Genomic DNA, 57671 nt, shown 5'->3' with positions numbered 1-57671 from the left:
GCTTGTGATACATACGGAAGTAGTTCTGCAGGGTGATGGTAGCGAATGTCTGTGTAGCAGCCTCTACCTTTACGTGCTCCTTGGCCTCAACAGCCTGGTGCAGTCCGTCGCTCCAGCGACGACCCTCCATGATACGACCAGTCTGCTCGTCAACGATCTTAACCTCGCCGTCGATAACCACATACTCGTCGTCCTTATTAAACATGCAGTAAGCCTTCAGCAGCTGCTGAAGGGTGTGCACGCGCTCACTCTGTACAGCGTAGTGGCTCATCAGCTCATCCTTCTTATCCAGACGCTCCTGATCGGTGAGTCCGGTCTCAGCCTCGAGAGCCGACAGCTCGGTAGTGATATCGGGCAGCACAAACAGCTCGTTATCGTTTACCTGCTTAGCCAGCCAGGCAGTACCCTTATCGGTAAGGTCGCAGCTATTCATCTTCTCATCTACCACGAAGTACAGAGGCTCAACACACTCAGGCATACGGCGGTTGTTGTTCTCCATGTAGATATTCTCGGTATTCTGCATACCAGCCTTGATACCTTCCTCCGAGAGGAACTTAATCAGTGGCTTGTTCTTAGGCATGGCCTTGTGCGAACGGTAGAGCGACAGGAAACCGGCATCCAGCTTCTCCTGTGCTTCCTTCTTGTTACCAGCCTCCATCAGTTTGTTACCCTCGGTAATCAGGGTCTTGGCGTCGGCCAGATACTGGGTGGCCAACTGACGCTGAACACCTACCAGCTTCTCAACCAATGGCTGATACTCCTCGAACATCTGGTCGTCGCCCTTGGGGATTGGACCAGAGATAATCAGAGGTGTACGGGCATCGTCGATCAAAACTGAGTCGACCTCATCGACGATGGCGTAGTTATGTGCGCGCTGTACCAGATCGGCAGGCGATACAGCCATGTTATCACGCAGATAGTCGAAACCGAACTCGTTGTTGGTACCGAAGGTGATATCAGCCTGATAAGCCTTACGACGGGCCTCAGAGTTAGGCTGATGCTTATCGATACAATCCACGCTCAAGCCATGGAACATATAAAGAGGACCCATCCACTCTGAGTCACGCTTAGCCAGATAGTCGTTCACGGTTACCACGTGTACGCCGTTACCGGTGAGTGCGTTCAGGAATACAGGCAGGGTAGCCACCAGGGTCTTACCCTCACCAGTAGCCATCTCAGCAATTTTACCCTGGTGCAGTACAACACCACCAAACAACTGCACGTCGTAGTGTACCATTTCCCACTTCAGATCGTTACCACCGGCAGTCCAGTGGTTGTGGTAGATAGCCTTATCGCCATCGATGGTAATAAAATCCTTCTTAGGATCGCCAGCCAACTCACGGTCGAAATCGGTAGCTGTTACTACCACCTCCTCGTTCTCGGCAAAGCGGCGTGCGGTTTCCTTAACAATGGCGAATACCTCGGGCATTACCTCATTCAGGGCCTGCTCGTAAATCTCCAATACTTCCTTCTCGATCTTATCGATCTGAGCGAAGATATCGGCACGCTCATCGATAGGAGTGTTCTCGATAGTAGCCTTCAGTTCTTCGATACGGGCTTTCTGCTCCTGGGCAGAGTTCTGTACTTGCAGTTGCAGTGTCTTAGTGCGCTGGCGCAAAGCATCGTTATCCAGCTTCTGTACCTCGGGGTAAACAGCTTTCACCTGCTCTACGAGTGGCTGGATAAGCTTCATGTCGCGGCTGGATTTGTCACCAAACAGCGACTTCAATAACTTGTTGAAATTCATATTTAATTTTTATTTTTTTACTTAATTGTTGATGTATGTCGTTATAAAACGGCGGCAAAATTACAAAAAAAATTTTTAACCACCAAGCCTTTTTATTAAAAAAGAGGTGTAGCCATACATGCATTGGGGGCACGAATGCGGATTGCCTTCGAAATTGTGGGGGCAATACGCTCTATGCTAACGGGTGCCTGCACCTTCTGTGCGGGTATATTGGCACCATAGAATATAATGGGGAAGCAGGCCAGTGGCTGCTTGGTTTTAAGTTGCTCGTGAGTGTCGTCGTTCTGCATCTGCCAGCCAGGTGCCAGCTCTACCTGCAGATCGCCCATATGGGTCTCGTACAGATGTATCTGAACACGCTTTACACCTGAAATCTGCAGCAGGAACTCCTTTGCCTTCTGGGTGGCATCCGACAAGGCGATACGCTTCTGCTCCAACAGCTGATGGTTCAGGTACAGCTGGTTGCGATAGCTGCCCTCTACGTACTTGCCCTGGCCCCACAGGGCACCTAGGTACATATTCAGCAGGTTGGCAGTGCGGTTGGTATAGTACACACCCGTAGGGATGTTATATTTGGCGTATTCATCGGTATTTACATCGCGATAGCCGGTAGAGGTGAGCACAAACAGAGCGTGCTCCTTGCCAACCATGCGCTGTATCTCAATCACCAGCTTTTGCAAGGCTGATTGGTAATCTTCTTTTTCGTACTGCAGAAACAGCAGATCTGGGATAGAATCTTGCCCAAGTCTTTCTTCAACAACCAGCTGTAAAGCTTTAACCGTCAAACTGGTAGCATCCAAATTTCTACGCTTGTCATCATTCCATTCCAAGCGATCTACATTATGGCCTGAAAGCAGCGCTGCTGTCTCTTTTTTTGCAGCCACAGCACATACCTTGCCGGCACCCTTGGTGGCTATCTTCAACTCGTCGGCCAATGTAGAAACGGCGATTTCATCGGGGGTAGCCGCTACGGTTTGCAACGACTGACGGTCGAGCCATTTATCGGCCGTAATGGTGTGATAGAATGACGATGTGCCTGTAACGACTGACGAAATGGCAGACGACAGGTCAACTTGACTGTAGGGATAGAAACCTTGCTCATAGATTAATCCATCATCGAACAGAGCGGGATAGTCGGTCAGCAGCTGGTCGATGGTAATATTTACCACCAGACGGGGGCTGACTCCCTTCTGTTGCTGCGCTTGCGAGCTGAGTGCCAACATCGTAAGCAGCGTGACGTATAGATATCTATTCTTCATTTCTTACAACGTATCAGCAAACATAGTGCCACAATCCACATTCCCTCCGAATAACTCTGCAGTATGCCACCCAGTCCGTACAGTATCAGCATTACCAGCAGCAGCTTGGTCCACAGGTTACGTTTGCCTTTGATTACGGCTGGTATAAACAGCAGCGGCAGAGGATTGAACAGCAGCAGATTCAGATTAAGCGATGTAGTGGGGTGCTGCGAGAAAATCATCACCGTAAGCACTAAGCCTGCCAGGCCTTGAATGGTCATCAGCAGTACATCCCACCATTTTACAATGCGCTTACTCTTCCATTCGTACAGGCCTATACATACCGATATAATCAGCAGCAGTACGGCCATTTCGGTAGGTGTCAGGAAGAAGTCGGGCTCTATCACCTGCACGCCTGGTGGCACCAGCAGGCGCTGTTCCTTGATCAGCGGACGGTACTGGCCATCCTTATATACCTGCGCATGCGCAAAGTCGGTCATCAGGTTCATGGGCAAGAACTCCTGCTCCTCGCGGGTGGTAGCCAGGTCGGCTTTTACACCCAGCAGCATATCGTTACCAAACTTCGACCACCGGTGGTTGCGGTTGCACTCGCGCACCATCTCTCGGAAGGTTGGCTGATAGTCGCTTCTCTCTTCGTAAACCACTTGTCCTTCAATACTTTTCTCGATAACATCTCTAGGTTTGGTTGAACAGTTGTTATAGAAGAAATTATAGCGATATACACGATTCTCTTCCTGCAGGTTTTCGCCCAACAGGCGCTGTAGGGTACGCTTCTCATTGTTGGTAAGGTTCAGCACCTGCTCGGTAATGCTGCTGCCCCATTGCTGGTAGTAGGGCCAGAAACGCTCAAAGGGGTAGGCGGCCAGCTCGTAATCAGTCAGTCCGAATACGAAGCGCAGGGCAAAGTAGGGTTTGCTGAAGCTGAACATGCCCCAGTTAAACACCAGATCGGTGTCGCCCTGATGCCATCGGATGGCTGCATGACCGTACAAACTGTAGATTTCTTCGTGGGGCGAACAGGTCAGTAAACTCACTTCAACCGAGTCCATCGGATCGATATTCGACTCAACAGACACAAAAGCGCCATTCTCGGTATTTGCTGCCGATTGCGCGTAAATTGGCGTTATGTAGCTGACACTCAGCAGGATAGCTGTGGTTAGCAGGCTCTTAATTTTCATTTTTAAATGTTTCACGATGCAAAAATAACTTATATTTTCGAAGAAAAAGCCATTTCTTCGTTTTTTTTTGATAATTTTGCACGCTGAAAAGTTTTTCAACTGAATTAAAAGATTAAATATGAATAAAATTCTCGCCAGTTTCGTCTTAGCAACCATGACGACATCGGCTTTTGCACAGAGCAACACTAATTCTCCCTATAGCCAGTTTGGCTTAGGTGATCTGACTGATCAGAGTGTAGGATTTAATAAAGGTATGAACGGCGTGGGTGTAGCCATGCGTCGCGGTAACGAGGTTAACCCTATGAACCCCGCTTCGTACTCGGCTGTCGACTCACTTACCATGCTGTTCGATGCCGGTCTGTCGGGTCAGATTACCAACTTTAAGGAAAACGGCAAGAAAATGAACGGTAAGAGTGGCGGTTTCGACTACGTGGTTGGTCAGTTCCGTGCCTTCAAGGGTGTGGGTGTGACCTTCGGCGTACTGCCTTACTCTAACATCGGCTATAACTACTCACAGAGCGAATATCTGAACGATGCCAACATCACCAAGATGACTACAACCAACAAGGGCGATGGCGGTATCCACCAGCTGTTTATCGGTACCGGTATCCGCCTGTTCAAGCCCCTGAGCATTGGTGCCAACCTGTCGTACTTCTGGGGCGACTACAACCGCACCATCACCAGCAGTAGCAGCGCCAGCAACGTAAGCGCCCTGCAGATGCTGTACACAACCGATATCAGCAGCTATAAGCTCGACCTTGGTATGCAGCTCGAACTGCCCCTGAGCAAGCAGGATAACATCACCCTGGGTGCCACATGGACTCCAGGCCACTCGCTGAAGGCCGATGCCAACTGCTCGGTTATCAACAGCAACTCTACTATCAGCAAGGCCGATACCACAGCTTATAAGCTTGCCGACGCGCTGAGCATTCCTACCAGCTTTGGTTTTGGTTTGGCTTACAACCACGGACAGCAGTTCCGTATGGGTGCCGACTTTACCATGCAGAAGTGGGGTAGCGTAGATTATCCTTCGTTCGACTCACAGGCCAAGACTTACACCTTGAAGTCGGGCTTGCTTAAAGACAGCTACCGCTTTAACCTGGGTGCCGAGTGGACTCCACGCCCCATGGGTCGTAAGTTCCTGCAGCGCGTGCGCTATCGTGCGGGTGTAGGTATGGCCACACCTTATTATTATATTAACGGTAAAGAGGGCCCCAAAGAGCTCTCGGCCAGCATTGGTTTCGGTATCCCCATCATGAACGGCTACAACGGTCGTTCGTATCTGAATATCAGCGGACAGGTTGTAAACCGTTCGGCTGATAATATGATTAAGGAAACGATGTTCCGCCTGAACATCGGTCTGACATTCAACGAGAGATGGTTCGCAAAGTGGAAGGTAGAATAATAGCCGTAGCCGCGTTTGCAGCAATGATATTAGGCGGTTGTACCGAGGTGCACGAGCACACGGCAGCCGCTATACACGACCGCGATTCGGTGTCGGTGATGACGTCGTATGGCGTTAATACGCTGATTAGCGACAGCGGCGTAATCAAATACAAGATTGTAACCGAGCGCTGGGATGTTAACACGGTTAAGAATCCCTCGTACTGGCTGTTCGAAAAAGGCGTTTTCTTCGAGCAATTCGACGAGAAATTCCACGTAGAGGCCTATATCCAGGCCGACTCAGCCAAGTATTACGATCAGAAAAAGCTGTGGCATCTGCGCGGACGCGTACGTATACGTAATATAAACGGACTACTGTTTGAGAGCGAAGAGCTGTTTTGGGACGGTATGCGCCACGAACTGTACTCGAATGTATATTCGAAGGTTACCACCCCCGAACGCAGCATGGAGGGCACTTATTTCCTGTCTGACGAACATATGTCGCACTATACCGTCAGCAACTCGAAGGGCTCGTTCCAGCGCGAGGATATGACCGGCGAGCAGAACGATACCACTACGCAGAAACCCGGCGCCCAGCCCGATACCGCACAGGTACAGCCATCGTTGCGCCCACAGCTTCAGAAACATAGAAAGCACTGATGATATGACTACTACGATTATCTGGCTACTGGTTTCGATGCTGTTCTCGGCCTTCTTCTCGGGCATGGAGATAGCTTTTATCTCATCCAACCGTCTGCGTGCCGAGATGGATCGCGAAAAGAACCGTTTTTCGCAGCGCATCATCCACGTATTCTACCAGCACCCCAATAACTTTGTATCTACCATGCTGGTGGGCAACAACATCGCGCTGGTAATCTACGGTATCCTGTTTGCCCAGCTGTTCGACGCCACACTGTTTGCGCCGTTGAGCGACGGGGTGAGGGTAACGGCCGACACACTGCTTTCAACACTGGTAGTGCTGTTTACTGGCGAGTTCCTGCCCAAATCCATTTTTAAGAACAATCCTAACACATTGCTCACGGTGTTTGCCGTGCCTGCATGGATATGCTATGTGGTGCTTTACCCCATATCGCGCTTTGCCACGCTGCTGTCGAAGGGACTGTTGCGCCTGATTGGCATCCGCATGAAGAGCGCCGGCGAGGAAAAGGAGTTTACGAAAGTTGACCTCGACTACCTGGTTCAGACCAGTATCGATAACGCCGATAATGACGATGAAATCGAGGAAGAAGTAAAGATTTTCCAGAATGCACTCGACTTCTCGGAGACCAAGATCCGCGACTGTATGGTACCCCGTACCGAGATTGATGCGGTAGAGGATACCGACACCATCGAACAGCTGCGACAGGTGTTTATCGAGAGCGGTCACTCAAAGATTCTGGTTTATCACGAGGATATCGACCATATCATCGGTTATGTGCATTCCAGCGACATGTTCCGACTGGATAAAAACAATTATCAATCATCCATTGAAAATTGCCAATTAGTAAGAGAAATCTCTTTCGTGCCCGAAACCATGCTGGCATCGAAACTGATGGCCCAGCTGATGCAGCAGAAACGCTCGCTGGCCGTGGTAGTGGACGAGTTTGGCGGCACCAGCGGACTGGTATCGTTAGAGGACATCATGGAAGAGATTACAGGCGAGATTGAAGACGAGCACGACAATACTAACCACGTGGCCAAACAACTGGGCGACCACGAATACATGCTATCAGCCCGATTGGAGATAGCAAAGATCAATGAGATGTTTGATCTCGACTTGCCCGAAAGCGATGAATATATGACTCTGGGAGGCCTGATTCTGCACGAGTATCAGTCGTTCCCCAAACTGAACGAGGTAGTAAAAATGGGCCGCTACGAGTTTAAAATCATCAAGAATACGGCAACAAAAATCGAATTGGTGCGATTAAACATTACCGAATAGCCAAAATTTATACGAAAAAATTAGGTCGTTTCGAACAAATTTATTAATTTTGCACCCGTTTTATGAATAATAATTAAAAATTTAAATACATTATGGCAGCATTAGGAAAAATCCGTAAAAGAGGCGTAGCCCTCGTTTGCATTATCGGCTTAGGCCTTTTCGCCTTCATTGCTGAGGAAGCTTTCCGTTCTTGCGAAGCAACCAAGAACCAGCAGCGACAGCAGATTGGCGAAGTGTTAGGAAACAAAATCAATGTTCAGGACTTCCAGGCCCTGGTTGATGAGTATCAGGACGTTCTGAAGATTACTCAGAACCGCGAGAACTTCTCTGAGGAGGAGCTGAACCAGATTAAGGATCAGGTTTGGAGTCAGTACGTTAACGAGCAGATCATTGCCAACGAGGCAGAGAAGCTCGGTTTGACAGTTACCGACGAAGAGCTGCAGAACATCATGAAGGAGGGTACAAACCCCATGTTGATGCAGAGCCCATTCGTAAACCAGCAGACTGGTCGTTTCGACGTTACCATGCTCACCAAGTTCCTGGACGATTACAAGAAGGCTGGCTCAAATCCTCAGCTGGCTGAGAGCTACCAGACCATCTACAAGTACTGGCAGTTCATCGAGAAGCAGCTGCGCACCAACACCCTGGCTCAGAAGTACCAGGCTCTGCTCAGCAACTGCTTGCTCTCAAACCCCATCTCAGCTAAGATGGCTTTCGAGGGTCAGAACACCGAGAGCGACATCCAGCTGGCTTCTATCGCTTACTCTTCGATCAACGACAACGACGTAAAGGTTGACGACAAGGATCTGAAGGCTAAGTACGACGAGGAGAAGGAGATGTTTAAGCAGGACGTTGAGAGCCGCGATATTAAGTATGTTGACTTCCAGGTAGTAGCTTCAGCAGCCGACCGCAAGGAGCTGATGAAGACTATGACCGACGCAGCTACCAAGCTGCAGAGCGGTGCTAACGCTGCCGAGGTGGTTCGCAAGGCTCAGTCGCAGTTTGCCTACACTGGCATGGCTGCTACCAAGCGCGCTTATCCTTCTGACATCGCTGCTAAGCTCGACTCAATGGCTGTAGGTCAGACTTCAGCTGTATTCGAGACCGCTTTCGATAACACTCTGAACGTTGTTAAGCTGATTGCTAAGACTCAGGCTCCCGACTCTATCGAGTATCGCCAGATTCAGGTTGGCGGTGCTACCGTAGAGGCCGCTAAGAAGACTGCCGACAGCATCTACACAGCTCTGAAGGCTGGTGCTGATTTCGAGCAGCTGGCTCAGAAGTACGGTCAGCCAGGCACCAAGCAGTGGCTCACATCTGCTATGTACGAGAACAGCAACTCAATCGACGAGGAGTCGAAGAACTACCTCGCTGCTATCAACAACCTGGCTGTAAACGATGTTAAGAACCTTGAGTTTACTCAGGGCAACATCATCCTGCAGGTTACCGCTCGCAAGGCTATGGTTGACAAGTACGATGCAGCTGTTATCAAGCACACTATCGATTTCTCTAAGCAGACATACTCTGAGGCTTACAACAAGTTCAGCCAGTTTGTAAGCGAGAACAAGACTATCGAGGATATGGAGAAGAACGCCGCTAAGTTCGGTTTCAAGGTTACTCCACGTCAGGATCTGTTCAACTACGAGCACAACGTAGCTAACCTGCGTTCTACCCGTGAGACTATGAAGTGGATCTTCGACGCTAAGCCAGGCGAGGTTAGCCCACTGTACGAGTGCGGTAACAACGATCACCTGCTGGTTGTAGCCCTCACTAAGATCAACCCTGTAGGCTACCGCGACATGAGCAGCCTGAAGGAGGTTCTTAAGGCCGAGGTTATCCGCGATAAGAAGTTCGAGCAGATTAAGGCTAAGCTGGCCGGTGTTAACGACCTGGCTGCTGCTAAGGCTAAGGGTGCTCGCATCGACTCAGTTAACCAGATCACATTCTCGGCTCCTGTATTCGTACAGGCCACAGGTGCTTCAGAGCCCGCTCTGGCTGGTGCCGTTGCAGCTGCTAAGGCTGGTGAGTTCAGCAAGAAGGTGGTTAAGGGTAACGGTGGTGCTTACCTGTTCAAGGTAGTTAAGAAGAGCAACCGCGCTGGCGCTAAGTTCGACGCTGCTCAGACTGAGGCTCAGCTCCAGATGCAGGCCACTCAGGCTGCTCGCATCTTCATGCAGGAATTGTATCAGAAGGCTGGTGTGGTAGACAACCGCTACCTGTTCTTCTAATTGTTTAAGTATTAATAGATAAGGCCGAGAGCAATCAAGCTCCCGGCCTTTTTTTTAGTTCATGTCGGAGCCACCGCTGCCAGGGTTACTGCCACCGCCGGTTGAACCGCCCGATGACTGGTTACCGCCACCAGTTGACGGCTGACTGCTACTGCCACCCGATGATACGCCGCCCGACTTATACTCGGCAACCGCCGTAGCGATAGGCTTCAGGGTAGTAGCCTTCTTCACCTTACCATCCACGGTAACCTTCACCGTATCCACAATGTTGCGGAATTCGAGCGAGCAGTACTCCTGCTTAAAACGGCGCGAGGTGATGTTGTCGTCCTCCACACCGTAGGGCAGGAATCGGATGTGCACGCCCTTTACCACCTCGTTAGGATCGGCATTCTCCATAGCGGCGATGTTCAGGATGGGCTGGGCTACATCGCAGGTGGGCAGGAATGTGCCCAGGGGCTCCATGCGTACTGGCACGCCCTGACTGATGAGTTCGGGCAGGCACTGGGTGATTTTCTTCAACACGCCCTCGATGATGTCGAGCGAGTAGATCGAACCATGGTCACTCATGTGCTTGGCAAAGCCTCGCAGCGAGAGAGTGGTCTGCGTGTCGATTTCGGGGTAGTACTTACCGTACCCCGAGTTACGGGCATTCTTGTTCTGGCGCAAGTTGATGCCCAACTTAATTTCGTTTGTTGCCATAATTGTGTGTTTTTTAAATGTGTTTTGTGGTATTATTACCATTGCAAAGATACAAAAAATTTGTCACACTACCAAACTTTTTCCCGATTTTATTTGGCTGATTATCAACTATTTCGTAAATTTGCACGCGTAATTAATTAACTAATAACGATAATTCTCCAGCATCACAATCACATCAGGTGTTTCCACTGTTCAAGCTACAACAAACAACGCTGTTTCTTGGCCAATAGGAAGAGGAAATGTGGACGTAAACAGCACTGGCGCAGTAATCATTGCCGGGGCAACTGTTATCAGCAGAAGTTGGAGCGGCACAGGCATGACAGGCCTCAATTTCGCCACCTCAAGCACAGGCGGAAATAACTTAACCTGGACGCTTACCCCCAAGGTGCCCTAATCACCCAGCCATCGCCCCCAGGCGATGACTCCCCGCCCAATCACACTAACCCCGCTTTACTATGATAGTAGAGCGGGGTTAGTGTTGGGGTAGAGGATGGGTGGTGCAGGTGCAGCAGGTGGGGTAAATTATATGGAGTAATAAAAATAAATCCATAAATCGGCACTTTTAAGATTGGCCTATTTATGGATTTATTTTTCGCGGTCGTATAGAAATGCTGCACCTGCTGCACCTACTGCACCCAAAAACAACGTTTTAGAAGGGTTCTACATCATCTACATCTTTCTTTCGTTCGCACTGCTGGCGGCCGGCATCGGCTATCACTACAACATATTTATTACGTCCTTGGCGCCTGATAGTGTCGAAGCCCATACCCTTCATGGCCTTAGCGATGGCCTGCGATGTGTATTTAGGACCACGGAAGCCTTTAGTGTAGAGCACATTGAGCAGATCGCCAGCAGTGTAGGCCTCGGGATTGTCGGTATCTGATGGCATGCGTACAAAGGTGCGCAGGGCCTCGTCTACATCGTCGGGAATCAGGTAAGGCAGGTTGTGCTCACTTATCAGCTCACTCTCCTGCTGGGTGGGCTTGGCCTTGAAACCATGATCGAGCAGCCACAAAGCCTGGGCATAAGCACCGGCATAAGGCAGTGGGTGCTCGTTAAGATTTACGGTGCCGGTAAGGTTTACAGCCAGATAACGACGATCGCCCTCAGCCTCGCGGATAAAGGTATCGTGGTTAGTGGCTGCTATGAGCGAGGCCTTACGGGTGCGCATCTCACGGAAATGGTCGTAACTGTCGCGCAGATACGACTTACTGGCTGTGATGGCATATTTGTAGGCCTCCGACTTCTGCAGGTTGCTTACACTGAACTCGTCGAGAAACATGAGCGGCGTTTCGCTCATGGCAATCTCGAAGTCCTTATCCACACGCGTTGAGGGGTTGACGGGGAACATGTACGATGCCAGCTGCGGTGGCAGTATATGGCGTACATAGAAGGTTTTGCCGATGTGCTGATGCCCATGGAGCACGGGCATGATAGGGTTTTCTTCTGCCTTTCCAAGCCACAGGTCGACCATTCCCAAGAACCACTTATGGAACATGGTATCGTAGAGCTCGGTGTTTTCGGGATCGCCGAATATCATGTGACCCACGAAGAACTCGTGGATATAGTCAGGATCGCCCTCATGCCACTCGGGTAGCGAGTGCAGGTACTCCACAAACGGGTCGTGATCGATGGCAAAGTCGCGACTGTTGATGATGTGCTCCAAGTCGTTAGCACTTACATTTACACCCGCCGCTTTCAACCTGCAGTAGTAGGTGGACAGGTCGCGGTTTACCGCCGGTCGCCATTCCTTTTTAGGTTCCTTAATCTCGGCACGGTTCAGCCAGATGTTGAATCGCCAATCGGCCAGCGAGCGCAGTATGCTGTAGGCATCGTTCATCTTGCTTTCGGCTTGCTGCTGCTTTTGGCTGGCGGTTTGGGGGCGGCGGCCGCGGGGCTTACTGATGTCGATACCGGCATCGGCGGCCAACTTCATCAGGGTGCCAAGGGTAACCATGCCCTTGCCTTTTTCAAGGCAGTTGGTAAACTTCTGGTCGCACTCGTCGCGTTTGTAGCCTGGGTACTGACTGCAAATCAGGTGATAACACTCGCGTGCCCCCTCGCCAAGCGAGGCACAGGCAAAGGTAATGGCCATCCACGATTGGTAATCGCTGGTAAGGTCGGCACCGCTGTCGGCAATGCGGCGGGCCACGAGCTCAAGGTGCTCAAGGTCGGTAAATGAGTTTTGATTGGTGTTCATGATACTTTATTTTAAATGTTTGGGATTGATATAGCACTTGGGATCGTAAGGCAGAAAGCAGGCACGACACACATCGGAGCCCGACGCATCTACAGCCACGCCATAGTGAAACACAACATGCATGCGGGCGGCCTCGAACTGCTGCTTAAAGGGTAGGGGCTGCCACCACTCGGGTAGCGAGATAATCCACTTTACACCACGACCTTTGGGACTTACGAAGCACAGCTCGGTTTCGACATAGGGGTCGCTGATAAACCGCTGCATCAGCTGTCGGGCTTCGGTCTCGGATGCCAGGTCGTCGATATCGATAACCAGATAAGGCGTGTGGTTGATAAGGCGATCGGCATTACGATAACTGAATGTACCCGAGAAGGTTGCGATCTTAAAGCTAAGCTTTTTGTAGTCGCTAAGTTCATCGCGAGTAGCGCCCTGCTCCGCCATTTCGCGAAGTGTGCGGGTGGCGTGCCTGGCGCTCTCGGATGTGATGTACTGGTAGATGTTACTTACTGTGGCAGTGCCCTCGGGCTTTACAGCCAGCACTGCCTTTCCATCGCGGTTCCGGTACCCGTATCCGAATACCGAAAAATGATTGACTAATTGCAATTTCATTGTTTCTATTTTTTCGTAGGTTTATTATTTTCCAGCAAATTTACAACATTTAGCCGGTATAGCAAAGGCTTAAAAACGTGATTTCCGATAATCCTTACGACTATCCCCAAACTTTTCCGGTATTCTTTACGATTATGCTTAAGAACCTGTTAACGATGTTCACCCTGCGTAGTCGTTCGCCTGAATCATCCGTATCCGAAAATGTCCATTCTGGGAATCTACCGAATTGATAATTGCCGTATTGCGACAGTAAGGAAACAGAACCTATACCGCTGATTTGCAGTTCTTTAACCAGATAATCCCTGAAGCTCTGTACTGAATAGAAGAACAGCGGATACTTTTTCTTCTTATGCACCTCGTTGAAGTATTTCATCAGCCAAACATAGTCGAATCGATGCAGTTTCAACTTCTTCTCCTTCGCCTCACTCTGCATCTGCAAAATAGCGTTTTTCACCGCAGAATCCACGACAGGTAGCTGCGGTGTACCGTAGTACATCGGAAAAGTGGCTCCAGCAATCATCTTCAATGCTTCGGCCAGTGTTCTGTTACCCTCATTATCAGGCAGTTCCATGATAATCGACATTGTGCTAGTCTAGCTTTTCATGTTTGGTATCTACAAAGGTAGTAAAAATCTGCCAAAAACGGTAAAATTTCTTAGTATTTTGTATCCTGATAATTTGGCCGTTTCGATTATTTTTCGTATCTTTGTAACGTAAACAGATACTCATTAAACACACAGAATTATGAACAAAACAGTAAAAGTAATCGTCAGGGTTGTGATCTATGTCATTGCAGCACTCACCAAATCAAAGTACCATGGAAAACACAAGTTTTAAAACCTCTCAGTATGCCAGTGCCGTGCTGCTCATTGTGAGCAGCATCGGGCTGGTGACGTATCAGGTGGTGAACATCAACGATGTGGCCACCGGACTGCTATTCTACGTGGCACAGGCATTCCTGTTTGCCGCCTCTATCTTCGGGCTTAACCACTACGTAAACATCATCAGCAAACGACTACCATCATGAGCACACCACGAGGACTACGTAATTGCAACCCACTTAACATCCGACTTAGCGGCGATAAGTGGAAGGGCATGAAGGCACAGCAACAGGATGGCGACTTCTGCCAGTTTGAGAGTATGGAGTGGGGGTGGCGCGCAGCCTTCAGACTGCTTACGCGCACGTACTATCATAAATACCGGTTGTACAACATACGCGACATCATCCACAAATGGGCACCGGCAACCGAAAACAACACCCGGGCGTACATCGAACACGTGTCGCAACTGTCGGGCATCGGAGCCCTGGAATGCCTAGGTAATCCGGCAGAGCACCCCGTGAGCTGGATAGCCATCGGCGCCGCCATGGCCATCCACGAAAACGGCACCGCAGCCATCGATCCCATCCCCATGCTACAAGGCTGGAATCTTAGTCAAAATAACCTCTAAAAAAGTGGCACGGATATTTGTTCGTGCCATCTTTTTTTTGTACCTTTGCAGTCGAAAAGACGAGTATTAATGAAACGATTACTTAAGAAATTACTAATGGCTACCAAGGCTATTTCAGCTATACTGTTGATTATCATCGCCTTATCGGCCTGCAAGTTTGAGCATCGCACAGCGAATGCCCAACCGGCAACCTATAATGTATCGCAAAAGGCACCTGCCAGCAACATACGACAAGCGCCCCAAAAGGAGCAGATAACCCACGAACAGATGGAGGAGATGCGCCGACAGAACCGACAGCTGCAGCAGCGATCTCGATTCACATCGGGCGGTGTGGTGATGATTCTGGGTATCATCGGATTCCTGGTATTCCTGTCGGCCAGCAACCGTTGGCGACACACACTGGAGGTAAAAAACCGACAGCTGGAGCGCGAACGTAACGTGGTGGTGGCACAAAACAAGCAGCTATCCATCGAGCGCGACCGTGCCGAGGCTGCATCGAAAGCTAAAACGGCATTCTTGCAAAGCATGATGCACGAGATACGTACGCCCCTTAACGCTATCAGCGGTTTTACGCAGATACTTACCATGCCCGGCATGGATCTGCCCGAACAGGACCGACAGGACTACAGCGCACGAATACAGGAGAACACCCGACTGCTGACGAACATTCTTGACGACCTGATACTGATATCGCACATGGAGGGCGACAACGAGCTGCCACCAGCCGAGGAGTGCATGCCGCTGATAACGATGGCAGGCGCCATCGATGCCATCGCACCGGTGGTAAACAAGGGTATTAAGTTAGACAGTGAGTGTAACATACCAGCCGAGGAGAAGGTGATGTGCCACCCACGTCTGGTAGGTATTATCCTGGCCAAACTGCTCGACAATGCCGCCAAGTTTACCAAGCAGGGCAGCATCGTACTGAGTCTGAACCGCGAGGCCGACAAGATGCACTTTGCCGTAACCGATACAGGCTGCGGTATTCCAGCCGACAAGAGCGAGCTGATATTTGAGCGTTTCACCAAGCTTGACAGCTTTAGTCAGGGCACCGGTCTGGGCCTGTCGATAGCACGCATGGTGGCCCAGCACATGGGCGGCACGCTCACACTCGACACCACATATACCCAGGGCGCTAAGTTCGACCTGATTATCCCCTACATACCCAAAGCATGAAAGAAAAATTCTTCTCACTCTTAGGATTCTCTCTGCAGAGAGATAGTCTGAAATCCGAAATCATATCGGGCATCACTACGTTTATCACCATGGTATACATTCTGGCGCTGATGCCGGTGATATTTGCCCCCCTGAGCGAACAGGGATTCCCCATCCAGTCGCTGTTTACCGCCACAGCCCTGTCGGCCATCATAGGCACGCTGTTCATGGCATTCATCGCCAAACGCCCCTTCGGACTGGCACCAGGACTAACACTGAATACCTTTTTTGTTGAGACGATATGCCTGGCCATGGGCTACCCTTGGCAATTTGCCCTTACGGCGGTACTGGTAGAGGGCCTGATGTTTGTGCTGATATGCGTAAGCAACCTGCGACAGATTATCTTCGAGATGGTGCCCACCACACTGAAATATGCCTTTGCCACCGGTATCGGCTTTTTCGTGGCGATGATTGGCTTTAAGAACAGCGGCATCCTGGCCGAGGGCACGATATTCAACCACATGGAAACGCTTACCACACCCACATCGCTGCTGTTCCTGCTGGGACTGCTGCTGACGGGACTGTTTACCGTAATGCACATTAAGGGCGGACTACTGTTGAGTATCCTGATTGTAACACTGGTAGGACTGCCTGCAGGTATTACCATGATACCCGACGAACTGATATCGATGCCTGCATCGCCAGCGCCCTTGTTCTGTCAGTTCGATTTCGAGTATCTGCTGTGGCCCGACTTCTGGGTATGCGTAACCACCATGCTGTTTTTCGACGTGTTCGACACCTTGGGTACCGTAGTAGGTGTGATGGCCAGCGCAGGAATCATCCGTAAGAACGGACGTATCCCCCACATGCGTAGCATTATGCTGAGCGATGCCCTGGCCACGGTATCGGGAGCCTGCCTGGGTTGTAGTCCGGTAACCACCTTTGTTGAGAGTTCAACGGGTTTTGCCGAGGGCGGTCGCACAGGTGTATCGGCCTTGGTAACGGCGCTGTGCTTTACCGTCAGTCTGGTATTTGCGCCTATCTTCCTGGCCATCCCCACATCAGCCACAGCACCAGCCATGGTAGTGGCCGGATTCTTTATGTTTGCCGTGGTTCGACACATCAAGGTAACGTTCAACCTCGAGTCGATGCCGGCATTCCTCACCATCCTGCTCATGTCGATTACGGGCAGTATCTGTGACGGAATCCTGACAGGATTGATAGCGTATATCATTCTGTCGTACACCTACGGGTACATGGCGAAGTTCAAGAAAGCAAGAAGAAATAGTCAATAATTCTTTTTCAAATCTACCCTTACCCTCCTTAGTCTTAAGGAGGGCTTTTCATTTTCTTTCTGTCACCAGAAAGAAAACCGAAACAAAAGAAAGAGTGCGAAAACGTCCTGAGCTCGGAGGCCGGAACACAAATTCTTCAAATCGCTCAATGAACTCGCTACGCTCAAACAGCATTTCGCATTTCGTTGCTCAGATTGCGTACCGCAATCCGAGACTCAATATCGATTCAAAGAATTTGCATTCCTCTAAAGACCTCCTCGTGCGGAATGTTTTCGAGTGATTTATCACGAGAAAGCATGAAGCACCGTGCGGTAATCGCGAAGCGCTTGCTACCGAAGGGACGCAAGTAATCGGCTTGTCGCTTCGCTTGTCGAAGAATGTTTTCGAGGGGGGGGGGCTTACCCCCATTAAGACAACCACGCCAGGGCTTTGATGCCCTGAGCGTACCTTAATGAAAGAGCGACAGGAGGAGCGGTTAAGCCCCTTGCCAAAGATTGGCGAGGGGTTTGGGGAGTGGTTTGAGATCCTCCTTAAGATAAGGAGGACTAAGGAGGTTGGGACGAGTGCAGGGTGAACCCTGCACTGGGGTACGGGGGTGTCCCCCGGCTGGGGAACCCAGCAAAAATAGGCGCACCGCATTACCGGGATGCAAAAAAAGAAATGGATTTAAAAAAGGAAGAACGTTAGATGTTCTTCCTTTTGATTGCTAGCATGGTGAGATCATCACTTTGCTCGGCATCGCCGACAAACTGATGCACAGCCCTCGCCATGCGCTCAACAACCGATTGAGCCGAAACGGGTACGCCATCGGCCGATGCCGTTCCGTCGGTCAGCAGCTGCTGGGCCACTTCGAAGATGCGGGCCTCGGTAAACAACTGATGCTGGATGTTCTCGGCCTCGGTCAGTCCGTCGGTATAAAGGAATATCAGCGTGTCGGTATCGATATCCGTTTCCTGCGACTCGAAGTCGAAACCAGGCATTACACCAACAGGCAGGTTCGACTTACAATCCAACAGCTGCTGCGTGTTCTCCTTCAGGTTCACCAGCAACGGGGCATCATGACCACCGTTACAGTATTGCAAATGACCGTTTCTCAAATCGAGCGAACCGATGAACAGGGTGACGAACATGTTCGAGTCGTTCTGGTCGGACAGCGCCTCGTTCATCTGATGCATAATCCCACTAGGCTCTTCGAGGTGCGACGACACGATGCGGAACAGCGTGCGCGATACCGCCATTACCAGTGATGCCGGCACACCCTTACCCGACACGTCGCCGATGACAAAGAACAGCTTCTCGTCGCGGATATAGAAATCGAACAGGTCGCCGCCCACGGCCTTGGCGGGGGTCAGACTTCCGAAGATGTCGATATCCTGGCGGTCGGGATAAGGCGGATAGATCTTAGGCAGCATCGACATCTGGATGTCGCTCGCCACCTTCAGCTCGCCTTCGATACGTCCCTTCTGTGCGTTCACCGTCTTCAACTCCTCGATCTGCTGTTTCAGCGACTTCTGCATCATTGCAAACGAGTCGTGCAGCTGCTTCATCTCGTCGTGTGTGCGTATCACCGGCAGCGAGGCGTTCAGGTTACCCTTGGCGATATTGTCGGCCGAGTGTGCAAACAAGGCCAGCGGACGGGTAGCACGCTTGAGGATGCTGCGACAGATGATGAACAGCACCAGTAAACCAAGCAGCATGACGCCCACGATGATGGTGGCATACTTGATGGAACGGTTGGTAATCAGGTTGTTGGGGATGACCGTAGCCATCGACCAGCCTGTACGTTCTATCGGACTGTAGCTGACGATGAATTCGGTGCCGTCGCGATTGATGGTGCGCATGCCGCTCTTACCGTCGATCATCTCGTAGCCTATCAGGTTGTCGATACTGTCGTTGTATTTCATCGAGTGGTTGAAATACGTATCGTTCAGAATGCGTTCGCGCATGGGGTGGGCGATATAGGTGCCACCCTTGCCGATGATATACGAGTAGGCGTAGTGATAGAAGAAATCGCTGTCGTTCTCCAATTCGGCCTGCAGTTCAGCATCGCTATTGATATTCAGCTCCAGGGCTTTATTGTTGAAATCGATATCGCTCTTACGGAGCAGGTCGGAAACCCACTCAAGCGATATGTCGGCCGTGATGATGGCATACAGGGTGCCCTTCTTGTCGTAGAGCGGGTGCGAGAAGGTGGTCATCATCTGCTCGCCGCCACCGCGATCGTAGTAAGGCTCGCTCCAGTAGTTCTTCTTCAGCAGTTTGGGTATCTGATACCAGTCCATATAGTGGTACTCGTAGTCGGACGTACCCAGCTGTTTGGTTTGGATATTGTTGTCGATGCTCCTGTAGGCATAAGGCGAGAACTGCTCGCCCTTCTCCTTGTAGTAGTAGGGTTCGAACGCCACTGTTGAGCCAACGATATAAGGATTGATTTCGAGCAATCGGCGCACGATGCGATACATATCGTCGGGTTTGTTCAGCGATAGCTCCACCTCGGGGATGGTGTTGTAAACGGCCACTTCTACAGCATGCATCACGGTGTTGATGCGCTGGTTAGTGATCTCCATGCGGCTCTTGGCATTCTCGGTTGAGCCTAACAGCACACCCTTGGCACCAAAGTAGGTAACCAGATAGGTGATGATGACGAACACCACCAGCACCGTTAACATGATCCACATGGTGATGCGGGCGTAGAGGGTCCGGAAAGGTTTGATATAACTGTTATACTTCATGGTTCGGTGATTTGTTTGTAAGTGATAGGTTTAGTTATCTCGCCGCCTTGCAGCAGAATGCTGTTGGCCTGGTTCAGACCTTCGGGCTCAAGCTTATAGGTGCGTTTGCCGGTTCTGGGACTTACCAGCAGGCGCAGGCACTCTTTCAGCATCCACTTCTGTGCGTCCTCATTGCCCGAAATGCCTGCCTGTCGCATGTATAGCATCACGATATCCAGCGTTTCCTTGGGATGACTGATGGCGTACTCCCAACCGCGCTTCGAGGCCTTCACAAACTTATCTACTTCGGCCTTGTGATTGGCAAAATACTCCTTGGTAACATAGACGCCGTCCTCGGGCACGTTGCAACCGATGTCGCGCATGTATATAATCTGATTCCTATTCAGGCGCTGTCCGGCCATAATCAGCTGGTAATACTCGTTGTAGTTCATGGCCAGCGTAGCATCGATGGCCCCCGAGACATACAGGTTGGTGTGAGAGATAAACGGTATCCACTCGATGTTAACCTTCTCGCGGCGTGCCAGGGCAATGGGCAGCTTGGAGATGCCCGACTTAAAGCAGCCCACACGCTTGCGATCGAGACTCTTCAGACCTCGCAGGGGCTTGTGTGATACTATCATCTCGCCGCTCTGCTGAAAGCACTGCATCACGTTAATCAGCTCGTCGCCTTTATCAATCATATCGAGTGCCGACACCAGATGCAGGGCCACATAATGGCTCTCGCCGCTCTTCAGACGGTTAAGACTGGTGTTCGAGGCCGACGGATGCTTGATAATCACATCCAGTCCCTCGTCCTTGAAAAATCCCAGGGCATCAGCCACGTAGAACCCGGCAAACTGCGCCTGCGCTGTCCACGTAGGTGTGAACACCAACTGTTTTTGTGCTTGTATGCTGCAAGTGCCAATAACGCTTAGCAGTAAGGTATAGATAAATCGTTTCATCGGTAATACTTATATATTTTGCTGCAAATATACAAATATTTTTAAATATAATGACAATTTATCGTGTTTTTTCGATTACCTTATCCCTTGAGGGTTGGGAAAAGGATAAAAAAAGGAAGAACATTGGATGTTCTTCCTTTTGATATTGTATTACTGAATGCCGCGCTCGCGGAGCTGCTGCTGCCAGCGCCATGCGGTGCGCAGGATTTCCTCGGTAGGCGTCTCGGCCTTCCAGCCAAGTACCTTGTTGGCCTTGTCGACATTACCCCAAACCTGCTCGATATCGCCCTCGCGACGTGGAGCGTAGGTCCAGTTAACCTTTACGCCAGTGGCCTTCTCGAAGCCCTCTACAACCTCGAGGGTAGAAAGACCCTTACCGGTACCGATGTTGAATACCTCGACAGCCTCGCACTCAGGCTTATCAAGCACGCGCTCCATAGCCTTTACGTGAGCCTTAGCCAGATCAACTACATAGATATAGTCGCGGATACAGGTCTTGTCAGGTGTGTTGTAGTCGTTACCGAAGATCTTCAGCTGCTCGCGGATACCCATGGCAGTCTGTGTAACGAAAGGAATGAGGTTCATGGGCACACCGTTAGGCAGCTCGCCGATGAGTGCTGATGGGTGAGCACCGATGGGGTTGAAGTAACGCAGGATAATGCTCTTGATAGGTGCACCAGAGTGGATGTAATCCTGGATAATCTCTTCGTTTACCTGCTTGGTGTTGCCGTAAGGACTCATAGCCTTCTGGATAGGAGCGTTCTCGGTAACAGGCAGGTTCTCCTGTGCAGGCTGGCCGTAAACGGTACAGCTTGATGAGAAGATGATACCCTTGACATCGTACTTAGGCATGAGCTCCAGCAGGTTGATGAGCGAAGTGAGGTTGTTGCGGTAGTACAGCAGCGGCTTCTCAACGCTCTCACCCACAGCCTTCGAGGCTGCAAAGTGGATGATACCCTCGATCTTAGGGTACTTCTTGAACACGCCCTCGAGGGCCTCCATGTCGCAGCAGTCAACCTTCTCAAAAGCAGGACGAATGCCGGTAATCTTCTCGATACCATCCACTACATTTGCGTTTGAGTTCGACAGGTTGTCGATAATAACAACTTCGTAGCCTGCTTCCTGCAGCTCTACAGTGGTGTGACTGCCGATAAAACCGGTTCCACCAGTAACAAGGATTGTTTGTTTCATAATGTTTTAAATTATATTGATATAGTTGTAATAAATGTTCCCTCTTGAGCGAACTCTTCGAGATTAAGCGGCTGCTTTGACAGGGCGAACAGGGTAGAACCCGAACCCGACATGGCAGCGTAGGTGGCGCCCAACTCATACAGGCGATTCTTAACGGCACCTAATTCGGGATGCACAGCAAACACGCTGTCTTCGAAATCGTTAGTTAGTTTGCCACGCCACTCCTCAACGGGCAACTGTATTACATCCTTACAGTTAAGCTCGGGGTAGTGGGGCTTAATCAAGGCAAAGGCCTCGCGGGTAGAAACCGGAATGTCTGGTCGAACCAACGACAGATACCAGCCTGATAATGAGAGATCTATGGGCTGCAGCTTTTCGCCGATACCCTCGGCATAACAAGGTTTGTTGAGGATAAAGAATGCGCAGTCGGCACCCAGACGGGCGGCATACTGTATCATCTGCTCATCGCTCAGCCCCAGGTTAAACATCTTGTTAAGCAGCGTAATCATAAAGCCGCAATCGCTCGATCCACCGCCCATACCAGCCTGCGTGGGTATACCTTTATACAGGTGCGCGTGCACGCGAGGCATATCAGGAAAATCCTGTTTAAGCAGGTTGTAAGCACGCACCACTAAGTTGCGCTGCTCATCGCCGTCGATATGGATGTTCGACACCTTCAGGTCGCAATCCACCTGCGAGGGGAACTCGGCATCCATCGGGTATGCCTCGAGCGCATCCTTGATGGGCACAGGGAAGAACACCGTCTGCAGGTTGTGATAACCATCAGCACGCTTCTCGACAACGTTCAGACCGAGATTGATCTTTGCTATAGGAAATGTTATCATACTTTTTTATTTTTATTACCTTGACCTTGCTTGCCTTGGCCCTTACCTTTGCCGTTTCCGTGGCCTTTGCCACCACCTCCGTGACCGCCGTGGCCCTTTGAATGCCAACGACCGTTGCGGCGACTGGTGGGTTTCTTTTCGCGTTTCTTATATTCGGGAGCTTCGCCCAGGCCTTCGGGCAGGGGCAGCTTCTCAACCTCTTTACCTAAGAAGTGCTCGATACTTTGGAAACGGTACATATCGGTATCGCTCACAAAGGTGATGGCCTCACCATCGCGATCGGCACGGGCTGTACGACCGATACGGTGTACGTAATCCTCGCTATCAGATGGCACATCGTAGTTGATAACCAGTCGGATATCGTCGATATCGATACCACGGGCCACAATATCGGTAGCCACCAGCACATCGGTCTGTCCGGCCTTAAAGCGGTACATAGCTTCATCGCGCTCGGCCTGCGAGAGGTCGGAGTGCATCTGGTCGCAGTTAACGTGCATTGACTTCAGCTTGCGGGTAACCTCTTTTACGCGCTCCTTCTTACCCGAGAAGATAATCACGCGCTGCAGGTCGCCTTTCTTAAAGATGTTCTGAATAATCTTCAGCTTCTGTGGCTCGTAGCACACGTAAGCCATCTGGTGAATCTTCTCGGCAGGCTTTGATACGGCAATCTGTATCTCAACGGGGTTGTGCAGCAGCTGTACGGCCAGCTCACGGATCTTCTTAGGCATGGTGGCCGAGAACATGATGCGCTGACAGCTGTCGGGCAACTCCTTTACAATCTTCATGATATCCTCGATAAAGCCCATATCGAGCATGCGGTCGGCCTCATCGAGCACAAAGAATGAGCAACGGGAGAGGTCGAGATTACCTACCTTGAGGTGACTGAGCAGTCGGCCTGGTGTGGCAATCAGTACATCGGCACCCATACGCATCGAGCGCAACTCCTGATCGTATCGGTTACCATCGTTACCGCCGTAAACAGCCACGCTGCTCACATCGTCGAGATAATAACCAAAGCCCTGCATGGCCTGATCTATCTGTTGAGCCAGCTCGCGGGTAGGCGACATGATGATGGCGTTGATGGCATCCTTGGGATAGTCGCCATCATCGAGTTCAGAAAGGATAGGCAGCAGGTAGGCTGCAGTTTTTCCGGTACCAGTCTGGGCCACACCCAGTACATCGTATCCATCCAGAATCTCAGGAATACACTGCTCCTGGATGGGCGTCATATCTTCGAAGTGCATGTCGTACAGCGCATCGAGGATATTATCGTTCAAATATGTTTCTTCAAATTTCATTAATTCGGTGCTTGTCTATAGCAGAAGTATGCTATGATTACATATAATAAGTTAGGTATCCACGCAGCCAACAGCGCAGGCGTGTCGGCATTGATGGCGAAGGTGGCACTGATAGTCTGCAACAGGATATAACCGAACGACAGGGCCAGACCTATACCCAGGTACATACCCATGCCGCCCTTACGCTTGCGACTTGACAGCGACACACCAATCATGGTGAGGATAAACGATGCAAACGAGGTGGCTATGCGCTTGTGGTACTCAACCTCGTACTGCACCACGTTAACCGATCCGCGCTCAACCTGTTTCGAGATATAATCGCTCAGCTCGGTAGAGGTAAGGGTTTCCTGCTGTCCCTTTGAGAACACCAGGTCCATAGGCTCCATCTGTATCAAGGTATCGATAACTGCACCCGATTCGATCTCCTCGCGCAAACCCTTCAGTGTACGTATCTTATAGCTCTGAGCCTTCCAGTGGTAACGGCTGTCGCTGATAGAATCGTAGCGGATAACCGAGGCCGTCATGTGGCTCACCAGCTTCTTGTTCTCGAACTTATCGAGCGAGAAACCGTAACCCGTCTTGGTCACGTCGTCGTACTGCTGCAGATAGGCAATCACACCCGGCTGCACCATCAGCTGCACGTTGTTGGCCGAAAGGTTACGCTCCTTGTTCTTGTACTTGGCCTCGAAATCCATCTTAACCTGGTTGCCCTTAGGAATCACATAGCCGCCCAGATAAAAGTTAACGGCAGCAATCAATGCCGCCGATATCATATAAGGGCGCAGCAGGCGCTTAAAGCTTACACCAGCTGCCAGCATGGCTATAATCTCGCTATTGCCCGCCAGCTTACTGGTAAAGAAGATGACGGCAATAAACACAAACAACGGTGAGAAGAGGTTAGCGAAGTAGGGCACAAAGTTGGCGTAGTAATCAAATACAATCGCCTTGAGCGGTGCGTTATAGGTAGAGAACTTAGCCAGGTTCTCGTTCACATCAAACACTATCGAGATAGAGATAATGAGGATAATCGAGAAGATGTAAGTACCAATAAACTTGGCTATGATGTAGCGGTCAAGCCTTTTAAGGTAACTGAACGGATTCAGCACCCTGAGGCATCTCAGGCATTTAAGCCAACGCAGCCATCGCAGCCAATGTTTTATCTTACGAAATGCTTCTTTCATCGTCTTCTTCCTAATTGATCGATAACCGAACGTTTCCACTGTACAAAGTCGCCTGCAATGATGTGCTGTCGGGCATCGCCCACCAAGCGCAGATAGAACGCCAGGTTATGAATCGAGGCAATCTGCATGGCCAGCAGCTCCTGAGCCTTGAACAGGTGATGCAGGTAGGCCTTGCTATGTATGCGGTCGATCTCGCAGCCATCGGGATCGATGGGCGAGAAGTCGTTCTCCCATTTCTTGTTACGCATGTTCATCGTTCCCTCGTAGGTAAACAGCATGGCGTTACGACCGTTACGGGTTGGCATTACGCAGTCGAACATATCCACACCGCGCTCGATACCCTCCAGAATGTTCTGAGGTGTACCAACACCCATCAGGTAACGTGGACGCGACTTAGGCAGAATCTCGTTTACCACCTCGATCATCTCGTACATCACCTCGGTAGGCTCGCCCACGGCCAGTCCACCAATCGAAGCACCACCGCCGTCGTTCAGCTTAGCCAGCACATCGCACACGTGCTTGGCAGCATCCTGGCGCAGGTCCTTATAGGTACAGCCCTGCACAATGGGGAACAACGTCTGGTTGTAGCCATACAGGGGCTCGGTTTCGTTAAAACGCTTTACGCAGCGCTCCAGCCATCGCTGGGTGAGGCGCAGACTGTTCTCGGCATACTTATAGTCGCTCTGTCCCGGTGGGCACTCGTCGAACGCCATCATGATATCGGCACCAATCACACGCTCGGTGTCCATCACGTTCTCGGGCGTAAAAATATGCTTAGAACCATCGATGTGACTACGGAACTCGCAACCTTCCTCACGAAGCTTACGAATACCTGTCAACGAAAAGACCTGGAAACCGCCCGAATCGGTAAGGATAGGACGATCCCAAGTATTAAACTTATGCAAGCCACCTGCCTGGCGCAGAATGTCGAGACCTGGACGCAGATACAGATGATAAGTGTTACCAAGGATAATCTGTGCCTTAACCTGCTCACGCAGTTCGCTAAAGTGCACACCCTTTACGCTTCCTACTGTGCCAACAGGCATAAAGATAGGAGTTTGAATCTGTCCGTGATCGGTGGTAATCAATCCCGCACGGGCATCGCTGGCTGCATCGGTATGTTGTACTTCAAATGTCATTTCAAATACTTCAAATCTTCAATCTTAATTCTTCGAATCCTTATTCTCCTCGGGGATAGTGAAATCGAGCGGATTCTTTACAATCTCATCGGTCAGGGCAAAATCCCATACATCCTGCACGTTCTCCACATAGTGGAAGTTAACGCCCTGCAGGTACATATCGGGAATCTCAAGGATATCCTTCTCGTTCTCCTGACACATCACAATATCGGTGATACCGGCACGCTTAGCGGCCAGAATCTTCTCCTTAATACCACCTACAGGCAGAACCTTTCCGCGCAGGGTGATCTCACCGGTCATAGCGGTGTTCTTACGCACCTTACGCTGGGTGAGGGCAGAGGCAATCGAGGTGGCGATAGTGATACCAGCCGAAGGACCGTCCTTGGGTGTAGCACCCTCGGGCACATGGATATGAATATTCCAGTTATCGAAAATGCGGTAGTCGATGTTCAGCGTCTCGGCATGAGCCTTCACGTACTCAACAGCCAGGATGGCCGACTCCTTCATCACATCACCCAGGTTACCGGTAAGTGTAAGCTTTGAGCCCTTACCCTTTGAGAGCGATGTCTCGATAAACAGAATCTCACCGCCAACCGAAGTCCAGGCCAGACCTGTTACCACACCGGCATAATTGTTGCCCTGATAGATATCACGATAGAAAGGTGGCTTGCCAAGCAGTCCCTCCAGCTCGTTGGGGGTAATCTTCTTGTATTCAGTACCATCCTCAATCTGGCGCTTAAAGGCAATCTTACGCAGGGCCTTGTTGATTTGCTTCTCGAGCTGACGAACACCGCTCTCACGGGTATAACGCTCAATAATCATCTCGATGGCAGCCTTATTGAACGAAGGCTTCATGCTTGCCTCGATATTCAAACCGGTATTATCCAGCTCGCGTGGTATCAAGTGACGCTTTGCGATTTCAATCTTTTCCTCTGTGATATAACCACTTACATCGATAACCTCCATACGGTCGAGTAGGGGACGAGGAATCGTGCTCAGGTTGTTGGCCGTTGCAATGAACAGCACCTTCGAGAGGTCGTAATCCACATCCAGATAGTTATCGTGGAAGGCGTTGTTCTGCTCTGGATCGAGCACCTCGAGCAGGGCCGATGCAGGGTCGCCATTGTGGGTATTCTGTGTTACTTTATCAATCTCGTCGAGAATGAATACGGGGTTGCTCGAGCCAGCCTTCTGGATGCTCTTGATGATACGTCCAGGCATAGCCCCGATGTAGGTACGACGGTGACCGCGAATCTCAGCCTCGTCGTGCAGTCCACCAAGCGAAACACGTACATACTTACGCTTCATGGCAGCGGCAATCGACTTACCCAACGATGTCTTACCAACACCTGGAGGGCCATAGAGGCACAGGATAGGCGACTTAAGATCGCCACGCAGAGCCAGCACAGCCATATACTCAAGGATACGCTCCTTAACCTTCTCCATACCATAGTGGTCCTTATCCAGGATGCGCTTGGCACGCTTCAGGTTCAGATCGTCAACGGTATATTCGCCCCATGGCAGGTTTACCAGCGTTTGCAGGTAAGTAAGCTGCACGTTATACTCAGGACTCTGTGGGTTCAGGTTATCCAGTTTGTCGCACTCCTTACGGAAATACTTACCAATCTCGAACTTCCACATCTTGTAGCGGCCTTTGGTAAGCAGCTCGTGCTTCTCGGGCGACTCGCCGTTACCCATCTCAGCCTGCATGTTCTTAATCTGCTGCTGCAGGAAGTAGTTACGCTGCTGCTCGTCGATATCCTCACGGGTTTTGTTACGGATATCTGCCTTCAGGTTCTGCAGGTTAATCTCGCGGTTCAGCATCTTCATGGTGGTGAACAGGCGCTCCTTTACAAGACCGATTTCCAGCAGTTTCTGCTTCTCCTTGTAGTTGAACGGCATGTTGGTGCACACAAAGTTAAGCATCATCACCTTGTTCGAGATATTCTTGATAGCAAAGCTGGCCTCGTCGGGGATTTCTTCCGATACCGAAACGTATCTGCTAACCATTTCGCGTAGATCGGCCACAGCTGTATTGAACTCACGATCCTTTGGATCGGGCAGATCCTCCTCAAGCGCTGTCACGTCGCCCTCAAGATAAGGCGATGTAGCAACAATATCGTTCAGTTCCAAGCGTCCCAAGCCCTGCAGAATGGCGGTAATATTGCCATTGGGTAGGGTGAGGAGCTTCATCACCTTGGCATAAACACCCACCTCAAACAGGTCGTGCTTATCGGGATAATCCACATCGGGATCGCGCTGGGCTACAACGCCAATTATCAAACCTTTCTTCTCAGCTTTTTCAACCAAGGCTTTGCTGGCCTGACGACCAATAAGAATCGGCGTTACCACACCGGGGAACAGAACCATATTGCGCAAAGCCAGAATGGGCACACGGTCAGGCGTGTGAACATTCAAAAAATCCTTCAAATCTCCATCTACATCAGCAATCATCTGAAATGCTGAATTATTATTCTGGTTACTCATTTTCAAAATTATTAAATCGGGGTGCAAAGTTACTAATAAAAATTAAGAAATACGTACGAAAGGGGCAAGAATTAACAAATTATTAGTAACTTTGCCGCGATTATGGCAAAAAACAGCTTTCAATTCAAACAATTCACTGTTTATCAGGACCGTTGCGCCATGAAGGTTGGTACTGATGGCACACTGCTTGGCGCATGGGCTAACGCGCCCATTGCAGCAGCACGTATTCTGGACATCGGAACGGGCACCGGACTGGTAGCACTAATGATGGCTCAACGCTTTCCTGAAGCGCAAGTTACAGGCATTGATATCGATGAAGATGCTGTCCATCAAGCCCAGGAAAACGTAGTAGGCTCTCCATTCGTCAACCGGATTATGATAAATAGAGAAGATGCTACAAAAATGGATGACAAAGCAGGGTATGATGTCATCGTGTGTAATCCACCATATTTCGTTGATTCACTCACGTGCCCACAAGATCAACGAACGCTGGCCCGTCACGCTGTAAGTTTAACGTACGAGAGTCTGATGCACGTAGCCAGTAAGCTGCTAAAAACCGATGGTATTCTGTCGTTAGTTATTCCTGCCGATAATCAGGATAACGTAGAGTCAGCCGCAGCTTTCGAGGGATTATTCTTGACCAGAATCTGTCTGATTAAAACTACGCCCAACAAACTGCCTAAACGTCATTTGGTTGAGTTTAGAAAGCATCCCGTAGAACAAGTAAATTTCGAAGAGCAAGTATTAGAATCATTCCCAGGTCAGCGCAGCGATTGGTACCACAATCTTACTAAGGATTTCTATGTCAAATAATCTAACATAACAATATTATTCAATTAGCATCGTTAAAGCAGATGCTTCAAAACTTCGATATTTTGAAGCAACCTGACCATTGGTTCGAAATATCGCAAAAACAGAAACTTCTATTTATCATAATATGGATTCTCGTAAAAAAAGAAAAGTCCCCACAACCGTGAGGACTATAGCCTTATTTCTTGGATAAATCTCTTAGAATGGCAGATCGTCAGACGAACCCTCGCTAGCAGGCTCCTGTGCTGGTGGAAATGGTGATGTAGCTGCTGAAGGAGCTGCTACAGGAGCACCGGCCACAGGCTGCTGACCACGGATAACGTTGTAAGCACGTACATCGTTATACCAACGACCATTATATTCGCGAGCATCAATATCAAACTGGATGGTAAGCTCGTCACCATTCTGGATATTGAACTGATTGATTCTGTCCTCACCAAATACGTTAAAAACGCAACGCTTAGGATACTGACCAGGAACCTCCAAAACGTATTCCTGAGTCTTCCATGAGTTGCCTGTACGGGCCGAAACGCCTCCGCGGGCTTCCATTACCGCAATGATTTTACCTGTTAATTCCATTATCTTTTTTGTTTTATTTTGTTGAAAATATCGTTTTCAGAGTGCGAAATTACTAAAAATAGTTTGAATAACGCACATTTCTGCTCTTTTTTTTGCTCATTACAACTTTTTTTTGTAATTTTGTAACCAATAATATAATATGTAGAATAATAAAATAACTATAAACTATGCGTTTTACATTATCAAGCACAGCACTGAGCTCTAAGCTCGTTGCACTCTCGAGAGTGATTAACAGTAAAAATGCTCTACCCATCCTGGGTGACTTTTTATTCGAGATCGAAAACAATGTTCTGCATCTGACAGCATCAGATTCTGAGAACGTGATGAAGACCCAGCTGGAGCTGACCGAAAGCGATGGCGACTTCCGGTTTGCTATCGGTAACCACGACCTGCTGGAGGCCGTTAAAGGCTTCTCAGAGCAGCCCATCACATTCGACGTGGATCTGGAGCAGAATCTGGTAAAGATCACCTACCAGAACGGTTTGTTCTCACTGCCTGTCGACAATGCCGACGAATTCCCTGTGGCACAGTCAGTTAGCGAGTTTGCCAAGACTATTGTTCTGCAGAACGCCATCCTGGCCGAGAACATCAACCGTAGCATCTTCGCTACCGCTCAGGATGAGCTCCGTCCTGTGATGAACGGTATCTACTTCGATCTTACTCCCGATCACCTGGCAGTAGTTGCTTCAGACGGACACAAGCTGGTTCGCAACAAGATATTCAGCATTAAGAGCGAGGAGCCATCGGCATTTATCCTGCCTAAGAAGCCCGCTAACCTGCTGAAGAACCTGCTGGGTAAAGATGGTGGCGATGTTACCATCCGTTTCGACGAGCGCAACGCCGAGGTTAACTACGGTGATGGTGTGCTGCTGTGCCGCCTGATTGAGGGTCGCTACCCCAACTATAACTCAGTTATTCCACAGAATAATCCTAACGAGGTTCGTCTGGATCGTCTGTCACTGCTGGCTGCCCTGCGCCGCGTACAGCCATTTGCTAACGATTCTAGCAATCTGGTACGCTTCCACGTTGAAGGCTCTACATTCCAGCTGGATGCTGAGGACTACGACTTCTCAAAGACCGCTACAGAGCGCATGACCTGTGAGTATAACGGCATACCAATGAGCATTGGTTTCAAGGGCAACGCCTTTATCGAGATTCTGGGCAACATCGAGTGTCCTGATGTCATTATCCAGTTGGCCGACTCTAGTCGCGCTGGTTTGGTTCTGCCTTCAGAGCAGCCAGAGAATCAGGAGGTTGTTATGCTGATGATGCCTATGCTTATTAACGACTAAAAAGCGGGAGAAGAAAAAGGTGAAACTGAATTTAACTAAACCTCTGGTAATATTCGATCTGGAGACTACGGGCCTTGACTTGGTTAAGGACCGTATTATCCAGATCTCGTATATAAAAGTATATCCCGACGGACACGAAGAACGCGGCAACGAGTTGGTAAACCCCGAAAAGCCCATCGAGCCGATGATTACCCAGCTTACGGGTATCTCGAACGATGACGTAAAGGACAAGCCCACATTCAAACAGTTGGGCGCCGTGCTGGCCGAGAAATTTACAGGCTGCGACTTTGCGGGTTTTAACTCAAACCACTTTGATATTCCCCTTCTCGCTGAGGAATTCCTGCGTGCTGGCGTAGATTTTGATTTCAGCAAGTGTAAGATGATCGACGCACAGACCATTTTCCATAAGATGGAGCGCCGCAATCTGGCTGCTGCCTATAAGTTCTACTGCGGACGCAAGATGGAGGAAGACTTCGAAGCACACCGTGCCGACCAGGATACCGAAGCCACCTATCGTGTGCTGATGGGCGAGCTGGACAAGTATGCACCAGGTGCTAATGAAGACCCCGAGAAGGTGCTTGAGAACGATATGAACAAGCTAGCCGAATTCTCGCGTGCTAACAACAATGTAGACTTTGCCGGTCGTATTGTTTGGGGCGAGATGAAGGATCGCAACGGTAATACCCTACTCGACGAACAAGGAAATCCACGCCTCACCGAGGTATTCAACTTCGGAAAGCACAAGGGCATTCCTGTAGCCGACGTGCTGCATATCGACCCAGGCTATTACAGTTGGATTCTTTCGGGCGACTTCACGTATAACACCAAGCAAGTACTTACAAGAATTCGTCTTCGCGAGTCAAAACTTAACGGATGATCAGGAATACTTGTTTAACCATACTAGCACTACTTGCAGTTCTTGGAATACATGCCCAAGAGCTGCAAGTTAAGGTTAGTGTGAACCACAGTCAGATACAAGGCACCGATGCCAGCGTGTTTGAGAACCTGCAGCAAACCATCGAGCAGTTTATGAACGAGCGCGCATGGACCGACCTGCAGTTTCAGAAAAACGAACGCATTCAGTGCAACATGAACCTGACTGTAAACAAGTATCTTCGCGATGAGAACCGCTTTGAGTGTACCGCACTTATACAAGCCAACCGCCCTGTTTATAATGCAGCTTATACCACTACATTATATAATAATAGGGATGCCAACTTTAACTTTGTGTTCCAGCAGTTCGACCAGTTAAACTTTGCCGAAGAGAACATCGACAACCAACTGACCGCTCTCCTAGCCTACTACGCTTTACTGACGATTGGCTTAGACCTCGACAGCTTTGTGCCAATGGGGGGAACAGATGTACTACAGCGCTGTCTGGTGCTGGTTAACAACGCCCAGAACTTAGGTTTTACGGGTTGGAAATCGTTCGAGGACAACCGCAACCGCTTTGCCATTATCAATGATTATATGGACGAAGGCATGAAACCCTTCCGCCAGTTGCAATACGATTATTATCGTAAGGGACTCGACGAGATGACCAATAACGCCGAACGTGGCCGAACAGAAATATCGGCAGCACTCGAGAACGACCTTCAACAGGCCCACGAAAACAAGCCGCTGAGTTTGTTGCCGCAGATATGGACCGACTACAAGAAGGATGAGTTGGCCAACATCTACAAAGGTAAAGGTACACAAAAAGAGAAACAACGTATCTACGACTTGCTGATGGGCCTGAACGCCTCGCAAAATAATAGTTGGGAACAAATTACCAAATAGAGTTACTATGCTTAAGCATTTATATATCAAGAACTTTACGCTGATCGACGAGCTGGATATCTCGCTCTACGAAGGTTTCTCGGTTATCACTGGTGAAACTGGAGCCGGAAAGAGTATTATCCTAGGCGCCATTGCGTTGCTGTTAGGACAGCGTGCCGACTCGAAAACCATCAAACAAGGAGCCGATAAATGTGTGATTGAGGCGCATTTTGATTTGTCGCGCTACAACATGCAGGCATTCTTCGACGAGAACGATATCGAGTACGATGCCGACGACTGTATCATCCGTCGCGAACTTACAGCAGCCGGTAAGAGTCGCGCGTTTATCAACGACACGCCTGTAGCTCTCTCTATGCTCAAGGAGTTAGGCGACCAGCTGATGGATGTTCACTCGCAACATCAGAACCTGTTGCTGAACAAGCAGGACTTCCAGTTAGAGGTGGTAGATATCATTGCCGACGACGCTACTCAGTTGGCCAAATACCAGCAGACATACGCTGCTTATCAGTCTGCCGAGAAAGAATTGGCTGAGTTGCAAGCAGCTATCGAACGCAACCGTGAGAACCGCGATTTCCTGCAATTCCAATACGAGGAGCTTCAGAATGCACACCTGCTTGAAGGCGAGCAGGAAGAGCTGGAACAGCGCAGCGACACGATGGAGCACTCCGAGGATATCAAGAGCGCCCTATATACTACCGACAACGCCCTATCGGCCGAGCAGAACGGCGTGATAGAACAGTTGCGTTCATCGCTCTCGGCCTTACGAAGCATCGAGGCTGTGTATCCCGAGGTGGGCGATTTGATTCAGCGTATCGACAGCAGCTATATCGACCTGAAGGATGTGGCTCATGAAATCAGCAGCCTATTAGAGTCGGTAGATTTCGATCCTGCCGAACTGGATCAGGTTAACAACCGTTTGGATCGCATCTACGAGTTAGAGAAGAAATACCACGTTGACGCTATCGAGGCGCTGATTGAGAAGCGCGACAACTTGCAGCAGCAGTTGCAGGCCATCGAGAACGGCGACGAGTCACTCGACGAAGTGAAGGCACGTCTCAGCCAGTTGGAAGCCCAAGCCCGTAAGGAGGCTGAAGCGCTCACCAAACTGCGCACTAAGGCCGCCAAGAAGATTGAGGACGAGATGCAGAAACGCCTGGTACCATTAGGTATGCCACACGTTCGTTTCAGCATCCAGCTTACTGCTATTGAGTTGGGCATAAATGGTACCGATAGGGTTTCGTTCCTGTTCAGCGCCAACACTTCTACCCCACTCCAGCCTGTTTCGCAGGTGGCTTCGGGTGGTGAGATTGCCCGTGTGATGTTGTCGCTCAAGGCGATGATCAGCGGCGCCGTGAAGTTGCCTACGATTATCTTCGACGAGATTGATACCGGTGTGAGTGGTAAAACAGCCGAGATGATGGCTCAGATTATGAAGGAGATGGGCGGTCATGGTCGTCAGGTTATCAGCATCACGCACCTGCCGCAGATTGCAGCCTTAGGCTCGGTACATTATAAGGTTGAGAAGAACGAGACCGCCAACGGTACCACCAGTAAGATGCGCCAACTTGATGCCGACGAGCGTGTACGCGAGATTGCCCAGATGCTGAGTGGTAGCGACGTATCGGAGGCCGCCATACAGAATGCAAAAGCTCTGCTGGGACATTAACTTTGAACATTGAACATTGAAAAATAAAAGAAATATGAAAAAAAGATTATTCTTAATATTACTGACGGTGATGCCATTACTGGCTGGCGCTCAGCCTAGCTGGGTAAAGAAAGCCACTAAGTCGGTATTCACCCTGAAAACCTTTGCCGAAGACGGTTCGCTCATCGGCAGCAGTAACGGTTTCTTTACCAGCGCCAATGGCGATGCCGTAAGTAACTACACTCCATTCAAGGGTGCCACAAGAGCTGTAGTAATTGATGCAGCAGGTAAGGAACTGCCCGTAGTAAGCATCGTAGGTGTAAACGATATGTACGATGTAGTAAAGTTCCGCGTAAGCGGTAAAACACAGCCTCTGGTCATCAGCAGCGCTTCGGCCACAGTAGGCAGTCAGGCTTGGTTGCTGCCCTATCACGAAGTAAAGAACGTGCCAGCAGGTACCGTTCGCAAGGCAGAAACCTTCCAAGGCGAGTACGATTACTATACCGTAGCGCTCACCATGCCCGCCAACACCGTTAGCTGTCCGCTGATTAACCAGCTGGGCGAAGTCATCGGCCTGATGCAGCAGCCCGCTACCGATAAGGATACACTCACCTATGCCGTTAGCGCCCGCTTTGCCGATTCGCTGAAGATATCGGGCTTTGGCATGAACGAGTCGAGTCTGTTGGAAACCAAGATTAAGAAGGAATTGCCCGATAACATCAAGGAGGCCGTTCTGGCACTCTATATGGCCCAGACACGTCAGGATTCAGCCGCTTATGCAGCCCTGATTGAGGACTTTATCCATAAGTTCCCCAACGCAGCCGACGGTTATATGTACCGTGCTCAGCTTGAGGCTGGTGCTAATGATTTTGCCGCCGCCGACAGAGATATGGAGATGGCCATCAAATACGCTCAGCAGAAGGATGATGCCCATTACAACTATGGCCGCATGATCTATAACAAAATGATATTCCAGGCTGATGTGCCTTACGATAAGTGGACACTGGACAAGGCGCTTGAAGAGGTTCGTACCGCCAACACCTTTAATCCACAGTCGATGTATCGTCAGACTGAGGCTAACATTCTGTTTGCCCAGAAGAAATACGCCGAAGCCTACGACATCTTCAACGATCTCTCAAACACCAACATGAAGAGTGCCGAGCTATACTTCAGCGCTGCCCGTTGTAAGGAGATGCTGCAGGACACCACCTCGATGCTGGCCCTGATGGATAGCGCCATGAACATGTTCAGCAAGCCCTACCTGAAGGAAGCCGCCCCTTATCTGTGGTCACGCGCCCAGGCTCGTTTGCAGGCTAAGAAATTCCGTGAGGCTATCGCCGACATGAACGATTACGAGGAGCTGATGAAAGCCAACGTAAATGATAACTTCTACTACATCCGTCATCAGGCCGAAATCGAGGGGCGCTTGTATCAGCAGGCACTCAACGATATCACCCGCGCCATTGTGATGAATCCTAAGGAGACCTATTATTATGCCGAGAAGGCCTCGCTCGAAATCCGTGTAGGTCTATACGACAATGCGATAGCAACCGCTAAGGAGAGTCTGAGCGTTGATGCTAACGATAGCGACGGCTACTTGTTCTTAGGTGTGGCCCAGTGCCTGAAAGGCAACAAGAAAGAGGGAATACAAAACCTGCAGAAAGCCAAGGAAATGGGCAATCTGCAGGCAGATAACTTGATTGAGAAATACAAATAACCGTTAGAAAGGTAACGGTTCGTTTGGATCTGACGGAGGCAACGGTGGGTTGTCTCCGTTTATTTTTGATCCCAATATCTCGCCGCCACCCATTGGGGCACGGTTCTCGATAGCTTTATCCTCAGGATTCTCAAAACGGGTGTACTCACCACGGAAGGTAAGCAATACGTCGCCCGTAGCTCCCTTACGGTGCTTAGCAATAATAATCTGTGCCATACCGTGAAGGTCGCGTCCGTTATCATCCTGATAGATATGATAGTACTCAGGACGGTGTACGAACAGTACCATGTCGGCATCCTGCTCGATGGCTCCCGACTCACGCAGGTCGCTCAGCTGGGGGCGCTTTCCTTCCAATCCTTCACGACTCTCAACACCACGGTTCAGCTGACTCAGCGCCAGGATAGGAATATTCAACTCCTTAGCCAAACCCTTAAGCGAACGAGAGATGGTTGACACCTCTTCCTGTCGGCTACTGAATCGCATACCGTTGGCATTCATCAGCTGCAGGTAGTCGATCATAATCAGCTTCACACCATGCTCACGAACCAGTCGACGGGCCTTGGTACGCAACTCGAATACAGAAAGACCTGGGGTATCGTCGATATACAGCGGTGCACCCAGCAGTTTATTGATATTTTTATCCAGTCGCTCCCACTCATCACGTTGCAGCTGTCCGTTCAGAATCTTCGAACCCTGAATCTCACAGGCATTCGAGATTAATCGGTTTACCAACTGAACGTTCGACATTTCTAACGAGAAGAAAGCCATTGGCGTACGGATATCGGCGGCAATATTCTTGGCCATTGAGAGGGCGAACGATGTCTTACCCATCGCAGGACGTCCGGCGATAATCACCAGGTCGGAAGCCTGCCATCCACTGGTCAGGTCGTCAAGCTTAAAGTAACCCGTTGAAACACCCGTCAAACCGTCGGTGTTCTTAGCGGCATCCTGGATACCCTTTACAGCCAGCGAGATAACAGGGTCGATCGACGTATAGTCCTTCTTCATGTTGTGCTGCGACAACTCAAAGAGCGAACCCTCGGCCTCTTGCATCAGGTCTTCTACATCAATCGTCTCATCGAAAGCCTTTGTCTGAATCATGCTCGAGAACGAGATGAGCTGACGGGCCAGCGACTTCTGGGCGATGATATTGGCGTGATACTCGATATTGGCCGATGATACCACGTTCGAGCTCAGCTCGGCTACATAACCGGGACCGCCTACCTGCTCCAGATTACCCGACTTAGCCAACTGGTCGGTAACCGTCAGGATATCAACTGGTTTTTCCTCCATACTCAAGTCGCGTATGGCGGCATAAACCATCTGGTTACGAGGCTCGTAGAAGCTCTCAGGACGCAGAATCTCGCACACTACCGCGTAGGCATCCTTATCAATCATCAGCGCACCCAGCACAGCCTTTTCAATCTCCAAGGCCTGTGGCTGAAGGTGTCCGTAGGTAGGATCTACGGGCTGGTTATTACTTTTTCTTCGTCTATTTGTTTGTTCTGCCATATATATTACTTAGTTATTTCTCTTTTAATACAGGGAGCGAAAGGTGATAGCGCACAGCCAGGAAACGAATCAGACAGGTAACGATAAAGCTTACCACCGCGCTTATTTCGGCAGCTACACCCAGTTCGTCAAGTCCCCAATAGGCCACGCCGCCTATCACACAGGCCATCGCGTATATCTCCTTATGGAATATCACGGGCTCGTTGTTCAGCAATACATCACGGATCACGCCACCAGCCGAACCGGTGATACAGCCCATGATGATAGCCACCCAGAAAGGCTGATCAAAGGCTAAACTCTTCTGGATACCGGCAATGGTAAAGAGTGCCAAACCCAAGGTATCGAACACAAACCAAGCGTTTTTCAAGGGCTCCATCCATTTGCCGAAAAGCACTACGGTAAGCAGTGCTACTGCGGTACAAATCAGATAGATAGCGTTGGTCATCCAGAATGGCGTGGTGCCTAACATCACGTCACGGATGGTACCTCCGCCGATAGCCACAGCCACGCCGCACACATAGCCGCCAAACCAGTCGAAGTGCTTGGCTGCTGCATGCCTGATACCTGATATGGCAAAGGCGAATGTGCCCAACAACTCTATCAACTTGATGATTAAATCCTGATCCATATTCATAATTAGTCCTCGTATCGTTTTCCCCAATAATTTACCATGCGCTGGTACATCTTCTCCTCAGCGGGATTATGCTGTCCGTGCCAGATACGTTCATTCTTCAGCGCATCAGGCATATACTGCTGTGGTGTAAAATGCCCTGCAAAGTCGTGCGGATACTTATAGCCGTCGTGATAGCCTAGATCCTTCATCAGCTGTGTGGGCGCATTACGGATGGGCAGCGGCACAGGCTGATTTCCCGTACGGCGTACCAGATCGAGCGCAGCATCCACACCCAGGTAAGCGCTGTTGCTCTTTGGCGATGTGGCTAGATAAACCGTAGCCTCGGCTAAAGGAATGCGTCCCTCGGGCCAACCAATCTTCATCACCGCATCAAACGCAGCATTGGCCAACAGCAAGGCATTTGGATTGGCCAGACCTATATCCTCTGAGGCGCTGATCACCAGACGACGGGCGATAAACTGTGGGTCTTCGCCGCCCTCAATCATACGTGCCAGCCAATATAGTGCGGCATCGGGATCGGAACCTCGAATGCTCTTGATAAAGGCCGAGATGATATCGTAGTGCATCTCGCCATCCTTATCGTAAGCCAACGGATTCTGCTGCAGACGGTTCACCACTTTCTCGTCGGTAATCACTACTTCATCCCCTGCTTCAGCTTCAACTACCAACTCTAAGATATTCAACAACTTACGCGCATCACCTCCACTATATCTCAGCATAGCGCTGGTTTCCTGTAGAACGATGTTTCGCTCCTTCAGGATAGCGTCGGTATGGATGGCGCGCTCCAGCAATTTCTGCAGGTCGTCCTTCTGTAACGACTTGAGCACATAGAGCTGACAGCGTGACAGCAACGGACGGATTACCTCGAACGACGGATTCTCGGTTGTGGCACCAATCAGGGTAACGATACCCTTCTCTACAGCCCCCAGCAACGAGTCCTGCTGCGACTTTGAGAAACGGTGTATCTCATCTATAAATAATATAGGTGAAGCCTCGTTAAAGAACCTGCCCTTCTGGGCACGCTCAATTACCTCGCGCACATCCTTCACACCACTCGTTACAGCCGAGAGCGTGTAGAAGGGTGTTTCTAACTTGTGGGCAATGATTTGGGCCAGGGTGGTTTTACCCACTCCAGGAGGGCCCCAAAGGATAAACGAAGGTATGCGTCCTGCGTCGATCATCTTACGCAGAACAGCCCCCTCACCCACCAGATGTTCTTGTCCGATATACTCATCTAAAGTGCGTGGACGCAGTCTTTCAGCTAATGGTTGTGCCATATTCGGGCACAAAGTTACGCTAAATTGCGATAATTACAAAAAATTATGGCCAAAAACTTGCGAATAAAAAATAAAGTGGTTACATTTGCACAAAAATTAGTAGAATAATATGGCAAGAACAAAACAACAACAACCGGAAAGTAATCCGTCATTATCAATTAAGAGTGTAACCAAGAGTAGTGTTTGGGACATCCAGGAGAATGATGTCTTCCGTATGTGGGAGGCCGCTTGTAAGGATGCCGAAGTAAAGGAAAACGTTAAGCACTACATCCAGATTTTTAAGAGTGCCTTCTTTATCGAGGATCTTCGCGACGATTCTGCCCCCATCCGCAAGAGCTACGAGGGTCGTGGTTATAAAGTGGCCACTATTAAGTTCGACGATAACATGAAATTCATCTGGGCCATCAAAAAGCGCCCTATCAGTCGTGTCACCGATTTAACTTACGAGAATATCCGTCACATCTCAGCAACCCAGTTGCTCGAGGTTATCGACCGCAATTTTGGTGGCGGTTGGGATTCGCTCTCACAGTCTATTCAGGACGTTATCCAGAGCGGTTTCGATATCTCTACCACTACCCTGCCTAAGGACCGCTTGCACAAGAAAGGCGGCATGTACGACAAGAAGGTTGAGGATGGCTACGAGGTACTCGAGGTGCCCAAGGGTGGCTGGGTTGAGGCTATCTTTGCCAAGTTGAAGCCGGAGGAGATCAAGCTGCGCATGCAGTTGCGTAACGGCGACGACGATGATTTTGATGAGGACGACGACTCTGACGTAATCGTTGAGGACAACTACAGCTCTCATGATGAGGAAGATGAGGAGGTAGATGGACCAAACGACGAGGATATCACCGAGGACAACTACTCAACAATGATGGACCTTGGCGACGACTCTGACGAGGAAAGCTCTGAACTCATCGATTTTTCTGAGGAATAAGAATAAGTGCGCATTCACTTAATTACAACCCAATAAAACTAAAAACCTATTATGATGATTCCTCAAGTATTCTGGCTGGTGCCCATCGCATCGATTGTGGCATTAGGCATGGCGTATTTTTTCTTCACTCAGATGATGAAAGCCGATGAGGGTACGCCGCGAATGAAAGAAATTGCGCTTTATGTGCGCAAAGGTGCTATGGCCTATCTAAAGCAGCAGTACAAGGTAGTAGGCATTGTGTTTGCGGTGCTCTGCGTGCTGTTTGCCTTTATGGCCTACGGACTGAATGTTCAGAACCCTTGGGTACCGTTTGCCTTCCTTACAGGCGGTTTATTCTCGGGTCTGGCTGGTTTCTTTGGTATGAAGACAGCAACCTATGCTTCGGCGCGCACCGCTAATGCCGCCCGCGAGAGCTTGGATGCCGGTTTAAAGATTGCCTTTCGTTCGGGAGCTGTTATGGGACTCACCGTAGTAGGTCTTGGTTTGCTTGATATAGCCATCTGGTTCGTAGTGCTTAACCACTTCGATGCCGATGGCTTAATTTCTATTACCACAACGATGCTTACCTTTGGTATGGGTGCTTCTACCCAGGCGTTGTTTGCGCGTGTGGGCGGCGGTATCTACACCAAGGCTGCCGACGTAGGTGCCGATATCGTAGGTAAGGTTGAGGCCGATATCCCAGAGGACGATCCGCGCAACCCCGCTACCATTGCCGATAACGTAGGTGATAACGTGGGCGACGTGGCCGGTATGGGTGCCGACCTGTACGAGAGTTATTGCGGCTCGGTACTCTCTACTGCCGCACTGGGTGCAGCTGCCTTTGGTGTGGCAGGCTTAGAGATACAGCTCAAGGCCGTTATCGCGCCTATGTTAATTGCCGCTGTAGGCGTGTTTCTCTCGCTACTGGGCATCTTCCTGGTTCGCACTAAGGAGGGCGCTACCATGAAGGATCTGTTGCGTTCGCTCTCGGTGGGCACCAACGTAAGTGCCATCCTGATTGCTGCCGCTACCTTCTGCATCCTGTATCTGCTCGACATCCAGAACTGGCTGGGACTTTCGTTCTCGGTCATCTCGGGTCTGGCAGCAGGCGTTATCATCGGACAGGCTACCGAGTATTACACCTCGCACAGCTACAAGCCTACCCAGAAGATTTCGGAAGCCGGACAGACAGGTGCCGCTACAGTTATCATCAAGGGTATCGGTACAGGTATGATTTCTACCTGCATCCCCGTTATCACCATTGGTGTAGCCATCATGCTCAGCTATCTGTGCGCTAACGGCTTCGACCTCTCTATGTCGTCAGAATCACTGGCTCACGGTCTTTATGGTATCGGTATCGCTGCTGTTGGTATGCTCTCTACTTTGGGCATCACCTTGGCTACCGATGCTTACGGACCTATTGCCGATAACGCAGGCGGAAACGCCGAGATGTCGAGCTTAGGCGAAGAAGTTCGTCATCGTACCGACGCCCTTGATGCACTGGGTAACACCACAGCTGCTACCGGTAAGGGCTTTGCTATCGGTTCGGCTGCGCTCACCGCTTTGGCGCTATTGGCCTCGTATATCGAAGAGATTAAGATTGCGATGACCCGCGCTGGCGTAATGATGGAGAACGTAAAGGGCGAGCTGATTTCGGCTGCCGATGCTAATATCCCCGACTTCATGAACTTCTTCCAGGTAAACCTTATGAACCCCAAGGTGATTGTAGGCGCCTTTATAGGTGCGATGGCCGCCTTCCTATTCTGCGGTATGACGATGGAAGCTGTGGGACGTGCTGCCGAGAAAATGGTGCAGGAGGTTCGTCGCCAGTTCCGTGAGATAGCAGGTATTCTCGAAGGTACAGGCACGCCCGATTACGGTCGTTGTGTTGAAATCTCTACCCGTGCTGCTCAGCACGAGATGATTATCCCATCCGTTCTGGCCATCCTTATTCCTATCATCGTAGGCTGCGTGCTGGGTGTTGCTGGCGTGCTTGGACTGCTGGTAGGCGGACTGGCTGGCGGCTTTACCTTGGCCGTATTTATGGCTAATGCCGGAGGCGCTTGGGATAATGCTAAGAAGAATATCGAAGAAGGTGCCTTTGGCGGTAAGGGCTCGTTTGCCCATAAGGCCTGTATCGTAGGCGATACCGTTGGCGATCCCTTCAAGGATACCTCTGGCCCGTCGCTTAACATCCTGATCAAGCTCATGTCGATGGTCAGCATTGTGATGGCGGGACTCACCGTAGCATTTATGTAATTCGTAACAATGAAGCAACTACTCACTACTTTCGTATTCTGGCTTTGCTGCACTATAGGTGCGCAGAGCCAGATTTTTAACTCTTCAGCCATTCCCGACAGCGTTTGGCAAACCATGCAGGGCAAAACCTGGCACGATAATCCTTACATCAAGCGTAGCGACTTGCGTTACTTGAGGATTTCGCATGTTGATTTGGAAGGCCGCACCCATGTAGGCGAAATGATTTGTAACAAGTTGATAGCCGATAAGCTGCTGGCAATATTCCGCGAGCTTTATAAGGCGCACTACCCTATCCAGCAGATGCGTCTGCCCGATGTGTACGATGCCGACGACGAGCGCCAGATGCGTGCCAACAACACCAGCTGTTTCTGTTATCGCAACATCTCGGGCTCCAAGAATCTGTCGAAACACGCGCGTGGCCTGGCCGTAGATATCAATACGCTGTATAACCCCTACGTACGCTATAGCAAAAAAGACGGCAGCCAGATTGTAGAACCAGCAACTGCCAAGAAGTATGTTAACCGTGCGGCTGATTTTCCGTATAAGATTACCCGTAACGATTTGTGTTACAAGCTGTTCATAAAATACGGATTCAGCTGGGGAGGTGCCTGGAAAAACAAAAAGGATTACCAGCACTTTGAGTTTATTGGGCGTTAATGCGCTGGGTGTAAGCATCCATCACACGGAACCCATAATCCAATAATGCGGCCGATTCGGTGAATCGTGTCGCATGTTTTCTGCTGTTCAGCAGCACCAGATACAACGTATGTCCGTTGCGGGTAGCCGATGAGGCCAAGCAGTAACCAGCCTGTCGCGTATAACCCGTTTTAATGCCTATACAGCCCTCGTAAGTGTGCAGCAGGGCATTTGAGTTCCGGCAGTCCATATGGCGCCCGTCGGTCAGCGGAACGGCTTTCTCGGTGGTACCCACAATGCTGGCAAACAGTGTGTCGCGCATAGCATAGCGGGCCAGCTTTACCAAGTCGGCAGCGCTGCTGAAGTTATTGTCGTTAGGCATACCGTTAGGGTTGGCAAAATGTGTGCTGTCCATCCCTAAGTATTGTGCCTTCCGGTTCATCAGATCATAGAATTGCAACGTGTCGCCGCCCACATGCTTGGCCAGCGCGTAGGCCGCATCGTTATCGCTGATCATCATCATCTCGTAAATCAGGTCGAGCATCACGTAGCCCTGACCCAGACGTACACGCGAATCCCGGTTGATAAACACATCTTCGGTGATATCAATGCTATCGCTCAGATTACCTTTCTCGAGCGCAATCAAGGCTGTCATCATCTTGGTGATCGAGGCCATAAAGCGACGCTCAAAACCACATTTCTCGCTAATCACGATACCCGTAGAGTCGTCTACCAGCATCCATGCATCGGCGGTGAGCGAATCCAGCTTTGTGCGACCCTCAATCGAGTCGGGATTCAGCATTGCACGCAGCGAAGTGGTGTCGATTCTGCTGACTTTTTCCAGTCGGATCTGCTCAGGTGTAAGCTCGATTTTCTCGTCACCCCTCCCAAAACGACACGATGCCAGCACTACTGCCAGCATCATTGTCATGGTTATATATCTCTTTTTCATTGGTTCAAACTTACAAATTATCAATTTTTGACCGCAAAGTTACACATTTTTTCGATAAAATAGTCAATTTCCGAACAATTTTAGCTAACTTTGCACTCTGAAATGGAAAAGATCATACTTGGGATTGACCCCGGAACCAATTTGATGGGTTACGGACTGCTGAAGGTGGTGGATGGCAAGGCGCAGATGATGACGATGGGTGTTATCGATTTGCGTAAATTTCCTGATGCCTATCTCAAGCTGGGTCATATCTTCGAACGTGTTACCGGCATCATCGATGGGTTCCTGCCCGACGAGATGGCTATCGAGGCACCTTTCTTTGGAAAGAACGTGCAGTCGATGCTGAAGCTGGGACGTGCTCAGGGTACTGCGATAGCTGCTGCTGTGCACCACGGCGTTCCCATTCACGAGTATGCCCCCATGAAAATCAAGATGGCGCTTACCGGTAATGGCGGTGCCTCAAAAGAACAGGTGGCCGGCATGTTACAGCGCCTGCTGAAGATTCCTAACGACGAGATGGGTAAGTATATGGACGCTACCGATGCGCTTGCTGCTGCCTATTGCCATTTCCTACAGATGGGGCGCCCCGAAAGCGACGTGAAATATCGTGGCTGGAAGGATTTTATCAACAAGAACCAGGATAAAGTATCTAAGAGAAAAGAGAAAGCATGAAAACGATTGAATTAAAGAATGCAATTGCACGTAAGCCGGAATGGCGGTTGGCTGAGCCAGTAAACTTCCATCTCGACAAGGGCGAACACGTGGCTATTGTAGGTCGTAACGGCGGCGGAAAGAGCATGCTGGTAGATATGATTACCGGCAAGCATCCCGTGTACCCCGACCAGATAAGCTATTCTTTTACCGAACCGTATAACAATTTGAAACACATTACGTTCCGTGACACTTACGGTGGTGATAACGATCGTACATACTTTCTGCAGCAGCGTTGGAACCAGATGGAGATTGATGAGGAGACACCTACCGTTGGCAGCAAGCTCGAAGAGGCTTTTCTGCTGTCGGGTGCCGACACCCCTGAGCGTCGTGCCTTCCAGAAGCATCTGTACGACATATTCCATCTTAATGAACTGCTCGACAAATATATCATCCTGCTGAGTAGCGGTGAACTTCGTAAATACAAGTTGGCCTCGAACCTGTTTACCAAACCCAAGGTGCTGATTATCGAGAACCCGTTTATCGGTCTTGATGCCGAGACGCGCGACCAGGTAAAGCAGCTGCTCACTATGCTGGCTGCCGAACAGGACATGCAGATGATCTTAGTGCTTTCGAAGATGGACGAAATACCCGAGTTTGTTACCCGTGTGATAAAAATGGTAGATCTGCGCTTTGTGCAGGACATTCAGGTAAAGACCAGCTTCCCCATCGATTACTGTCCGCATGCCATTCTCCTGAAAAAGCCTGAGCTTACCATTCCCCCAATGCCACAGGAGATTATCAAGTTCAACAACGTTACCATCCGTTACGGCGAGCGTACCATCCTGAAGGATTTGAACTGGGTGGTGCTCCGAGGCGAGCATTGGTCGCTGTCGGGCCAGAACGGTGCCGGTAAATCTACCCTACTCTCGCTGGTTTGTGCCGATAACCCACAGGCTTATGCCAACGATATCTCGCTGTTTGGTCATAAGCGTGGCAGTGGCGAGAGCATTTGGGATATCAAGAAACACATTGGTTACGTATCTCCTGAGATGCACCGCAGCTATAAGCAGAACATTCCCGCCATACAGATTGTGGCCAGCGGCTTGAAAGATACCGTAGGCCTGTACACCCATCCCACAAAGCAGGAAAAAGATTTATGTATTGAGTGGATGAACCTGTTTGGCATTAAGCACCTGGCCGACCGCAAGTTCCTTGAGATGTCGAGCGGCGAGCAGCGTTTGGTACTGCTGGCACGTGCCTTTGTAAAGAGTCCCGATCTGTTGATTCTCGACGAGCCGCTGCACGGACTTGATCTGTGCAACCGCAATCTGGTTAAGACGATTGTGGACCGTTATATGTTCGAAGATTCCGAGCGCACGCTCATCTACGTAACACATTACGAAAATGAGTTACCAAAATGTATTGATAACTCATTGTATTTAACTAAGCATTAAAAATTCACTTACTTATTCTCCATCAGAGCCGCTGTACGCACACGCGACAGTGTCTCTGGTGTCATCTGCAGGTAGCTGGCGATATAAACCAGCGGTGCACGCAGTACCAGCTGTGGCTGATTCTTGACCAGCTTCTGGTAGCGGTCCTGTGCACTCTCAAAGCGCAGCATATCGGCATGGTGCTGACTCAGGATGAGGCTCTCCTCCAGAATCTTACGATACAGAATCTGGATGTTCACGCTCTTCATAGCCACAGCCTCCAGTTCGGCCTTTGGCAGCGCAATCAGGATGGTAGGCTCCAGGGCCTTGATCTGCAACTGCGAAGGCTGCTCGCGGAACAAGCTCTCGATACACATCACAATCGTGTTCTCGGTGGCCATATATTCGGTCAGTTCCTTGTCATTCTTGAAATAAAACTGGCGCACCAATCCACGTACCACCCAGTATATATTGGTACATACATCGCCCTCCTTCAGGATGAGTTCGTTCTTAGCGAACTTCATCGGTACGAGAATACTCTCCAGCAGGTCGAGCTCTTCGTGCGTCATTGTACTGTATCGACGGGCCAGTTCTCGCGCCACGTCTCGGGTTGTCAAGCTAACATTTGCCATAGATTATTGTTTGTTTTTAGTCCAATTTCAATACTGCGAGGAAGGCCTTCTGTGGCACCTCCACGTTACCAATCTGCTTCATACGCTTCTTGCCTCGCTTCTGTTTCTCCAGCAGCTTGCGCTTACGGCTCACGTCGCCACCATAGCACTTGGCGGTAACATCCTTACGCACCTGCTTAACCGTTTCGCGGGCAATAATCTTAGCACCGATGGCAGCCTGAATGGCGATATCGAACTGCTGACGTGGAATCAGCTCCTTCAGCTTCTCGCACATACGGCGACCAAAGGTCACAGCGTTGTCCTGGTGTGTCAGGGTGCTCAGGGCATCCACAGGCTCACCATTCAACAGAATATCGAGCTTAGCCAGTTTCGAGGGACGGAAGCCGTCGATGTGGTAATCGAACGAGGCATAGCCCTTTGATACCGACTTAAGTTTATCATAGAAGTCGATCACGATTTCGCCCAGAGGCAGCATAAAGTGCAGCTCTATGCGGTTACCGCTCACGTACTGCTGATCCAGCAGCTCGCCGCGCTTATCCAGACACAGGGTCATAATTGGACCGATATAATCGGCAGCCGTAATGATCGATGCACGGATATATGGCTCCTCAATATGGTCGATCATGGTCTGGTCGGGCAGTCCGCTTGGGTTGTGAACCTCTTTCACCTCACCTTGCTTGGTGTAGCACATATAGCTTACGTTGGGCACGGTGGTAATCACGTCCATATCAAACTCGCGGTCCAGTCGCTCCTGGATAATCTCCATGTGCAACAGTCCGAGGAATCCGCAACGGAAGCCGAATCCCAGGGCTACCGAGCTCTCGGGCATGAATGTGAGCGAAGCATCGTTAAGCTGCAGCTTTTCGAGCGATGCACGCAGGTTCTCGTAATCGGTAGGGTCGATAGGATAAACACCTGCAAACACCATGGGTTTAACCTCCTGGAAGCCCTCGATGGCCTTGTCGCAGGGGGTAGCCACGTGTGTGATGGTATCACCCACCTTTACCTCTCTCGAGTTCTTGATACCACTGATGATGTAACCCACATCGCCTGTTTTCAGCTCTTTGCGGGGAATCATATCCATCTTCAGCACACCAATCTCGTCGGCATCGTACTCCATGCCGGTATTAAAGAACTTCACGTGATCGCCGCTCTTGATCGAGCCGTTCACAATCTTGAAGTAAGCGATGATACCGCGGAACGAGTTGAATACCGAATCGAAAATCAACGCCTGCAGCGGAGCCTTCTCGTCGCCCACAGGGTGCGGAATCTTCTCAACTACAGCGTTCAGTATCTCTTCAACGCCCTCGCCGGTTTTACCCGAAGCACGGATAATATCCTCGCGATCGCAGCCAATCAGGTCGATAATCTCGTCTTCCACCTCATCGGGCATGGCGCTGGGCATATCAATCTTATTGATTACAGGGATAATCTCCAGGTTATGGTCGATGGCCATATAGAGATTCGAGATGGTCTGTGCCTGTACACCCTGTGTGGCGTCAACCACCAGCAGCGCGCCCTCGCAGGCAGCGATAGAACGGCTCACCTCGTACGAAAAGTCAACGTGTCCCGGGGTGTCAATCAGGTTCAGTATGTATTTCTCTCCCTTGTAAGTGTATTCCATCTGGATAGCGTGACTCTTAATCGTAATACCACGTTCACGCTCCAAGTCCATATCGTCGAGCATCTGTCCCTCGGTCACCTGTATAGTCTTAGTGTACTCCAGCAGTCTGTCAGCCAGAGTAGATTTGCCGTGATCGATGTGGGCGATGATGCAGAAATTTCTTATATGATTCATTGTAGATTCTATGCTTTAGAGTGCAAAATTACAAAAAAACTCTCAGAAATCACATAATTTTGCTTTTTTTTGTATCTTTGCAGGCAAAAAATAGCATTCGTTATGAAAAAGTATTGGATATTGGGTGTTATCGCCCTGTTATTTAGCGCTTGTCAGGAGAGTCTGGAGGACCGTTGCGAGCGCGACGCCAAGGAGTACACGCGCAAGCATTGCCCCACAGCCATTGATGAGAACACAGTGATCGACAGTCTGGTTTTCGAACGCGCTACGCACACGATACATTATTATTATAAGCTTACGGGAGTGGCCGACGAGGAGCAGGCTCTGAAGGATGTTGACGCCGTTAACGTGCTTAAGCAGGGCCTTAAGAACGCTACAGCCGTTAAGGTGTATAAAGATGCCAAGTACCGCTTTGCTTACACCTACCGCTCCAGCAAGGATCCTAAGAAGATTCTACTTGATGTGGTTTTCACAGAAAAAGACTATTAATCCCCGCCGGCGGCGGGGATTAACAGTCCTTTTTATTCAGGTTTCATGTTTGTGTAAACGGTCTGAACGTCGTCAAAGTCCTCCAGCTTCTCAACCATCTTGTCGATAGTCTCACGCTGCTCGGCTGTAACGTCCTTCAGATCGTTAGGAATGCGGGTGAACTCAGCACCAGTAACCTCGAAACCGTTCTCCTCAAGGTGCTTCTGCACAGCGCTGAAGCTTGAAGGATCGGCATAGATGGTGATGCTGTTCTCCTCCTCGTCCTCGTCGTACTCATCCTCTACACCGTAGTCGATCAGGTCAAGAATCATCTCGTCCATATCCAGACCGTCCTTCTTCTTAAAGGTAAATACGCTCTTGTGGTCGAACAGGAAGCTCAGTGAGCCCTGTGTACCCAGGTTACCGTTGAACTTGTTGAATACCGAACGAACGTCACCTACGGTACGTGTGGTGTTGTCGGTCAGTGTCTCAACAAAGATAGCGATTCCGTGAGGTCCGTATCCCTCGTAAGTCACTTCCTTGTAATCGCTCTGGTCCTTACCCATAGCGTTCTTGATAGCACGCTCGATGTTATCCTTCGGCATGTTCTCGCGCTTAGCGTTGGCAATGATAGCACGCAGTGCGGGGTTGTTCTCTGGCTCTGGACCGCCTGCCTTCACGGCAATAGCAATCTGCTTACCAATCTTTGTAAATGTCTTGGCCATGTGGCCCCATCGCTTCAGCTTTGTAGCTTTACGATATTCAAATGCTCTTCCCATATACTTATTTAAATTTAAAAATTCAAAAATGTAAAAATGTAAATATTAGCGCAGTTCTGCATTCAGCTGCTTTTTGATCTGTGCGATGAGCTTATTCATGATAGCCTCGATCTGCTTGTCGCCCATGGTCTTCTCCTCGTCCTGCAGGATAAAGTTCACGGCATAGCTCTTCTTGCCAGCTGGCAGCTTGTCGCCCTCATAAACGTCAAACAGCTCAACCTTCTTCAGCAGCTTCTTCTCGGTTGCACGGGCAATCTGCTCAATCTGGGCAAACTCTACGCTGTTGTCAACCAACAAGGCCAGGTCGCGACTAACGGCTGGGAACTTGGGTACCTCAGTGTAAAGTACCTCGTTCTTCTTAATCACCTTCATCAGCGCAGTCCAGTTCAGCTCTGCGTAGAATACAGGTGCATCCAGTCCGAACTGCTTCAGCAGTTTCTTGGTAATGATACCCATCTCGATAAGCTTCTTGCCACCACGGTTCTCGATGGTGAGACCGGCAGAGAAGATATCATTCTCGCTCTTCTTGCGAACAATCATACCAGGCTTAACACCGATACGACGCAGAATGTTCTCAACGTAGGCGCTCAGCTCGTAGAAGCTACTCTCCTCGTTAGCGTGAGCCCAGCTGCCCTCTACACGCTTACCTGTGAGCCACAGGGCTGCATGATACTGCTCCTTGTAAGCCTGCATAGGATCGTCGAGGTTTTCCTTCTCGGGATCAAAGGTATATACGTTACCGAACTCGAAGAAACGCAGGTTAGCGCGCTTGCGGTTCACGTTGTGCTGTACGCTCTCAAGTCCACCAAACAGCAGTGTCTGGCGCATCACGTTCAGGTCGGTACTCAGTGGGTTCATAATCTTTACGCAGTTCTCGGCAGCGTAGGCATTATGTCCCTCGTAGTAAGCACCCTTGGTCAGCGAGTTGTTCAGGATTTCGTTGAATCCCTCACCTACCAGCTGCTCGCTTACGATGTTAGCCAGCTTATGCTTCTGGTCTTCGTCGCCCTTAATTACAAGGCTACCCTTCAGCTGGGTTGGAATCTCTACATTATTATATCCGTAGATGCGCAGGATATCCTCTACTACGTCGCAAGGACGGGTAACATCCACACGGTAAGCAGGAATTTCCAGCTTCAGGCCCTCGGCAGTCTCCTCAAGTACCTTCATCTCCAGGCTCTCGCAAATGGCCTTGATCTTATCGGTAGGAATCTCCTTACCAACCAAGTCATGAACATACTTATAAGTGAGGTCAACTACGGCATTCTCCATCTTCTCGGGATATACGTCCACAATCTCCATGCTTACCTTACCGCCAGCCAGCTCCTTACACAGGATAGCGGCCTGCTGCAGGGCATAGATGGTACCATTGGGATCAACACCACGCTCAAAACGGAAGCTGGCATCGGTGCTCAGTCCATGGCGGCGTGCGCTCTTACGTATCCATGTTGGGTGGAAATAGGCACTTTCAAGTACCACATTCTTGGTGGTCTCGTAAGTACCGCTACCCTTACCGCCGAATACACCGGCAATACACATGGGATCCTCGGCATTGCAGATAGCCAGGTCACGGTCGCTCAGCTTGTGCTCCTCGCCATCCAGTGTCTGGAATGGAGTGCCCTCGGGCATGGTCTTTACTACTATCTGATGACCCTTTACCATGTCGGCATCAAAGGTGTGCAGAGGCTGTCCATAAGCCATCATCACGTAGTTGGTGATATCTACGATATTGTTGATGGGGCGCAGTCCGATGGTGTTCAGCTTGTTCTTCAGCCAGTCGGGACTCTCCTTTACCTCGCAGTCGCTGACGCTTACGCAGGCATAGCGCTTGCAGGCCTCGGTGTTCTCAATTTTTACCTCGATGGGCAGGTCGTGATTGTCAACAGTAAACTTCGAGCAGTCGGGGCGATGCATCTTGGTCTCGTAGCCATTGCTCTTCAGCCAGGCATACAAGTCGCGTGCCACACCCCAGTGGCTCAGTCCGTCGGCACGGTTGGCGGTGATATCAACCTCAATCAGCCAGTCGCTCTCCAGGTTGTAGTACTCTGCAGCAGGTGTGCCCACTACAGCATCCTCGGGCAGAACGATAATACCGTCGTGACTGGTACCAACGCCAATCTCGTCCTCGGCACAGATCATACCGTTACTCTCTACGCCGCGCAGCTTGCTCTTCTTAATTACAAACTCCTTGTCGCCATCGTAAAGCACGCAGCCCAAATCGGCCACAATCACCTTCTGACCAGCAGCAACGTTAGGCGCACCGCACACAATCTGCGATGGTTCGCCCTTGCCCAGGTCAACCGTTGTTACATGCAGATGGTCTGAGTTAGGATGAGCCTCGCAGGTAAGCACCTTACCCACGTACAGGCCCTTCAGACCGCCTTTAATACTCTGTACTTCTTCCAATGCGTCGACTTCCAAACCTGTCGATGTCAGTGCATCGGCCACCTGCTGTGCAGTCAGGTCGAAATCAACGTATTCCTTCAACCATTTGTAGGAAATATTCATTATACCAATTCTTTAGTAATTACTATCTTCGAAATTTCAAGGTGCAAAGGTAGTAAAAAATTGGTATTTACACAAATTTTTCCTGCAAAATCTACTCAATACACTTCATTAAAAAATCTACAGCGCCGTTTATACCGAATTTTCGTACATCCAGGCTAATGTCGTAGTTGCGTGCATCGAACCAATCGCAGCCTGTAAATGTCTTCGTATATAACTCACGACTATAGTCGTTATCCACCACCATAGCAGCGGCATCGCGCAGGTCGAGTCCGTATTTTTCGGCTATACGACGCTTACGGCAATCCTCCGAGCTGTGCACAAATATTTTCAGTGCATTGGGGTGATCCTTAAAGATATAGAATCCGCAGCGACCCACTATTACACAGCTCTCTTTCTGAGCTATCTGCTTAATGGCGGCGCATTGGGCCTCAAACAGCTCATGACTGGTCTGATCCTGCTCTGCCCCGTTGTACTCGGCCTTAGCCATGTAGTTACGATAAAAGTTGGTAAAATCGTCGCGCCACAAGGGATTGCGTGCTTCAATCTTTTCCATAGCATCCTCAACGGCCTGTGTGCGTTTAGCCACCTCGTTCAAAATCTGCTTGTCGAGCAGCTTAACACCTAACCTTCGAGCAATCTCAGCTCCGATCTCGTGTCCGCCGGTACCAAACTGGCGACTGATCGTAATCACAAATTTCTCATCCTTATTCATATCGTTCCAAATTTTTAGTTAATAGATTCATTCTTATTTTATGCTGCAAATATAAAAAAAAGATTTGGAATAACCAAACCTTTTTCTTATTAATTTTCTCATTTTTACATTTTATCATTTTTTCATTGCGCCAGATAATTGGCGCATGCTTCGGCGCATCGCTCGCCATCCACACCGGCACTCACAATACCGCCAGCATAGCCGGCACCTTCGCCGCAGGGGAAAAGTCCTTGAACCTGAACATGTTGCAGCGTTTCCTTATCGCGAACAATTCGCACGGGACTCGATGTACGTGTCTCTACCGCAATCATCACCGCCTCGTTGGTCAGGAATCCGTGCGCACTCTTTCCGAATGCCTTAAAGCCCTGCTGCAGTCGGTGCGAAATCATCTTAGGCAGCCAGAAGTGCAACGGACTCGATATCAATCCTGGAGCGTACGACGATTTTGGCAGATCGTAGCTCAGCTTGCCGTTCACAAAGTCGGCCATGCGCTGAGCCGGAGCCGTCTGCTTCATATTGCCCTGCTGCCAGCACATTTTTTCCAGCTGCTCCTGAAATCGCATCATCGCCAGGCAATCGTCACCCTCTATATCCTCCGGACGCACCTCAACCACCATACCGCTATTACTCCACGCCGTTCCACGGTTTGCCGGACTCATACCGTTAACCACAATCTGCTCCTTATCGGTAGCCGCAGGAATCACGAATCCACCAGGACACATGCAGAACGAGTAAACACCTCGCCCATCAACCTGTGTCACCATCGAGTACTCGGCAGCAGGCAACCATCGGCCCCTACCTTGTTTATTATGGTACTGTATCTGGTCAATCAGCTTACTGGGGTGTTCCAGGCGCACGCCCACCGCAATACCCTTGGCCTCAATCTCAATCTTTGCTTCAGCCAGATAGCGGTAAACATCGCGTGCCGAGTGTCCTGTAGCCAGGATAACCGGTCCGCGATACTCCTTATCAGCTATACAGCCTACGATGGTATCGCCCTGCAGTATCAGCTGAGTCATCTTGGTTTCAAAGTGCACCTCGCCACCGCAGTTAATGATGGTATTTCGCATGGCCTCAATCACCTTTGGCAAGCGGTCGGTACCAATATGCGGATGTGCATCGGCCAGGATAGCTGTCGAGGCGCCATGCTGACAGAACACATTCAGAATTTTTTCTATGTTACCACGCTTTTTGCTGCGTGTGTACAGCTTACCATCACTATAGGCGCCAGCACCACCCTCGCCAAAGCAGTAGTTACTCTCGCCGTCAACCTGCTGCGTGCGGCTGATGTTGGCTAGATCCTTCTTACGGTCGTGTACATTCTTACCGCGCTCCAATACAATCGGGCGCAGTCCTAATTCTATCAGGCGCAGGGCAGCAAACAGTCCACCAGGCCCCGCTCCTACCACTATTACCTGTGGTTTTCCCTCCACGTTCGGGTATTCCGTGTGCTGGTATTCATCATCCGCAGGCAGTTCGTTCACATATGTGCGCACCTTCAGGTTTACGTATATCTGTCGCTGTCGCGCGTCAATGCTGCGTTTCAGTATGCGTACACCCTTAATATCGCCTGGGTTCAGTCCATACTCATCGCCCAGGTAGTTCTTCAGTCTGTCTTCCTGTGCAGCCACCTCCGGCGTTACTCTAATCTGATATTCGTTAATCATTATATAATGTATTTGGGTGCAAAGGTACTCACTTTTTTCGAAAATGCTTGAATGTTTATACTTTTTTTTCTATCTTTGCAAAGTGATAACTAAAAACATAAGCAATATGACACTACAATTTACCAATAACGAAGGCCACGCCATCATTACACTTTGTGGACGACTCGACACCTCGAGTGCCATGCAGACACAAGCCGAAATCAATCAGTTTTTGTCGGCCCAAAGCCCCGTCCTTAGTGTTACCGTTAATGCCGCGGAGCTCGAATACGTGTCCAGTTCGGGCTTGCGCATCCTGCTTTCGTTAACCAAGCAATATAAGGATTTCAAACTTGTTGAGGTTAATGCCGACGTTTACGACGTGCTTAACATGACTGGTTTTGTAAAGATAATGTGCGTAGAACGTGCCTTGCGCCAGATGAGTGTCGAGGGTTGTGAGATCCTCGGTGTGGGCGGTGTAGGCACCGTTTATCGCTACAACGACGATACCATCATCAAGGTGTTCCGCGATGGCACCACCATCGACGAGGTGCGAACCGAGATAACTATGTCGAAAGAGGCCTTTGTGATGGGTATGCCTACCGCTATTTCGTTCGATATTGTCAAGGTAGGCGCGCAGTACGGTCTGGTTTACGAGTTGCTCCATGCCGACACCCTCAGTTCGCTCATCATGCACCATTCCGAGCGTATCCACGAGTATGCCCGCATGTATGCCAACCTATTCCGCCAACTGCACGCCATCCAGGTGCCAGCCGATAGCTGCGTGCCCGATGCCCTCGAGCACGAACGCAAACAGGTACTGCATATCCGTCGGTATTTTTCACAAGAAAACATCGACCTGTTACTCCAGATTCTCGACGCCGTGCCCGCTGGCAATCGCTTGCTGCATCTCGACCTGCAGGCCAAGAATGCCATGGTACAGGGCGACGAACTCATGCTCATCGATATGGGCGAAGTAGGCTACGGCCATCCTGTACTCGACCTGGCACACGCCTATTCGTCGCTAATTCTGTTTGTTGGCGATTACGAGGCCGTCATCGGCATGCCCCGCGAGTTAGGCAAACAACTGTTCGATCTTGCTATCGACTATTATTTCGAGGGCCAGCCTGCTGATATCATCGCCCTTCGCAAGCAGCAGATAGCCGCTGTGGCAAACATTCGTAACTACAGTTGGCTTGCCCTCAGCGACTCCTTCACCGAGGCTGTCATCCAGCAGTGCCAGCAGCTCTTCAACGAGCGTGTCATCCCCCACCGCGATCACATCCTCAACGTCATCAGCACCCTTAAAGAATGGTGCTGATGACGTTACGTTGCTTATCTACGCTTGTACAAATGCTACCTTTCTTCTGTTATAAATATCTCCCTGCAATTCATATTTTCAACTTACAGAATTATTCCACTCCGTATGGTTTGGACGTTTCGGCAGCCAGAGATAGCTGCTCCTCGTAATCGGGGTGTTTGTTTGCAAATATAGCACAAATACCTGATTCGACCAAATTTTACACAGAGAAATTAGTTACTAAGTGTACTCAGTACTCAGTTCTCAGTTTTATTTTTGAACAATGATAGGCAAGGTATAAAAAAGAAATAATTATATTATTATAATAATAAATTATTAATAATATATATATTATTAATAATTTAACTTCGAAACGACCTATAACAGGGGGGCTTGTTTTAAAACTGAGAACTGAGTACTGAGTACACTTTTATGAACTATTATATTTTAACAATTCATTAACAATTAATATTTCAATATATGACAAAAATTTCGTACCTTTGCATTGTCAAGATAAAGATAGAGATGATGCTCCCGCGCGAGGAAAAAGATTCTCCCACGTGCACTAAGAAAATCTCCCACACGTGGCCGCAAAATCAACATCGGAATTGAGACAAGCAAAATGTAAAAATGTAACAATTAAAAAATTTAACAACAACACAAAAACAAAATTAGAATTATGGCATTGAAAGTTAAAGCACAGGAAAAGTTGCAGAAGATTGGCAAGTATGAGGGCACTTATCGCTACATCATGATGCCGGAGTTGTACACCGCCCTGACAC

48 protein-coding genes and 1 pseudogene (1 of these 49 running past the window's edge) are annotated in these 57671 nt (G+C 49.9%); 23 read left to right on the top strand and 26 right to left on the bottom strand.

Going from position 1 to position 57671, the window contains the following annotated elements; translation table 11 throughout:
* The 3 genes from secA to T500_RS0109480 all read right to left on the bottom strand — a co-directional run.
* On the bottom strand, window positions 1-1747 hold the 5' portion of the coding sequence (gene secA, locus T500_RS0109490) for a preprotein translocase subunit SecA (protein ID WP_028907915.1). It extends 1646 nt beyond the left edge of the window; only the first 1747 of its 3393 coding nucleotides appear in the window; it begins with the start codon at window positions 1745-1747; the stop codon falls past the left edge of the window.
* Between the two features lie 95 nt (window positions 1748-1842).
* Complete coding sequence (locus tag T500_RS15705) at window positions 1843-3006, bottom strand: hypothetical protein (RefSeq protein ID WP_051611995.1); 1164 nt, start codon at window positions 3004-3006, stop codon at window positions 1843-1845.
* On the bottom strand, window positions 3003-4184 hold the full coding sequence (locus T500_RS0109480; RefSeq protein ID WP_080694851.1) for a DUF4105 domain-containing protein: 1182 nt from the start codon (window positions 4182-4184) through the stop codon (window positions 3003-3005). The genes T500_RS15705 and T500_RS0109480 overlap by 4 nt, the downstream gene beginning before the upstream one ends.
* Before the next feature lie 118 nt (window positions 4185-4302).
* Between T500_RS0109480 and T500_RS0109475 the strand changes: the two genes are divergently transcribed.
* The 4 genes from T500_RS0109475 (at window position 4303) to T500_RS0109460 (ending at window position 9737) form a co-directional block, all read left to right on the top strand.
* Window positions 4303-5589 carry a hypothetical protein gene (locus T500_RS0109475; protein ID WP_028907913.1) on the top strand — a complete coding sequence of 429 codons (1287 nt, stop codon included), beginning with the start codon at window positions 4303-4305 and terminating at the stop codon, window positions 5587-5589.
* 23 nt (window positions 5590-5612) lie between these two features.
* Window positions 5613-6227 carry an LPS export ABC transporter periplasmic protein LptC gene (gene lptC / locus T500_RS0109470; RefSeq protein ID WP_036908944.1) on the top strand — a complete coding sequence of 205 codons (615 nt, stop codon included), beginning with the start codon at window positions 5613-5615 and terminating at the stop codon, window positions 6225-6227.
* Window positions 6228-6231: 4 nt separating this feature from the next.
* A complete protein-coding gene (locus tag T500_RS0109465) occupies window positions 6232-7509 on the top strand; it encodes a hemolysin family protein (protein WP_028907911.1) in 1278 nt (425 codons plus the stop codon).
* A 92-nt stretch (window positions 7510-7601) separates the two neighbouring features.
* The gene (locus T500_RS0109460) at window positions 7602-9737 is read left to right on the top strand and encodes a peptidylprolyl isomerase (RefSeq protein WP_028907910.1); all 2136 of its coding nucleotides are present in this window, start codon (window positions 7602-7604) and stop codon (window positions 9735-9737) included.
* Window positions 9738-9791: 54 nt separating this feature from the next.
* Here T500_RS0109460 and T500_RS0109455 read toward each other — a convergent pair whose 3' ends face one another.
* Window positions 9792-10436, bottom strand: a complete 645-nt coding sequence (locus tag T500_RS0109455) for a hypothetical protein (RefSeq protein ID WP_155267499.1) — start codon at window positions 10434-10436, stop codon at window positions 9792-9794.
* Between the two features lie 241 nt (window positions 10437-10677).
* On the opposite strand from T500_RS0109455, the gene T500_RS16945 reads away from it, so the two are divergent.
* Window positions 10678-10830, top strand: a complete 153-nt coding sequence (locus tag T500_RS16945) for a hypothetical protein (RefSeq protein ID WP_155267498.1) — start codon at window positions 10678-10680, stop codon at window positions 10828-10830.
* Window positions 10831-11085: 255 nt separating this feature from the next.
* Here T500_RS16945 and T500_RS0109450 read toward each other — a convergent pair whose 3' ends face one another.
* The 3 genes from T500_RS0109450 to T500_RS0109440 all read right to left on the bottom strand — a co-directional run bounded on the left by T500_RS0109450 (window position 11086) and on the right by T500_RS0109440 (window position 13816).
* Window positions 11086-12636, bottom strand: a complete 1551-nt coding sequence (locus T500_RS0109450; RefSeq protein ID WP_028907908.1) for a VapE domain-containing protein — start codon at window positions 12634-12636, stop codon at window positions 11086-11088.
* 6 nt (window positions 12637-12642) lie between these two features.
* Window positions 12643-13245 (bottom strand): BT4734/BF3469 family protein, encoded by a 603-nt coding sequence (locus T500_RS15700; protein ID WP_051611993.1) that lies wholly within the window; start codon window positions 13243-13245, stop codon window positions 12643-12645.
* Window positions 13246-13345: 100 nt separating this feature from the next.
* Window positions 13346-13816 carry a hypothetical protein gene (locus T500_RS0109440; RefSeq protein ID WP_196243496.1) on the bottom strand — a complete coding sequence of 157 codons (471 nt, stop codon included), beginning with the start codon at window positions 13814-13816 and terminating at the stop codon, window positions 13346-13348.
* A 245-nt stretch (window positions 13817-14061) separates the two neighbouring features.
* On the opposite strand from T500_RS0109440, the gene T500_RS0109430 reads away from it, so the two are divergent.
* The 4 genes from T500_RS0109430 to T500_RS0109415 all read left to right on the top strand — a co-directional run bounded on the left by T500_RS0109430 (window position 14062) and on the right by T500_RS0109415 (window position 17143).
* A complete protein-coding gene (locus T500_RS0109430; RefSeq protein WP_028907906.1) occupies window positions 14062-14271 on the top strand; it encodes a hypothetical protein in 210 nt (69 codons plus the stop codon).
* A complete protein-coding gene (locus tag T500_RS0109425; protein WP_028907905.1) occupies window positions 14268-14693 on the top strand; it encodes a hypothetical protein in 426 nt (141 codons plus the stop codon). The genes T500_RS0109430 and T500_RS0109425 overlap by 4 nt, the downstream gene beginning before the upstream one ends.
* 69 nt (window positions 14694-14762) lie before the next feature.
* On the top strand, window positions 14763-15869 hold the full coding sequence (locus T500_RS15695; protein WP_028907904.1) for a sensor histidine kinase: 1107 nt from the start codon (window positions 14763-14765) through the stop codon (window positions 15867-15869).
* Window positions 15866-17143 (top strand): NCS2 family permease, encoded by a 1278-nt coding sequence (locus T500_RS0109415; RefSeq protein WP_028907903.1) that lies wholly within the window; start codon window positions 15866-15868, stop codon window positions 17141-17143. Before T500_RS15695 ends, T500_RS0109415 begins: the two co-directional genes overlap by 4 nt.
* Window positions 17144-17826: 683 nt before the next feature.
* Here T500_RS0109415 and T500_RS0109405 read toward each other — a convergent pair.
* From T500_RS0109405 to lon, 8 genes are all read right to left on the bottom strand, one after another.
* Window positions 17827-19875 carry a SpoIIE family protein phosphatase gene (locus T500_RS0109405; protein WP_028907902.1) on the bottom strand — a complete coding sequence of 683 codons (2049 nt, stop codon included), beginning with the start codon at window positions 19873-19875 and terminating at the stop codon, window positions 17827-17829.
* Complete coding sequence (locus tag T500_RS0109400) at window positions 19872-20816, bottom strand: ABC transporter substrate-binding protein (protein WP_028907901.1); 945 nt, start codon at window positions 20814-20816, stop codon at window positions 19872-19874. The genes T500_RS0109405 and T500_RS0109400 overlap by 4 nt, the downstream gene beginning before the upstream one ends.
* Before the next feature lie 150 nt (window positions 20817-20966).
* Window positions 20967-22007, bottom strand: coding sequence for a UDP-glucose 4-epimerase GalE (galE, locus tag T500_RS0109395; RefSeq protein WP_028907900.1), 1041 nt, complete (start codon window positions 22005-22007; stop codon window positions 20967-20969).
* Window positions 22008-22018: 11 nt separating this feature from the next.
* Window positions 22019-22852: a 4-(cytidine 5'-diphospho)-2-C-methyl-D-erythritol kinase gene (gene ispE / locus T500_RS0109390; RefSeq protein ID WP_028907899.1), complete on the bottom strand. Its 834-nt coding sequence runs from the start codon at window positions 22850-22852 to the stop codon at window positions 22019-22021.
* Window positions 22849-24150, bottom strand: a complete 1302-nt coding sequence (locus T500_RS15690; RefSeq protein ID WP_036908943.1) for a DEAD/DEAH box helicase — start codon at window positions 24148-24150, stop codon at window positions 22849-22851. Before T500_RS15690 ends, ispE begins: the two co-directional genes overlap by 4 nt.
* Window positions 24150-25331, bottom strand: coding sequence for an LptF/LptG family permease (locus tag T500_RS0109380; protein WP_028907898.1), 1182 nt, complete (start codon window positions 25329-25331; stop codon window positions 24150-24152). The genes T500_RS15690 and T500_RS0109380 overlap by 1 nt, the downstream gene beginning before the upstream one ends.
* Window positions 25328-26470: a tRNA guanosine(34) transglycosylase Tgt gene (tgt, locus tag T500_RS0109375; protein ID WP_028907897.1), complete on the bottom strand. Its 1143-nt coding sequence runs from the start codon at window positions 26468-26470 to the stop codon at window positions 25328-25330. Before tgt ends, T500_RS0109380 begins: the two co-directional genes overlap by 4 nt.
* Window positions 26471-26494: 24 nt before the next feature.
* A complete protein-coding gene (lon, locus tag T500_RS0109370; RefSeq protein WP_036908942.1) occupies window positions 26495-28957 on the bottom strand; it encodes an endopeptidase La in 2463 nt (820 codons plus the stop codon).
* A 102-nt stretch (window positions 28958-29059) separates the two neighbouring features.
* Here lon and T500_RS0109365 point away from each other — a divergent pair, with 102 nt between their 5' ends.
* The gene (locus tag T500_RS0109365; RefSeq protein WP_028907895.1) at window positions 29060-29770 is read left to right on the top strand and encodes a tRNA1(Val) (adenine(37)-N6)-methyltransferase; all 711 of its coding nucleotides are present in this window, start codon (window positions 29060-29062) and stop codon (window positions 29768-29770) included.
* A gap of 195 nt (window positions 29771-29965) precedes the next feature.
* Here the strand turns inward: T500_RS0109365 and T500_RS0109355 are convergent, their stop codons facing one another.
* Complete coding sequence (locus T500_RS0109355; RefSeq protein ID WP_028907894.1) at window positions 29966-30346, bottom strand: DUF3127 domain-containing protein; 381 nt, start codon at window positions 30344-30346, stop codon at window positions 29966-29968.
* 167 nt (window positions 30347-30513) lie between these two features.
* On the opposite strand from T500_RS0109355, the gene dnaN reads away from it, so the two are divergent.
* From dnaN to T500_RS0109330, 5 genes are read left to right on the top strand one after another with little or no spacing between them, the layout of a single operon-like run.
* On the top strand, window positions 30514-31638 hold the full coding sequence (gene dnaN, locus T500_RS0109350) for a DNA polymerase III subunit beta (protein WP_028907893.1): 1125 nt from the start codon (window positions 30514-30516) through the stop codon (window positions 31636-31638).
* Between the two features lie 19 nt (window positions 31639-31657).
* Window positions 31658-32515: a 3'-5' exonuclease gene (locus T500_RS0109345; protein WP_028907892.1), complete on the top strand. Its 858-nt coding sequence runs from the start codon at window positions 31658-31660 to the stop codon at window positions 32513-32515.
* A complete protein-coding gene (locus T500_RS0109340) occupies window positions 32512-33417 on the top strand; it encodes a DUF4835 family protein (protein WP_051611991.1) in 906 nt (301 codons plus the stop codon). The genes T500_RS0109345 and T500_RS0109340 overlap by 4 nt, the downstream gene beginning before the upstream one ends.
* A 7-nt stretch (window positions 33418-33424) precedes the next feature.
* Window positions 33425-35083: a DNA repair protein RecN gene (recN, locus tag T500_RS0109335; RefSeq protein WP_028907890.1), complete on the top strand. Its 1659-nt coding sequence runs from the start codon at window positions 33425-33427 to the stop codon at window positions 35081-35083.
* Between the two features lie 34 nt (window positions 35084-35117).
* Window positions 35118-36779: a tetratricopeptide repeat protein gene (locus T500_RS0109330; RefSeq protein ID WP_028907889.1), complete on the top strand. Its 1662-nt coding sequence runs from the start codon at window positions 35118-35120 to the stop codon at window positions 36777-36779.
* A 3-nt stretch (window positions 36780-36782) separates the two neighbouring features.
* Here the strand turns inward: T500_RS0109330 and dnaB are convergent, their stop codons facing one another.
* The 3 genes from dnaB to T500_RS0109315 are packed head-to-tail and all read right to left on the bottom strand — an operon-like array spanning window position 36783 to window position 40202.
* Window positions 36783-38291, bottom strand: coding sequence for a replicative DNA helicase (dnaB, locus tag T500_RS0109325; RefSeq protein WP_028907888.1), 1509 nt, complete (start codon window positions 38289-38291; stop codon window positions 36783-36785).
* Window positions 38292-38304: 13 nt separating this feature from the next.
* The gene (locus T500_RS0109320) at window positions 38305-38919 is read right to left on the bottom strand and encodes a trimeric intracellular cation channel family protein (RefSeq protein WP_155267497.1); all 615 of its coding nucleotides are present in this window, start codon (window positions 38917-38919) and stop codon (window positions 38305-38307) included.
* Between the two features lie 8 nt (window positions 38920-38927).
* On the bottom strand, window positions 38928-40202 hold the full coding sequence (locus T500_RS0109315) for a replication-associated recombination protein A (RefSeq protein ID WP_028907886.1): 1275 nt from the start codon (window positions 40200-40202) through the stop codon (window positions 38928-38930).
* Window positions 40203-40311: 109 nt separating this feature from the next.
* Between T500_RS0109315 and T500_RS15685 the strand changes: the two genes are divergently transcribed.
* Genes T500_RS15685 through T500_RS0109300 form a run of 3 tightly spaced genes read left to right on the top strand, consistent with a single transcriptional unit; the run spans window position 40312 to window position 44031 of the window.
* On the top strand, window positions 40312-41136 hold the full coding sequence (locus T500_RS15685; protein ID WP_051611990.1) for a hypothetical protein: 825 nt from the start codon (window positions 40312-40314) through the stop codon (window positions 41134-41136).
* A gap of 48 nt (window positions 41137-41184) precedes the next feature.
* Window positions 41185-43374 carry a sodium-translocating pyrophosphatase gene (locus tag T500_RS0109305; protein WP_155267496.1) on the top strand — a complete coding sequence of 730 codons (2190 nt, stop codon included), beginning with the start codon at window positions 41185-41187 and terminating at the stop codon, window positions 43372-43374.
* A gap of 9 nt (window positions 43375-43383) precedes the next feature.
* The gene (locus T500_RS0109300; RefSeq protein WP_028907884.1) at window positions 43384-44031 is read left to right on the top strand and encodes a M15 family metallopeptidase; all 648 of its coding nucleotides are present in this window, start codon (window positions 43384-43386) and stop codon (window positions 44029-44031) included.
* Here the strand turns inward: T500_RS0109300 and T500_RS15680 are convergent.
* Complete coding sequence (locus T500_RS15680) at window positions 44018-44962, bottom strand: D-alanyl-D-alanine carboxypeptidase family protein (protein WP_051611989.1); 945 nt, start codon at window positions 44960-44962, stop codon at window positions 44018-44020. The two genes, T500_RS0109300 and T500_RS15680, sit on opposite strands and share 14 nt — an antisense overlap.
* Window positions 44963-45064: 102 nt before the next feature.
* Between T500_RS15680 and ruvC the strand changes: the two genes are divergently transcribed.
* Together ruvC and T500_RS0109285 are read left to right on the top strand one after the other, a co-directional pair.
* On the top strand, window positions 45065-45634 hold the full coding sequence (gene ruvC, locus T500_RS0109290) for a crossover junction endodeoxyribonuclease RuvC (RefSeq protein WP_013064900.1): 570 nt from the start codon (window positions 45065-45067) through the stop codon (window positions 45632-45634).
* On the top strand, window positions 45631-47070 hold the full coding sequence (locus T500_RS0109285; protein WP_028907883.1) for an ATP-binding cassette domain-containing protein: 1440 nt from the start codon (window positions 45631-45633) through the stop codon (window positions 47068-47070). Before ruvC ends, T500_RS0109285 begins: the two co-directional genes overlap by 4 nt.
* 8 nt (window positions 47071-47078) lie before the next feature.
* Here the strand turns inward: T500_RS0109285 and T500_RS0109280 are convergent, their stop codons facing one another.
* Together T500_RS0109280 and lepA are read right to left on the bottom strand one after the other, a co-directional pair.
* Entirely contained in the window at window positions 47079-47681 is a 603-nt protein-coding gene (locus T500_RS0109280; RefSeq protein WP_028907882.1) for a Crp/Fnr family transcriptional regulator, read from the bottom strand.
* A 16-nt stretch (window positions 47682-47697) separates the two neighbouring features.
* Window positions 47698-49479, bottom strand: coding sequence for a translation elongation factor 4 (gene lepA, locus T500_RS0109275; protein ID WP_013064625.1), 1782 nt, complete (start codon window positions 49477-49479; stop codon window positions 47698-47700).
* Window positions 49480-49581: 102 nt separating this feature from the next.
* Between lepA and T500_RS0109270 the strand changes: the two genes are divergently transcribed.
* Window positions 49582-49968: a hypothetical protein gene (locus T500_RS0109270; RefSeq protein ID WP_028907881.1), complete on the top strand. Its 387-nt coding sequence runs from the start codon at window positions 49582-49584 to the stop codon at window positions 49966-49968.
* Between the two features lie 32 nt (window positions 49969-50000).
* On the opposite strand, the gene T500_RS0109265 is transcribed toward T500_RS0109270, so the two are convergent.
* The 4 genes from T500_RS0109265 to T500_RS0109250 form a co-directional block, all read right to left on the bottom strand.
* Window positions 50001-50726 (bottom strand): YebC/PmpR family DNA-binding transcriptional regulator, encoded by a 726-nt coding sequence (locus tag T500_RS0109265; protein ID WP_028907880.1) that lies wholly within the window; start codon window positions 50724-50726, stop codon window positions 50001-50003.
* Between the two features lie 45 nt (window positions 50727-50771).
* Window positions 50772-53234 carry a phenylalanine--tRNA ligase subunit beta gene (gene pheT / locus T500_RS0109260; RefSeq protein WP_028907879.1) on the bottom strand — a complete coding sequence of 821 codons (2463 nt, stop codon included), beginning with the start codon at window positions 53232-53234 and terminating at the stop codon, window positions 50772-50774.
* Between the two features lie 91 nt (window positions 53235-53325).
* On the bottom strand, window positions 53326-53946 hold the full coding sequence (locus T500_RS0109255) for an AAA family ATPase (protein ID WP_028907878.1): 621 nt from the start codon (window positions 53944-53946) through the stop codon (window positions 53326-53328).
* Window positions 53947-54068: 122 nt separating this feature from the next.
* On the bottom strand, window positions 54069-55613 hold the full coding sequence (locus tag T500_RS0109250; RefSeq protein WP_028907877.1) for an NAD(P)/FAD-dependent oxidoreductase: 1545 nt from the start codon (window positions 55611-55613) through the stop codon (window positions 54069-54071).
* A 106-nt stretch (window positions 55614-55719) separates the two neighbouring features.
* On the opposite strand from T500_RS0109250, the gene T500_RS0109245 reads away from it, so the two are divergent.
* On the top strand, window positions 55720-56910 hold the full coding sequence (locus T500_RS0109245) for an STAS domain-containing protein (protein WP_028907876.1): 1191 nt from the start codon (window positions 55720-55722) through the stop codon (window positions 56908-56910).
* A 658-nt stretch (window positions 56911-57568) separates the two neighbouring features.
* Window positions 57569-57671 (top strand): annotated as a pseudogene (locus T500_RS15675) (DNA-binding protein); the annotation flags it as partial.

It is taken from the genome of Xylanibacter ruminicola Ga6B6 (assembly GCF_000687715.1).
Classification (GTDB): Bacteria; Bacteroidota; Bacteroidia; order Bacteroidales; family Bacteroidaceae; genus Prevotella; species Prevotella ruminicola_B.
Note: the sequence above shows the minus strand (reverse complement) of the source record. Positions and strands in the feature narration are given on the sequence as shown.

Bases quoted from the DNA above. Each gene is read 5' to 3' on its own strand.
- T500_RS0109430 (WP_028907906.1), top strand. From the start codon at position 14,062: ATGGAAAACACAAGTTTTAAAACCTCTCAGTATGCCAGTGCCGTGCTG.
- T500_RS0109315 (WP_028907886.1), bottom strand. From the start codon at position 40,202: ATGGCACAACCATTAGCTGAAAGACTGCGTCCACGCACTTTAGATGAG.
- T500_RS0109250 (WP_028907877.1), bottom strand. From the start codon at position 55,613: ATGATTAACGAATATCAGATTAGAGTAACGCCGGAGGTGGCTGCACAG.
- ispE (WP_028907899.1), bottom strand. From the start codon at position 22,852: ATGATAACATTTCCTATAGCAAAGATCAATCTCGGTCTGAACGTTGTC.
- T500_RS0109255 (WP_028907878.1), bottom strand. From the start codon at position 53,946: ATGAATAAGGATGAGAAATTTGTGATTACGATCAGTCGCCAGTTTGGT.
- T500_RS0109440 (WP_196243496.1), bottom strand. From the start codon at position 13,816: ATGGAACTGCCTGATAATGAGGGTAACAGAACACTGGCCGAAGCATTG.
- T500_RS0109400 (WP_028907901.1), bottom strand. From the start codon at position 20,816: ATGAAACGATTTATCTATACCTTACTGCTAAGCGTTATTGGCACTTGC.
- recN (WP_028907890.1), top strand. From the start codon at position 33,425: ATGCTTAAGCATTTATATATCAAGAACTTTACGCTGATCGACGAGCTG.
- T500_RS15680 (WP_051611989.1), bottom strand. From the start codon at position 44,962: ATGAAAAAGAGATATATAACCATGACAATGATGCTGGCAGTAGTGCTG.
- T500_RS0109425 (WP_028907905.1), top strand. From the start codon at position 14,268: ATGAGCACACCACGAGGACTACGTAATTGCAACCCACTTAACATCCGA.
- T500_RS15695 (WP_028907904.1), top strand. From the start codon at position 14,763: ATGAAACGATTACTTAAGAAATTACTAATGGCTACCAAGGCTATTTCA.
- T500_RS0109365 (WP_028907895.1), top strand. From the start codon at position 29,060: ATGGCAAAAAACAGCTTTCAATTCAAACAATTCACTGTTTATCAGGAC.
- T500_RS0109405 (WP_028907902.1), bottom strand. From the start codon at position 19,875: ATGAAGTATAACAGTTATATCAAACCTTTCCGGACCCTCTACGCCCGC.
- galE (WP_028907900.1), bottom strand. From the start codon at position 22,007: ATGAAACAAACAATCCTTGTTACTGGTGGAACCGGTTTTATCGGCAGT.
- T500_RS0109355 (WP_028907894.1), bottom strand. From the start codon at position 30,346: ATGGAATTAACAGGTAAAATCATTGCGGTAATGGAAGCCCGCGGAGGC.
- dnaN (WP_028907893.1), top strand. From the start codon at position 30,514: ATGCGTTTTACATTATCAAGCACAGCACTGAGCTCTAAGCTCGTTGCA.
- T500_RS0109270 (WP_028907881.1), top strand. From the start codon at position 49,582: ATGAAAAAGTATTGGATATTGGGTGTTATCGCCCTGTTATTTAGCGCT.
- T500_RS15685 (WP_051611990.1), top strand. From the start codon at position 40,312: ATGGCAAGAACAAAACAACAACAACCGGAAAGTAATCCGTCATTATCA.
- T500_RS15705 (WP_051611995.1), bottom strand. From the start codon at position 3,006: ATGAAGAATAGATATCTATACGTCACGCTGCTTACGATGTTGGCACTC.
- T500_RS0109465 (WP_028907911.1), top strand. From the start codon at position 6,232: ATGACTACTACGATTATCTGGCTACTGGTTTCGATGCTGTTCTCGGCC.
- T500_RS15700 (WP_051611993.1), bottom strand. From the start codon at position 13,245: ATGAAATTGCAATTAGTCAATCATTTTTCGGTATTCGGATACGGGTAC.
- T500_RS0109245 (WP_028907876.1), top strand. From the start codon at position 55,720: ATGACACTACAATTTACCAATAACGAAGGCCACGCCATCATTACACTT.
- tgt (WP_028907897.1), bottom strand. From the start codon at position 26,470: ATGACATTTGAAGTACAACATACCGATGCAGCCAGCGATGCCCGTGCG.
- T500_RS0109450 (WP_028907908.1), bottom strand. From the start codon at position 12,636: ATGAACACCAATCAAAACTCATTTACCGACCTTGAGCACCTTGAGCTC.
- T500_RS0109265 (WP_028907880.1), bottom strand. From the start codon at position 50,726: ATGGGAAGAGCATTTGAATATCGTAAAGCTACAAAGCTGAAGCGATGG.
- T500_RS0109460 (WP_028907910.1), top strand. From the start codon at position 7,602: ATGGCAGCATTAGGAAAAATCCGTAAAAGAGGCGTAGCCCTCGTTTGC.
- T500_RS0109340 (WP_051611991.1), top strand. From the start codon at position 32,512: ATGATCAGGAATACTTGTTTAACCATACTAGCACTACTTGCAGTTCTT.
- lptC (WP_036908944.1), top strand. From the start codon at position 5,613: ATGATATTAGGCGGTTGTACCGAGGTGCACGAGCACACGGCAGCCGCT.
- T500_RS0109415 (WP_028907903.1), top strand. From the start codon at position 15,866: ATGAAAGAAAAATTCTTCTCACTCTTAGGATTCTCTCTGCAGAGAGAT.
- T500_RS0109455 (WP_155267499.1), bottom strand. From the start codon at position 10,436: ATGGCAACAAACGAAATTAAGTTGGGCATCAACTTGCGCCAGAACAAG.
- lon (WP_036908942.1), bottom strand. From the start codon at position 28,957: ATGAGTAACCAGAATAATAATTCAGCATTTCAGATGATTGCTGATGTA.
- T500_RS0109285 (WP_028907883.1), top strand. From the start codon at position 45,631: ATGAAAACGATTGAATTAAAGAATGCAATTGCACGTAAGCCGGAATGG.
- lepA (WP_013064625.1), bottom strand. From the start codon at position 49,479: ATGAATCATATAAGAAATTTCTGCATCATCGCCCACATCGATCACGGC.
- T500_RS0109480 (WP_080694851.1), bottom strand. From the start codon at position 4,184: ATGAAAATTAAGAGCCTGCTAACCACAGCTATCCTGCTGAGTGTCAGC.
- T500_RS0109320 (WP_155267497.1), bottom strand. From the start codon at position 38,919: ATGGATCAGGATTTAATCATCAAGTTGATAGAGTTGTTGGGCACATTC.
- pheT (WP_028907879.1), bottom strand. From the start codon at position 53,234: ATGAATATTTCCTACAAATGGTTGAAGGAATACGTTGATTTCGACCTG.
- T500_RS0109475 (WP_028907913.1), top strand. From the start codon at position 4,303: ATGAATAAAATTCTCGCCAGTTTCGTCTTAGCAACCATGACGACATCG.
- T500_RS0109280 (WP_028907882.1), bottom strand. From the start codon at position 47,681: ATGGCAAATGTTAGCTTGACAACCCGAGACGTGGCGCGAGAACTGGCC.
- dnaB (WP_028907888.1), bottom strand. From the start codon at position 38,291: ATGGCAGAACAAACAAATAGACGAAGAAAAAGTAATAACCAGCCCGTA.
- T500_RS15690 (WP_036908943.1), bottom strand. From the start codon at position 24,150: ATGAAATTTGAAGAAACATATTTGAACGATAATATCCTCGATGCGCTG.
- T500_RS0109380 (WP_028907898.1), bottom strand. From the start codon at position 25,331: ATGAAAGAAGCATTTCGTAAGATAAAACATTGGCTGCGATGGCTGCGT.
- ruvC (WP_013064900.1), top strand. From the start codon at position 45,065: ATGGAAAAGATCATACTTGGGATTGACCCCGGAACCAATTTGATGGGT.
- T500_RS0109330 (WP_028907889.1), top strand. From the start codon at position 35,118: ATGAAAAAAAGATTATTCTTAATATTACTGACGGTGATGCCATTACTG.
- T500_RS0109300 (WP_028907884.1), top strand. From the start codon at position 43,384: ATGAAGCAACTACTCACTACTTTCGTATTCTGGCTTTGCTGCACTATA.